Below are 41,594 nucleotides of genomic sequence, written 5' to 3'. Positions count from 1 at the left end.
GCGCCTTGGCCTTCGCGTCGACCTTCAGGGTCGCGGACTCGTTGATGGCGGCGATGCGCGCAGCGATGCGGTTCACGGATGCGTCTCCGGTTCAGCAGGAGGGTTCGAGCACGCGCGCCCCGAGCAGCGCGTCGCGGCGGCGAGGGAGTGAGCGGGGCCCACGCCGGTCATCACCCCCGGCGCGGGCCCCGCGATGCCGCTCAGACGAGCGACGCGTACATGTCCGGCCTGCGATCGCGCAGGAACGGACGCGTACGACGAGTGGCGGCGATCGTGACCGGGTCGAGGTCGGCGATCGCGATGCCGTCGCCGTCGTCGACCTGCGCGAGGATCTCCCCGCTGGGCCCGTAGACGGCACTGGTGCCGAAGTAGTCCTTCTCCACCTCGAGACCGGAGCGGTTGGCGCACACGACGCCCATGCCGTTCGCGATCGCGAGCGCACGCAGCTCGATCTGGAAGACGTCGCGCATCGGCTTGCTCGCGCACGCGACGGGGAGCGCCATCGCGATCGCGCCGTCGAGCGCGACCGCGCGGGCGAGCTCCGGGAAGTGGCGCTCGTAGCAGATGATGGTGCCGACGCGGCCGGCGACGGTGTCGACCGCCGACGGCGCCTCCTCCCCGGGGCGGAAGTAGAACTTCTCGGGGAAGCCGTTCGAGAACGGCAGGTGCGACTTCCGGTAGGTCTGCACGAGCTCGCCCGCCGAGTACGTGCACGAGGTGTTGTGGTAGATCCCCGGCACGGCGGCCGCCTCGAACACGGACGACACGACCGTGATGCCGTGACGGGCGGATGCCTCGCGCGCCATGGTGTTGGACGGCCCCTCGAGCGTCTCGGCGAGCGCGAAGTACTCGGGGTCGGGCTGCGGCTGCACGAACGGCACCGCGTAGAGCTCGGGGAGCACCACGAAGTCGGCGCCGTCGGCGGCGGCCTCGTCGACGAGCGAGCGCGCTGCCTCGATGGTGTCGTCGACGCTCCGGCCGACGGCGAGCTGGATGGCTGCAGCCCTCACTGGTGGTCCCCCTTCGCCAGGCGTGCGTCCGCTGCCCCGATGATCTCATCCAGCATCCCGATGCCGAGGTCGAGCTCGTCCTCGCTGATCACGAGCGGAGGCGTCAGGCGCAGCACGTTGTTGTTGGCCGACAGGTAGATGCCGCGCTCCCAGCCGTCGGCCACGATCTGCTGCATCGGCTTGGCGGCGGCCCCCGCCGGGTTGAACGGCACGAGCGGCTCCTTCGTGGCGCGGTCGCGCACGAGCTCGATGCCGTAGAACAGGCCCTTGCCGCGCACGTCGCCGATGATGCTGTAGCGCTCCTGCATCGCGCGCAGCGCGCGGTCGAGCTGCGCTCCGCGCTCGCGCACGTTCTCGAGGATGTGCTCCTCCTCGATGATCCGCAGCGAGGCGACGCCCGAGGCGCACGCGAGGGGGTGGCCGGCGTAGGTCTGGCCGCCCCAGAACTTGTTCGCCTCGAGCCACTCGCGCGAGCGGTCACCGACGATCATCGCGCCGAGCGGCACGTAGCCCGAGTTGAGGCCCTTCGCGCTCGTGATGATGTCGGGGACGACGCTCCAGTGGTCGATCGCGAACCACTCGCCGGTGCGGCCGAAGCCGGCCATCACCTCGTCGGCGATGAGCATGATGCCGTGCTTGTCGGCGACGTCGCGCAGCGACTGGAGGTAGCCGTCCGGCGGCACGAGCAGGCCGTTCGTGCCGGTGATCGACTCGATGATGATCGCCGCGACGCTCGACGGGTCCTCGTACTGCAGGATCTCCTCGAGGTGGGGCGCGCCGAGGCACGCCGGGTCCTGCTCGGGCGGAAGGCCCGAGGGGGTGCGGTAGGTGTACGGGTCGTGGAAGCGCACGATGCCGGGGACGTTCGTGCCGCCGTTGTTGTGGCGCGGGTCGCCCGTGGCGGCGAGCGCCCCGAGGGTCGCGCCGTGGTACGAGCGGTAGCGCGCCATGACCTTCTGGCGGCCGGTGATGTGCTGCGCGAGCCGGATGGCGTTCTCGTTCGCCTCGGCGCCGCCGGTCGTGAAGAAGGAGAAGTCGAGGTCGCCGGGGGCGATGTCGGCGATCATCTCCCCGAGCTCCGCGCGGGCGCGGGCGGCGAAGCCGGGGCCGATGTAGGCCATCTCGGCCACGGCCCGCTGGATCGCCTCGACGAGCTTCGGGTGCTGGTGCCCGAGGTTCATGTTGACGAGCTGCGACTGGAAGTCGAGGACCCGCCGGCCGTCGCCGGTCGTGAACCAGCAGCCCTGCGCATCCGTCACCACGGCCTGCGCGGGCTTGCCCTGCTGCGACCAGCTGCGGATGACGTAGCGCCGGTCGGACTCGAGGATGCGCTCGGGCGTCCAGTCGGCGGACCCGGCCTGCACGGCATCGTGCGTGAGCACGCCGGTCACTTCGCCACGCCCTCGTCGGCCTTGTCGGCACCGCCGACCTCAGCACCGAACGTCGCGAGGCGCGCGAGCGGCCGGCCCGCGCTCGTGGCGACGCACGCGATCACGATCTCGTCGGGCCGCGGCGCGTCCGGGATCGACAGCGTGATGGTCTGGTGGTGCGAGCGGGTCTTGGCGTCGAGCTTGTGCTTCACGGCGGCGTCGATAGAGGCGCCCATCAGGCCGACCTTCTCGGCGCCCGGCAGCAGCTCGGTGCCGCCGGCGGCGGCGCGGAACTCGTTGCCGAACTTCAGGTTGTGGATGATCGCGGAGCCGTGCTCGACCTCGCCGCCGATCCCGACGAGCGCGACCTTGCCGAACCCCTCGACCTCGTCGCCCAGCAGCTCGACCGTGGCGGGCCCGAGGAGCGCGCCGATCTCCTGCCCCATCGCGTCGGCGCGGGTCACGAGGTCGTCGACGTAGCCCTCGGTGCCGTAGGGGTTCTCGATCACCGCGGCGACCCAGGCGACGACGTGCTTGCGCGGCACGTCGCGTCCGTTCTCCCGCAGCGTCTCCTCGCGGTGGCGGACGATCTTCCTGACGACGATGCTCACGCTGGCTCCTCCTGCTCCCGGGCCCCGGCCGAAGCCACTTCGCTTCAAATCGGTTCACCCACTAAACCGTCGGTTCATTTATAGCAATGGTACGAGCGCAGCCGCGAAAAGCCAAGCCCGCGGCGCGAATCGCCGTCGGAGATGCCGAAGGGGCCCCGGCCGCCGCGGCGGACGGGGCCCCCAAGGGCCTGCCGGTGCGATCAGAGCAGCGCGCTGAGGCGCTCCGCGGCGCCGCGGAGCGTCGCCACGACCTGCGGCCGATCGCGCTCGGCCATGCGGAACGTCGGCCCGGACACCCAGGTCGCGTACGAGACGGCGTCGCCGCCCGGGACGGGGACCGCGATCGCGGTGAGGCCGGGCTCGAGCTCGTCGCTCGAGATCGCGTAGCCCTGCTCGAGCACGCGGTCGAGCATCGCGTCGAAGGCATCGGCGTCGGCCACCTTCAGGGGCGCGCCGCTCGACGCGTCCTCCTCGAACAGCCGCCGCGCGACCGCTCGATCCCCGTGCGCGAGCATCACCCTGCCGGTCGAGGTGCGCACGGCGCTCAGCCGGCGGGGCACCGCGCGGGGCGTGTGACCGATCTGGTGCGGGCCCGAGAACTCGCGCAGCACGAGCGCGGCGCGCTGGTCGAGGCGGTCGAGGCCCGCCGCCTCCTCGACCTCCGCCGCGACGCCGCGCAGCACCTCGTCGATCATCGCGGAGCGCCGCTCGGCGGTGTGCTGGGAGGAGACGAGGAGGAACAGGTCGAGCGAGAGGCTGAAGTGGCGCGTGACCGGATCGGCGACGAGCCAGCCCTCCTCCTCGAGCGCGGTCAGGATGCGGAAGCACGTCGCCTTCGAGAAGCCGGTCGCGCGCGCGACCTCAGAGAGGCCGACACCGTCCGGGTGCGCCGCGACCGCGCTGACGATGTGGACGGTCTTCTGGACGAGTCCGGCATCCTTGCGGTCGTTCACCATGGCTCCATCATGCAATGGCGCGAGCGACGGCCTCGATCGTGCCGAGCTTGTTCGCGCCCAGGGGGTTGAGCACGGTGACCCGCACACCCGCCCGATGGTATTCCTCGAGCTTGGCCACGACATCCGCCGTCGACCCGGCCGCGCACACGCGGTGCACCGCCTCGTCGGAGACGAACTGCATGGCGTTCTCGATGTCCTCCGGGGTCGCCGGCCAGCCCGCGACCTGCTGGATCTGCTCGACCACCTCGGGCTCGACGCCCGCGTGCTCGGCGATGTGCGGCTGCTGCATGAGGTACATCGTGAGGAAGTTCTTGCACGCGTCGATCGCGCGGCGGGGGTCCTCGTCGTCGACCGCGCACGCGATCGTCTGGGTGATGTCGACGGCGGTCACCCCGTCGGCGCGCTTCGCGATGCCCTTCTCGAGCTGCGCGCGGGCGAAGTCGACGTACGAGACGGGCAGCAGGAAGTCGAGGTAGACGCCGTCCATGATCTCGCCCGAGAGCTCGAGCATGCGCGGGCCCACCGCACCTGCGTAGATCGGGATGTCGACGGCGACGTTGTCGGCGTACATGCGGTCGAACCGCACGCCGTCCATCTGCACGAACTCGCCGTCGACCGTCACCTCCTCGTTGCGGAAGAACCGCTGCAGCACGTCGACGTACTCGCGCATCGCGGTGACGGGCTTCCTGAGCGGCGTGCCGACCTTCGACGCGAGCGGCTCCCACCACGCGCCGATGCCGCAGATGATGCGGCCGGGCGCGATCTCGTCGAGGGTCTTGAAGCTCACCGCCATGAGGGCGGCGTTGCGCGACTTGTTGTTGACGACGCCCGAGCCGATGCGCACGGTCGACGTGCGCTGCGCGAGGAGCGCCATGATCGTGAGCGCGTCGCGCGTCAGCCGGCCCTCCGCGACCCACAGCGAGTCGAAGCCGTAGCGCTCGGCCAGGTCGGCCGCGGCCATCGTGTCGTCGAGGGTGAAGCGCTCCCCCAGGTGGATGCCGAGCTGCAGGGTCATCGTGCCTCCGTCGGAGTGGTGGTGGATCGGTACTGGTAGGCGCCCGTGCCGGCGAGCTCGCCCACGGGCTCGCCGTGCTCGGCGACGAGCGTGCCGCGGCGCCACACCGAGCGCGGTGTGCCGTGCACCTCGAGGCCCTCGTAGACGCAGTAGTCGCTGCGGCTGTGCAGCTCGCTCGCGCGGAGCGTGCGGGTCGCAGCCGGATCCCAGACGACGACGTCGGCGTCCTTGCCCGGGGCGAGCGAGCCCTTGCGCTCGAGGCCGAAACGGCGCGCGGGCTCCGCTGCGACGAGGTCGACGAAGCGCGTGAGCGGGAAGCGGCCGCGCCGCACCCCGAGCTCGTGCATGACCATGAGCCGCTCCTCGACGCCGGGGACGCCGTTCGGCACGCGCGTGAAGTCGTCGTGGACGACCTTCTGCGGCGGCAGGTCCTCGGGCTGCGCGAGCGTGAACGCCGCATGGTCGGTGCCGATCGTGTGCAGCACGCGCTGCTCGATGCCGCGCCAGATCGCCTCCTGGTTCGCGGCCTCGCGGATGGGCGGCGAGCACACGAAGCCGGCGGCGAGCGCGCCGGTCACGTGCGCGGCGTCGGCTGCCGCGCCGACGTACTGGGGGCAGGTCTCCGCACCGATGCGCTGGCCCTCGTCGCGCAGCCGCACGAGCGCGTCGACCGCCTCGGCGGCGGAGACGTGCACGACGAAGAGCTCGCTGCCCGCGTGCTTCGCGAGCGCGGCTGCGCGCTGGATCGCCTCGGCCTCGGCGGCACCGGGGTGCCCGTGCACGTGCTGCGTCGGGTCGACACGACCGTCCGCGACGAGGCGGGCGATCGCATCCGCCACCATGTGGCCGTTCTCGGCGTGCACCATCGGCAGCGCCCCGACCTCGGCGGCGGCGCGGAACCCGGCGAGCAGCACGTCGTCGCCGACCATCGAGCCTGGGTAGGCCATGAAGAACTTCCAGCTCGTCGCGCCCTCCTCGGTCGCGAGCCGCTGCAGCTCGGCGATGGAGGCGGCGTCGCTCACGGCGGCCGTCGCCATCGGGTGCAGGCCGAAGTCGGTCGCGATCGACTCCGCCGCGCGGTCGCGCCGACGGAGGAACGCGTCGCGGATGCCGGTGTCGGCAGGGGCGCGCACGAAGTCGACGACCGTCGTCGTGCCGCCGCACAGCGCCGCGATCGACCCGGAGGTGAAGTCGTCGGCGGTGCGGGTCGCGCCGGAGGCGACCATGTGCTCGAAGTGCGTGTGCGTGTCGATGCCGCCGGGCAGCAGCGCGCAGCCGGTGACGTCGACGACCGTCGCATCCCCCGCGTCGAGCTCCAGCCCGACGGCCACGATGCGCTCGCCGTCGATCAGCAGGTCGGCCCGCGTCTCCTCGACCGAGGAGACCAGGGTCCCGCCGCGGAGCAGGGTGCGCGTCATGCGCCCGCCATCGCCGCGGCGCCCGGCAGCTGCGCCCGCTCGCCGATGCGCTCGGGCACGACGGGCGTGAAGATCGTCTTGTAGTGGAAGTAGTGCGTGAGCGCCTCGGCGCCCAGCTCGAACCCGACGCCCGAGGCCTTGCGGCCGTTGAGCGGCGCGCCCATGTCGAAGTTCGCGATGTTCCAGCCGACCGTGCCGGTCTCGAGCCGCCGCGCGACCTCGAGGCCGACCTGCTCGTCGCTCGTGAACACGCCGCCCGAGAGGCCGTACTCCGAGTCGTTGACGAGCCGGATGCCCTCCTCGACGTCGCCGGAGTAGCGCGTGATCGAGATGGCCGGGCCGAAGAGCTCCTCGCGGAAGACCGTCATGTCGCGCGTGACGTCGGCGAACACCGACGGCTGCACGAAGAAGCCCTCGCGCTCATCCGCCTCGCCGCCCACGACGACCCGCGCCCCCTCCTCGCGCGCGATCTCGTAGTAGCGCTCGATCGACGCCTTGTGCGAGGCGCTGGAGACGGGCCCGATGACCGTCTGGGGGTCCCTGCTGTCGCCGACGACCCATCCGCTCACCTCGGCGCGGACCGCCTCGACGACCTCGTCGTAGATCGCGTCGGGCACGATGATGCGCGAGTTGTTCGTGCACGCCTGGCCGTTGTTCGAGAAGCTCAGGTCGTGCAGCTCCTGCACGAACACGTCGATCGGGGCGTCCTCGAGCAGGAGCGCGGCCGACTTCCCGCCGAGCTCGAGCGAGACCTCCTTGAGCTGCTCGCCGGCGATGCGGCCGATGCGGCGGCCGACCTCGGTCGAGCCGGTGAACGCGACCTTGTCGATGCCGGGATGAGCGGTGAGGTGGTCGCCCGTCGTGCGGTCGCACGGCACGAAGTTCAGCACGCCCGCGGGGACGCCCGCCTCGTCGGCGGCCTCCGCGATGAGGAAGGAGTCGAGGGCGGTGACGGATGCGGGCTTGATGACGGCGGTGCAGCCGGCGGCGAGCGCGGGACCGACCTTGAAGAACAGGGTGGAGAGGGGGAAGTTCCACGGTGCGATCATCGCGACGACGCCGATGGGCTCGCGGCGGACGAGCGAGTGCCCGCGGCCGGCGGGCCGGAGGTCCTCGATCTCGGTCTGCTCGAGCACGTCGGCGTAGAAGCGCAGGAGCGACGTGGCGGCGTCGGCGTTCGAGAAGGTCGCGCGGGCGAGCGGCGTGCCGACCTCCGCTGCGATGAGGCCGCCGATCGCGTCGCGGCGGCGCCCGATCGCGTCGGCGAACCGGCGCATGACCGCGATGCGCTCCGCGGCGGTCGAGCCGCCCCAGCCGGACTGGTCGTCGAGGGCACGGCGTGCGGCGGCGACGGCCGCGTCGATGTCGGCGGGGCCGCCCAGCGGGTAGCTGCCGATCGGCTGCCCGGTGTTCGAGTCGATCGCCGTCCCGCGCGCCGAGGTGCTCGGCTCGCGCCAGGCGCCGTCGATGTACAGCTTCGTCGTCTCCACGGTCATGCCTCGCTTCCCGCGTGCGCGAGCACGCCTCGCAGGTTCTTGCCGGTGCGCAGGTCCTCGAAGCCGCGGTTGATCTCGTCGAGCGAGTACTGCCGCGACACGAGCTCGTCGAGCTTGAGCACGCCCCGCGCGTAGAGGTCCAGGATCATCGGGATGTCGTGGCGCGGGTTCGAGGAGCCGAAGATCGTGCCGCGGATCGTCTGCTCCTTGAAGATGAGCTGCGTGCCGGCGAGGTGGATGTTCTTCTCCATGACGTCCTGCGACATGCCGGCGAGCACGAGCGTGCCGCCCTTGCCGAGCGCCGAGTAGGCGGCGGTCACGACGCCCTCGGTCGTGTTGCCGGTCGCGACGATGACCACGTCGGCCCCGGACGCGACGGGATGGACGCGCTGGACGTGCGCCACCGCATCCGCCATCGACTCGAAGGCGGAGGTCGCGCCGAACTCGCGCGCGGTCTCGAGCTTGACCGGATTGCTGTCGACGACGACCACGTCGCGAGCACCCGCGATGCGCGCGCCCTGCACCGCGTTGACGCCGACGCCGCCCGCTCCGAGCACGAGCACGACGTCGCCCGCCGTGACCTTCCCGGCATGCACGGCCGCGCCGAAGCCGGTCAGCACACCGCAGCTCGCGACGGCGACGGCTGCGAGCGGCACGTCCTTGCTCACCTTGATGACGGTGTTCGCGCGCACCACGGAGAACCGGGCGAAGGTGCCGAGCCCGCAGTTCGCGGGCACGGGCTCGCCGTCGATCGAGAAGCGGTGGCCGCTCGTGTCGGTGCTGTCCGGGTCGTTCGCCGCCTGCTCGCAGAGGTTCGAGCGACCGGTCACGCACCAGTCGCACTGCCCGCACGTGGGCACGAACGACGCCGCGACGTGGTCGCCCGGCTCGAGGCCGGTCACGCCCGGCCCGACCTCGCGCACGATCCCGGCGCCCTCGTGCCCGCCGACCGCGGGGAGCGCGCCGAGGTTGCCGTCGCGCAGGTGCTCGTCCGAGAAGCACAGCCCCGCGTGGGTGAACTCGACGAGCACCTCGCCGGCCTGCGGCGGCGCGAGGTCGATCTCGCGCACCGTCCAGTCCTGACCGGTCTCGAGGATCACTGCTGCCTGCGTCTTCATGCGTGGGCCTCCTGGGGCTCGGGGGCGGATGCGGTGGTCGGGGCGGTCGTGCGGCGCTCGGCCGCGTCGATGCGGTGCGAGTCGGCGGGCGCGAGCCGGGCGAGCGCCCAGTGCACGAGGAGGCCGACGGTGAAGGCGACGAGCCAGTTGTAGTCGTAGAGCGGGCGCAGCAGCGCGATGAGCCCATCCTCGGGGAAGGGCCCGCCTGCGGCCGAGTGGGCCCCGCCGACCGAGAGCACGAGGGCGACGGCCATCGCGGCGAGCGCGCGCCAGTTGAATCCGCCGCGGTACCAGTACCGGCCGGTCGGCGAGTACAGCTCGTCGACGGCGAGGTGCCGACGGCGGATGAGCCAGTACTCGGCGACGAGGATGCCGGCGACCGAGCCGAGGAACGTGCCGGTCATGCCGAGCCACACGAAGATGTAGAGGTCGGAGCTCGCGAGCAGGTTCCACGGCTGCATGAGGATCGCGATGACGCCGGTGATGAGGCCGCCGATCTTGAACGTCACGACGCGCGGGAAGGCGTTCGAGAAGTCGTAGGCGGGGCCGACGGTGTTGGCGGCGACGTTCACGGCGACGGTCGCGACGATGATGCACAGCATCGCGAACAGCACGGCGGCGATGTTCGGGATCATGCCGACGAGCTCGACCGGATCCCAGATGGCCTCGCCCCACACCTCGACGGTCGCCGAGGTCGTGAGCGCGCCCATGGTCGTGAAGAGCGCGACGGTGGGCGTGAGCGCCGAGGCTTGGCCGACCATCTGCGCCTTCTGGCTCTTCGCGAAGCGCGTGAAGTCCGAGATGTTGACCGACATCGTCGCGTAGAACGCGATCATCCCCATGAGCGCGCCGGGGAAGATGCTCCAGAACTCCGGGCCCCAGCCGAGCGACGAGGGCGCGGAGGCGATCGGGCCGAGCCCGCCCGCGAGGGTCATGACCCACACGAGCAGCACGCCCGCGACGATGAGGATGAGCGGCGCAGCCCAGTTCTCGAGCTGCCGGATCGACTCGATGCCGCGGAGCACGAGCGCCATCTGGATGAGCCAGAAGATCCCGAACGACAGCCACACGGTCCAGGGCTGACCGCCCATCTCGGCCGCGAGCCGCCACCCGTCGCCCAGGATCACGCCCATGAGCGTGTAGATCGCCTGGCCGCCGACCCACGTCTGGATGCCGAACCAGCCGCACGCGGAGATCGCGCGGATGAGCGCGGGCACGTTCGCGCCGCGGAGGCCGAAGGCCGCCCGGGCGAACACGGGGAACGGGATGCCGTACTTCGTGCCAGCGTGGCTGTTCAGCAGGAGCGGGACGGTGACGATGAGGTTGCCGAGCGCGATGATGCCGACGGCCTGCACCCAGCTCATCCCCATGTCGATGAGGCCGGATGCGAGGTAGTACGTGGGGATGCCGTGCGCGATGCTCATCCAGAGCGCGGCGTAGTTGTAGGTGTGCCAGGTGCGCTTGGCCTTGGGCACGGGCCGCAGATCCTCGTTGCTGTAGGCGCTCTGCTCGATCTCGCGCTCGGCGGCGAGCTCGGGATCGGCGGCGGCGTCGGTGCTGCGCTGCACCTCGACGGCGTTGCTCATGGTCGAGACCTTCCTCGGTCGGTTCCGGCGCCGGACATGCGGCCGCAGCGCCATCGCTTTGGGGGGAGGCTCCGAGCGGTGGCTCGCGCACCTCAGTTCATCCAGTGAACCATCGGTTCATTCCGTACGCAAGGTGACGGGCGGCGCGGTGCTGCCGCCTGCTCCTCATCGTCGTGCATCCTCCATGCCGGGGGCGTAGGCATCCGCCCGCCGATCGCCGAGCGGCCGGTTGAACGGATCGGCGAGGCGGGCGGCGCGCGTGCCGAGGGGATCGATGTCGGCCCAGATGACGTCGACTCCGTCCGTGCCGGGGCGCGCGAGCGGCCAGCCGAACGGATCGACGATGATGCTCGCGCCGATGAAGGTCGTGCCGCGCTCGGTCCCGACGCGGCTGGCCGAGGCGACGTAGCACTGGTTGGCCTGCGCGCCCGCCATCGTGACGATGTGCGCCGAGGGCGGCAGGCCAGCGGGCTGCCTGGGGTTCGGCACCCAGTCGCTCGGCGCGAGCACGAGGTCGGCGCCCTGCAGGCCGAGCGAGCGGAAGCTCTCGGGGATCCACGCGTCGTAGCAGATGAGCATGCCGACGCGGCCGAACGGCGTCTCGACCACGGGGAAGCCGCGATCGCCCGGGGTGAAGGCGTCGTGCTCCGTGTTCCAGAGGTGCACCTTGCGGTAGACGGATGCGACGCCGTCGGGCGAGACGAGTGCGGCGGAGTTGTAGACGAAGCCGTCGTCGCCGAGCTCGGCGAATCCGCCGCACACCCAGAGGTCGCGCGATCGCGCCTCGGCGTGCCACGCGCGGATCGTGGGTCCGTCGACCCGCTGCGCCGCGGCGCGCGCCTCCGCCTGGTCGTGGAACGCCCAGCCGGAGGACGCGCACTCGGGCAGCACCACGACATCCGCCCCCTCGTCGGCCGCGGCGCGGATGGCCTCGACGGTCGCGGCGGTGCTCGCCTCGATGTCGCCGAGCACCGGGTCCGTCTGCGCGCAGGCGACTCGGATGGCGGATGCCGTGGTGCGCACGTCAGCGGCCGCCCTCGACGAGCTCGACCTCGGCGCGCTGCCAGTCGGCGCCGGAGATGTCGACGCCGTCGGCCTCCACGAGCGCGAGCGCGGCCTCGGTGAGGTCGGTGCGGTAGCCGCCCTCCGGCGCCGCCTCGAGCACGCCGCCGTCGAGCGCGAACTGGATCGAGCGATCCCACGCGGCCTCGTCGAGCCGGCCGATGCCGTTCGTCGAGGGCCAGATGAGCGCGTTGATCTCGTTCATCATCCACTGCTGGTGGCTCGTGCCGAGCGCGCTCCCCTGCTGGAGCACGAGGTCGACGCACGCGTCGGCGTCGTCCCGGCACTCCGTCCAGCCCTTGTAGGTCGCGGCGAGGAAGCGCGTCGCGATGTCCTCGTTGCCCTCCTGGGCGAGCCAGCTCTCGCGCGCGTAGATGCTGTCCTCGAGCACGGAGTAGCCCTCGGCCTGCAGGTCGATGATCGAGAAGTCGTCGATCGTGTAGAGCTCGCCGGTCGCGGGGTCTGCGGTCTCGAGCAGCTGCGCGAGCTCGTTGTAGCCCTTGGCCTGCACGCTGTCGACCTCGCGGTTGAGCAGCATCGACATGTCGAACGGCTGCTGGAGGATCTCGATCTCCTGCGTCGGCTCGATGCCGATGTCGCGCAGCGCCCCGTAGAGCACGAGCTCGTTGCCGCCGCCCCACGACCCCATGCGGGTGCCCCGGAGGTCCTCGAGCGAGTCGATGCCCGAGTCGGCCCACGCGACCTGCAGGTAGCCGCCGCGCTCGAACACCTGGCCGATGTTGACGATGTCGGCGCCCTGGTTGCGCGCGACCATGCTCTTGACGACGTGGCTCACCGCGAACTCGGCGTTGCCGGAGGCGAGCACCTGCTGCGGCACGACGTTCGTGCCGCCCTCCTGGATGGTGACCTCGAGGCACGCGTCGGCGTAGTGGCCGAGCTCCTGCGCGGCGTAGTAGCCGGCGAACTGGGCCTGCGCGACCCACTGCAGCACGACGGTGACGCTGTCGACCGTCTCGCACTCGGCGTTCGTGGCGGCCGCACGACTGGGAGGCTGCTCGCCGCCCATGCCGGAGCACGCGGTGAGGGCGAGGGCAGCGGCGGCGAGCAGGGCGACGCTGCGGCCGCGGCGGTTGCGGGGTGCATTCACGGGTGAACCTCCTCAGGTTCGATTCATGGCGTGGTGCCAGGGCATGGCGACGCGCTCGAGCAGCAGCACGAGGGCGTAGAGGGCGAGCCCGAGCGCGCTGGCCGCGGCGACGGCGGCCCAGGTCTGCTCGAACTGCGAGAGGGCGGCGGTGTTGGCGATGAGCACGCCGAGCGCGTTCGCGGTGCCGCCGAAGTACTCGGCGACGATGATGCCGATCACCGACAGCGTCGCCCCGATCTTGAGCCCGTCGAAGAGCGCGGGCAGGGCGCCCGGGATCCGGACGAACAGCATGAGCTGCAGCGGCGACGCCGAGAGCGAGAGCATGAGCTCGCGGTGCAGCGGGTCGACCCGCAGGAGGCCCCGCGTCGTGTTCACCATGACGGGGAAGAACACCATGATGCCCGCGACGGCGATCTTCGACATGAGGTTGGATGCGCCGAACCACTGGTTGAAGATCGGCGCGAGCGCGACGACGGGGGCGCAGCTGAGGATCGCGACGAGCACGAGGATCGTGCTGGCCGCGCGCTCGAAGAGGCTCACGACGAACGCGGCGACGATGCCGGCGATGGAGCCGAGCGCCATGCCGCCGAGGACGGCGGCGGTCGTCACCTGCGCGGCCGAGAGGATCAACCCGACGTCGGTCACGAGCGTCGCGACGATCGCGCTGGGCGCGGGGAGCAGGAAGGCGGGGATGGAGAGCACGCGCACGAGCGCCTCCCACGCGACGAGCGCGAGCGCGCCCACCACGAGCGGGGGCACTGCCTGCGCGAGCGCGGATCGCGTGGTCGCCGCTCCCGCGCCTCGGAGGGCGGGCAGCGAGATCGCGGTCGTGGCGGTCATGCTGCGCGCCGGGACTCGTCGAGCACGCTGTGGAGCGATGCCCGCACCTTCGCCTCCTCGGCGAAGTACTGCTCGCTGATGCGCGTCTCGTCGTTGCGGTACGCCGGCAGGTCGATCTTGAGGTGCTCGGCGATGCGGCCGGGGCGGGGCGACATCACGATCACGTCGGTCGACAGGAACGTCGCCTCGGAGACGGAGTGCGTGACGAACACGACCGTCGTGCCGGTGGCCTGGTAGATGCCGAGCAGCTCGCGCTGCATGTGCTCGCGCGTCATCTCGTCGAGGGCGCCGAGCGGCTCGTCCATCAGCAGCACCCTCGGCTGGAAGGAGAGGGCGCGGGCGATCGCGACGCGCTGCTGCATGCCGCCGGAGAGCTGCCGCGGGCGGTGGTGCTCGAACTGCTCGAGCTTGACGAGCTTGAGCATCTGCCGCGCCTTCGCGCGGCGCTCGTCGCGACCGACGCCCTGCACCTGCAGCGGCAGCTCGATGTTGCGGCGCACGGTGCGCCAGTCCATGAGCCCGGCCTGCTGGAACACCATGCCGTAGTCGCGTGCCTTGCGGGCGGCGGCGGCGCTGCGCCCGTGCACCTCGACGACGCCTTCGGAGGGGTCGATGAGGTCGCCGATCACGCGCAGGAGCGTGCTCTTGCCGCACCCGGAGGGGCCGATGAGCGAGACGAACGAGCCGGGCTCGATGTCGAGCGTGATGTCGTCGAGCGCGTGCACGGGGCCGCTCGAGGTCGAGAAGACCTTGCTGACGCCGCGCAGCGAGATGGCGGGCGCCGTCGTCGTCGCGACGCCCGTGTCGGTGGGGCTGGTGGTCATTGGGTCCTCCTGCGCAGGACGAGCGATTCGGCGATCGCGATGATCTGGACGAAGACGACGCCGGCGAGCGACGCCACGAGCACGGCCGCGAAGAGCTTCTCCGGACCGGTCGAGTAGAAGTAGGCGGCGCTGAGGATCGCGCGCCCGATGCCGAGCCCCGTGCCGGCAGAGAGCTCGCCGACGATCGCGCCGATGACGCTCGCGATGGCGGCGAGCCGCAGCCCGCTGAAGAGCGACGGGATGGCCGAGGGTATGCGGACCGTCGTGAGCGTCTGCAGCCGCGACGCGTTGAGGGAGCGCATGAGCTCGAGGTGGATCGGATCGGCGGAGTTGAGGCCGCGCAGCGTGTTCACGGTCACCGGGAAGAACGACAGGTAGGCCGAGATGATCGTGACGGCGACCCAGCTCGGGAGCCCGAGCCCGCCGACCCAGATCACGATGATCGGTGCGAGCGCGACGAGCGGGATCGTCTGCGAGACGACGAGCCACGGCATGACGCCGCGCGAGACCATCGGCAGCTCGCGCAGCCCGATCGCGAGGAGCACGCCCAGCCCGCTGCCGAGCAGCAGGCCGTACGCCGCCTCGCGGAGCGTGACGCTCGTCTCGCCGAGCAGGTACGACAGCAGCGACTCGCTCGTCGCGCTGGACGCCGGCGCGCCGAGCGCGCCGATGATGGTCCACAGGTGCGGCATCGCGAGGTCGCTCGAGGCGATCGGCAGCGGCAGGTCGGTGAACGGGATCTTCCCGCCGGTCGCCGCGCCGAGCAGCTTGTAGCCCTCCCAGAGGGCCGCTGCCGCGACGATGAGGCCCACCGAGATCGCGAGGTACTGCAGCGCCGCGGGCCGTGGCCAGCCGCGCCGCCCTCGTGGCGGCGCGCTCACGGGCTCGGCGGATGCAGGGATCCGCCTCCCGGACAACGTCGTCGTCGACATAAGACCTCCGGTTCACTCATTGGACCATAGGTTCGGTAGGTGACATGCTAAGCCTTGCAGCGGTCGATGTCGACGGCATTTCGTCGGCGTTACAGAACCCGATCGAGGAGGCCCCATGCGGTACGGATACAAGGCGAGCGCGGAGCAGTTCGCGCCGGCAGAGCTGCTCGAGCTGGTCGCGGAGGCGGAGCGGCACGGCTTCGACTCGGCGTTCATCTCCGATCACCTGCAGCCCTGGCGCCACGAGGGCGGCCACGCGCCCAACGCGCTCACGTGGCTCGGCATGGCGGCGGAGCGCACCGAGCGCATCGTCCTGGGCACGAGCGTCCTGACCCCGACGCTGCGCTACCACCCGGCCGTCATCGCCCAGGCGTTCGGCACGCTCGGCCAGGTGCACCCGGGGCGCTTCATCCTCGGCGTCGGCACGGGCGAGGCGCTCAACGAGCAGGCGATCGGCGTCGCCTACCCCGAGCTCAAGGAGCGGTTCGCGCGCCTGCGCGAGGCGGTGCGGCTCATGCGCGCGCTGTGGGACGGCGAGCGCGTCGAGTTCGAGGGCGAGTACTACTCACTGCACGGGGCGACGATCTATGACCGGCCGGCCGAGCGCATCCCCGTCTACGTCGCCGGAGGCGGCCCCGCGACGACGAAGTACGCCGGCCGCGTCGCGGACGGCCACATCTGCACCTCCGGCAAGGGCGACGCCTACTACCGCGAGACGATCGTGCCGAGCCTCGAGGAGGGCATCGAGCTCGGCAGCCGGGACGACGCGGACGTCGACCGGATGATCGAGATCAAGGTCTCGTACGACCGCGACCTCGAGCAGGCGCTCGAGAGCACGCGGTTCTGGGCGGCGCTGTCGCTCACCCCCGACCAGAAGCAGAACATCCACGACCCGGCCGAGATGCAGCGGCTGGCCGACGAGCTGCCGATCGAGCAGGTCGCGAAGCGCTGGATCGTCTCCTCCGACGCCGAGGAGACGGCCGCGACGATCCAGCAGTACGTCGACCTCGGGTTCCGCCACCTGGTCTTCCACGGGCCGGGCCACGACCAGCGCCGGTTCCTGTCGCAGTTCGCGGAGGACGTGCTGCCGCTGCTGCCGCCGAGGGCCTGAGCGGCCGGGGTCAGCCGCGGCGGAAGTGCTTGCGGATGCGTTCGGCCTGCTCCGGGGTCAGGTGCCACTCGGTGCCGATCTCGTGGCCCTCGAACGGCCCGCCCCCGTCGGTCGGGTTGCGCAGGAAGCCACGGATCTGCTTGCCCTTGCGGTCCATCCCGAGCTCGCGCGAGAGCTCCACCGGGGTGATCGTGCCGTCGCTCGCGTCCATGTGGCGAGGCTACCCGCGCGCCGGTGCCCCGGAAGCGGCGGATGCCCCGCGGCGGCCGGGGAGGAGCCGGTCGGCCACGGGGCACCGCTGCCGCGAGCGGGCGCTCCCGACCGCGACACGGGTCAGTCGACCGACTCCCTGCTCGCGATCATGCGCAGGAAGACGGGCATGGTCGCGAGGGCCACGAGGCCCGCGAGCGCGACGTAGATGCCCGTCGCGAGCGGCGTGAACCCGATCGCCCACGTCATCAGGGCCGGGGTGAAGCCGGCGAAGAAGATCGCGGCGATGTTGTAGGAGAAGCTGGTGCCGGTCGACCGCACCTCGGGCGGGAAGACCCGCGCGAGCGCCGAGGGGATGATGCCCGCGAAGCCCGAGACCGCGACGCACAGCACGATGTGCACGGCGATGAGCATCGGCATCTCCGGCACGGCGTGCAGCAGCGCGAGTGCCGGCACGGGGACGGCGATGAGCGTCCAGATCGACCAGCGCAGCGTGCGGCGGGTTCCGAACCGGTCGGCGAGGCGGCCCGCGTAGACGCACGCGAAGATCATCACGAGGTTGCCGGCGAGCGAAGCCCAGAACGCCTCGTTCGAGGTGAACCCCAGGCCTGCCGCACCCGATGCGTAGTAGACGGTCGAGTAGATCACGAGCGCGTAGACGCTGACCTGCCACAGGATCGCCATGAGCGCCGCCACGACGAGGTGCTTCGGGTAGGAGCGCAGCAGGTCGCGGATCGGCGACTGCTTCGCGCTGCCGATCTCCTCCTTCATCTGGAGGAACTCCTCGGTCTCATCCAGCTGCTTCCGGATGTAGATGGCGACCGGCACGATCAGCAGGCCGACGACGAACGGGATGCGCCAGGCCCACTCGACGATCTCGCTCTCGGGGAACGAGGCGGTGATGATGACGCCGAGCAGCGCCGACATCGCATTCGCGATGCCCATGGAGCCCTGCAGCCAGCCGGTGAGGCCAGCCCGGCGCTCCGGCGGCGCCTTCTCGACCAGGTAGGACGTCGCGCCGCCGATCTCACCGCCGGCGGAGAAGCCCTGGAAGAGCCGGCCGATCGTCAGGAGGATGGGCGCGCCGATGCCGATTGCCCAGATCGGCGGGGCGAAGCCGATGATGAACGTGCCGACCGCCATGAGCGACACCGTCAGCATGAGCGTCGCCTTGCGGCCGTGCGTGTCGCCGTACGAGCCGAGCACGATCGCGCCGAGCGGGCGGGCGATGAAGCCGACGGCGAAGACGAGGAACGTCGCGATCATCCCCGAGCCGGCGTCGCCCTGCATGAAGAAGTTCGCGCTGATGTAGGCGGCGAAGAAGGCGTAGCTGGAGAAGTCGAACCACTCGAGGGCGTTGCCGGCGGCTGCGGCGACGACGACCTTGCGGAGCGGATCCTTCTCCTTCGAGCGCCCGACATTGGGCGGCGTCGCGGAAGCAGTCATGGACATGGTGACCCTTGCGTTCGGAGTTGGGATGGGTTGGTTCGGCTCAGGCGAGCAGCGCCTCAGCGCGATCGAGCTCGGTGAGCACGTCGATGAGGACGTCGACACCGCGCACGATGTCGTCCGTCGGGGTGAACTCCTCGGGGGCGTGGCTGCGACCGCCGACGGAGGGGATGAAGATCATGGCCATGGGGCCGAGGTGCGCGAGGTGCGCGGCGTCATGCCCGGCGCCGGAGGGCACGGGCTTCCAGGAGTAGCCGAGCCTGTCGGCGCTGCGCGCGATGATGTCGCGGATCGCAGGCGAGGTGGGCACGGCATCCTGGTCGGTGAGCCACTCGATCATGAGGCCGACGCCGCGGCGCTCCGCCTCCTCGCCGATCTCCTTCGCGAGCCGGCCCTTGACGCCGCTCAGCCACTCCGAGTCGGTCGAGCGCAGCTCTGCCCACAGGCGCGCCTCCGAGGGCACGATGTTGAACGAGCCCGGGTACGCCTCGATGCGGCCTGTGGTGGCGACCCCGTGGACGGGCGCGCCGCAGCCCTCGCGCTCGATCGTGAGGACGGCGGACGCGGCCGCGGTGAGCGCATCCATCCGCGCGTCCATGGGTGTGGCGCCCGCGTGGTCCTGCCGGCCGGTGAAGGTGGCCATGAGCCGGTCGATGCCCGCGATCGCGGTCACGACGCCGATCTGGTCGCCGGAGCGCTCGAGCATCGGGCCCTGCTCGATGTGCAGCTCGATGTAGGCGTGCAGAGCGCCGGGCTGCCAGGCGTTCGCGAGCGCGCGCTGCGGGTCGAGGCCGAACCGCTCCATCGTGCCGCCCAGGGTCGCGCCGCTCGTGCCGCGCATGTCGAGGTGCTCGGGCAGCAGGACGCCGGCGACGGAGCGGGAGCCGACGCACGAGACGCCGAACTCGTTCGGCTCCTCGCCGAGGAAGTCGACGACGTAGAGGTCGCGCTGCAGCTGCACGCCCGCGCGGCGCATGGCCGCGACCGCCTCGATCGCGCCGAGTACGCCCACGATGCCGTCGAAGCGGCCGCCCGCGCGCACCGTGTCGGTGTGCGAGCCGGTCATGAGGGGCTTCAGTTCGCCGCCGCGGGTGCCGGCGAGACGGCCCACGATGTTGCCGCCACCATCGACGTGCACCTCGAGGCCGGCCTCGCGCATCCGCTCGGCCACCGACTCGCGCGAGAGCTTGTACGGGTCGGAGAAGACCTGCCGCGTCCAGCCCTCCTCGCTGTCGTCGACGATGCCGGCGAGCTGCGCGATGGAGGCCTCGATCGCGTCGGCGTCGGGGGTGAGGATGCGTGCGCTCACGTGCGGTCTCCGGGTTCTGTGGGGTCGCTGGGGTTCCAGAGGCGGATGGCGCCCGTCTCCGGGAGGTTGCGGTCGATCAGCACGGCGGCGTCGCGGAGCACGGCGACGACGGCGGCGGGGTCCGGGATGCTCGACGACTGGCCGACGAGCGAGAGGCAGCAGTAGGCCTCGCCGCGCTGCAGCAGTGGCAGGCCGACCGCCGTCCACCCGGGCTGCAGCTCGCCGTGCGTGACGTCGTAGCCGCGCGTGCGGATCTCGGCGAGCTTGTCGCGCAGCGCCTCCGCCGTGGGCGTGGTCGAGGTGTAGCGGCGGAGGTTCGTGGCGAGCGCGTTGTCGATGACGGCCTGCGAGGCGAACGCGAGCAGCGGCGTGGCGCTCGCGCCGGCGTGCAGCGCGCGCGTCTGCCCGACCTTGTAGACCGCGGAGGGGCCGCGGCTGAGGGTGAGGACGTCGAGGCAGAGCGCGAGCGTGTGTACGCGCACTGTGAGCACCGCGGTGAGGCCGGTCGAGCGGACGGCGCCGGCGAGCGCGGGGCGGGCGAAGTCGACGAGGTGCTGCCGCTCCTCGTCTCGCGGCTGCGCCATCGCGGAGCCGGCGTGGATGCGCCCGTCGTACTCGACGACGAAGCCCGCGTCGCGCAGCTGCGCCACGAGGCGGTAGGTCGTGGCGAGCGGGATGCCCGTCCCTTCGGCGAGCTCGCGCACGCTCGCGCCGCTCGAGGTCGACACCAGGTGCAGCAGTCCCAGCCCGCGGGCGAGGATCGACGACCCCTCCGCCCCGGACGAGAGGATGCGCCCCAGCGTCGTGTCCACGATCAGTCCCGGGTGACCAGCTGGCCGTTGCCGGGCGCGCCGAGCTCGCCCGTCGCCGAGCTCCAGATCTGCTTGCCGCGGAGGAACGTCGCCTCGACGTAGCCGCCGGTGCGCAGGCCCGCGTAGGGGCTCCAGCCCGCGTTGGAGTGCAGCGCCGCCTCGTCGACGGCGTGCGTCGCGTCGGGTCGGAAGACCATCAGATCGGCATCGTAGCCCTCGGCGATGCGACCCTTCCGGGCTCCCAGGCCGAAGCGCTCGGCGGGGCCCGACGTGAGGCCCGCGACCGCCTGGTCGAAGAGGCCCGCGGGGTCGGGGTCGCGCTGCAGCGCGCCCCCGAGCGTGACCGCGACGAGCGTCTCGACGCCGGGGGTGCCGGAGGCGTTCTCGAGGATGTGCTGGTGCTCCTTCTTGGCCAGCGGCCAGGGCGCGTGGTCGGAGGAGATGACGTCGACCATGCCGGCGGCGATCTTCGCCCAGAGCCCGTCGCGGTGCTCGGCGCTGCGCAGCGGCGGGTTGATCTTCAGCCTCGCGCCGTGCTCGTGCATGTCGTCGGCGGTGAACGTGAGGTAGTGCGGGCAGGTCTCGAGCGAGATGTCGGCACCGTCCTCGTTCCACCAGCGGGCCAGCTTCGCCGCGCGCGGGATCGACATGTGGCACAGGTGCAGCTTCGTGCCGCGGTCGCGGGCGATCTCCATCGCGGTGAGCACGCCGAGCGACTCCGACACCGGCGGGCGGGTGCGCACGTGGGTGAGCGGGTCGTAGGGGTTCGAGCCCTGCTCGACCCGCTGGAGGTGCTGCACGATCTCGTTGTTCTCAGCGTGTACGCAGAGGGTGCGGCCGACGGCGGTCGTCGCCGCCATGACGTCGAGGAGCTCGGCGTCGTCGACGCGCGGGAAGCGGTTCGTGTCGGTGTGGTACAGCGAGACCTTGAAGCCGACGACGCCGGCCTCGGCCATCGCCTCCGTCTGCCGCCAGCCGCCGCCGGGCCACAGCGTGCCGAGCAGCGCCACGTCGGTGACCGCCTCGCGGGCGACGATGTCGCGCTTCGCGAGCACCCGGTCGGCGTCCTTGACGGGGCCGGTGACATCGAAGGGCATCTCGACGATCGTGGTCACGCCGCCGGCCGCGGCCGAGCGGGTAGCGGTCTCGATGCCCTCACCGTCGTGGGAGTAGGAGTGCACGTGCGCGTCGATCGCACCGGGCAGCACGAACGCCTCGCCCACGTCGACGTGCTTCGCGCCCTGCAGCTCGGCCGGCGTCGGCGCGCCCGCCGTGACGGCGCCGATCCGCCCCCCCGCGATCCAGACGGAACCGGGCGCGTAGGCGCCATCTGCCTGCCGGACGCGCCCCGACACGACGAGGTCAGCTGCTGTGCTCATCCCTGCAGTGTGTGACGGCTCGGCGGCGGACTCCAACCGCGTTCCCGCAGATCGAGAATCATGAGGGAAGCCTCGAGCACGCCCGTGGCATGGCGAGGAGCCGCCTCTGCGCCCTGTCGCGCTCCGGGCATCGGCACGATGGCCCCGCACCGACGCGCAATTTTGTGAAATCGATATCCCGATGTACTGTCCAGACGAGATAACGATTTCTCGGAGGCAAGGGTGTCGAACGCAACGATGCGAGACGTGGCAGAGCGCGCAGGCGTCTCTGTGCCCACGGTCTCCCGCGTGCTCAACGGCAAGCCCAGCGTCTCGGCCGAGCTCACCGCCCAGGTGCGCAAGGCGATGCACGAGCTCGACTTCCATCCCTCGCAGGTCGCCCGCAACCTGCGCGCGGCGCGCACGAACACCATCGGCGTGGTGCTCCCCGGCCTGCAGAACCCGTTCTTCCCCCGCCTCATCGAGCAGGTCGTCGAAGTGGCCGCCGAGCACGGCCTGACCGTCTCCATCTCCCTCAGCCCCGACCCGCTGCCGACCGCCGAGACGCTCGCTCGCACGCGGGCCGTCGACGGGCTCGTGCTCGTCGGGCGGGGCCGCGACGACGACGACGCCGCGCTCAGCGGCAGCATCGCCGTGCCGGTCGTCGCATTCGACCGCGCTCCCGCGAGCGCCACCATCCCGCTCTTCCAGATCGCGAACGCCGACGGGGCGCGCACCGTGACGGCGCACCTCCTCGAGCGCGCCGCGGCCAGGCCGCTCCGGCTCCTCCACATCGCCGGCCCCGAGGGCCTCGACGTCACCGAGGATCGCCTCGCGGGCATGGTCGAGGCGATCGACGCCGCCCGAGCCGCCGGCCGCGCGGTCGACGTCACCATCGTGCACGGCGACTTCACCGAGGCCAGCGGGCACGAGCTCGCGGCCGAGTGGCTGGCGGATGCGTCGGTGGGCGTCATCTTCGCTGCGAACGACATGATGGCCATCGGTGCGATCGTCGCCGCCAAGCAGCGCGGCGCCGCGATCGGCGGCGACCTGCTCATCGCCGGCTTCGACGGCGTGGAGGTCGGCGAGTACGTGTCGCCGAGCCTGACGACCTATCGGCAGCCGATCTCCGAGATCGCCCGCGAGGCCGTCACGCACCTCGTGCGCCTCATGCAGGGCGAGGCGCAGCCCGCCGAGAGCCGACCGGTGCACCGCTTCGCCGGCGAGCTCGTCGTGCGCGAGTCGACGGGCGGCGACGCATGACCCGGCCGGCGCGCATCTTCGTCGTCGGCAGCGTCAACGAGGACATCATGATCTCCACCCCCGTCTACCCGGCGCTGGGCGAGACGGTGCAGGGCAGCACGATCGAGCGCTCGCCCGGCGGCAAGGGCGCCAACCAGGCCGTCGCGGCCGCCGCCATGGGGGCGCCGACCACCATGGTCGCCCTGGTCGGCGACGACGCGGCCGGCGCCGCGATGCGCGAGAACCTCGCTGAGCGGGGCGTCAACACCGACCGCCTCGAGGTCGCCGAGCACACGCCCACCGGTCAGGCGCTCGTGGTCCGCACCGACGACGGGCAGAACGCCATCATCGTCATCGGCGGCGCCAACGCCGCGGTCGACGCCGACTTCGCCGCATCCGGCCTCGAAGAGCTCCGGGCCGGCGACGTGCTGCTGCTCCAGCACGAGATCCCCGCCGCCGCGAACGCCCGCGCGCTCGAGATCGCGCGCGAGCGCGGCGCGCTCACGATCGTCAACGCCGCCCCCGCCGCGCGCATCGACGCGTTGCTGCCCTACGTCGACGTGCTCGTCGTGAACGAGTTCGAGCTCGCCGTCGTCGCGGGCGGCGAGGAGGGCGGCGATCCGGCCGCGGTGGCCGCGCAGCTCGCGGCGCAGCGCCGCCTCAGCGTGATCGTCACCCTCGGCGCCCAGGGCGCCGCGCTCGCGACCGCCACCGACACGCACCGCGTGGCAGCGCATCCGATCGACGCCGTGGACTCCACCGGCGCCGGCGACACCTACGTCGGGGCGCTCGCCGCGTTCCTGCTCGACGGGCACCCGCTCGAGACGGCGGCCCGCTGGGCGAGCGCCGCCGGCGCGCACGCCTGCCTGCACGTCGGCGCCCAGGCCGGCAGCCCCACCCCCGCCCAGCTCGCCGAGGTCTTCGGCGTGGGCCCGGCCCGAGAGGACGCCGCATGAAGATCCTGATCGACACCGACCCCGGGGTCGACGACGCCATCGCGCTCCTACTCGCGCTGCAGCATCCCTCACTCGAGGTCGTCGGCCTCACGACGATCGGCGGCAACGTCGGCATCGAGCACACCACGCGCAACGCGCTCGCCGTGCTCGAGCTCACCGGCCGCTCCGACGTGCCGGTGGTGCGCGGCGCCGACACCCCGCTGCACCACGCCGCCGGCCGGTCCTCGACCGCCCACGGCAGCGACGGCCTCGGCGGCGTCACGCTGCCCGAGGCCACGACGCCGGTGCGCGAGGGCGAGGCTGCGGCGTTCATCGTCGAGACCATCAACGCGCACCCGGGCGAGATCACGCTCGTGCCGATCGGCCCGCTGACCAACATCGCCCGCGCGCTCGAGCTCGACCCGACGATCGTCGACAAGGTCGCCGGCGTCATGCTCATGGGCGGCGCCGAGGGCACCGGCAACATCACGCCCTCGGCCGAGTTCAACTTCTGGCACGACCCGCACGCGGCGCGCATCGTGATGGCCGCCGGCTTCCCGAACGTCACCATGGTCGGCCTCGACGCGACCGGTCGGGCCTTCATGAGCCCGGGCGTGCGCGAGCTGCTCTACCAGATCGACCACCCGCAGGCGCGCCTCATCTACGACATGACGCGCTCCTACGCCGACTTCTATTGGCGCAGGCGCCGCGTCGTCGGCGCCGAGCTGTGCGACGTGCTCGCCGTCGCGATGCTCATCGACCCCACCCTGGTCGAGACCGTCCCTGCCCACATCGAAGTCTGCGACGAGGGCCTCTGCGAAGGCCGATCCGTCGTCGCCCGCACCAGCCGCTATCGCGACCGCCGGCCGAACGCCGCCGTCGCGACCGACAACGTCGAGACCCGACGCTTCATGCAGCTGCTGCTCACCACCCTCTTCCCCACCGAGACAGAAGACATCACCGCCGTGCTCGACGTCGAGTACCGGCCCTGACCCCCGAGAGGACAACCCAAATGTCACGATTCATCGAGTCCATCAAGAAGGACTTCACCCTCATGGCGATCCTGCTGATCCCCATGGCCGTCGCCCTCAACTTCGTCGGCGGCTCGCTCGCGCTGGCGCTCAAGCTGCCGCTCTACCTCGACTCGATCGGCACGTTCCTCGTGGCAATGCTCGCGGGCCCGTGGGTCGGTGCCGTCACCGGTGCGCTGAGCCTGCTCGTCGTCTCGGCGACCGACCCCACCTCGCTGCCGTGGACGATGCTCGCCGCCTTCATGGGCGCGGTCGTCGGGATCATGGCCCGCCGCGGCATGTTCACCCGCTGGTGGAAGATCATCGTCTCGATCCTCATCGTCGTGCTCGCCTCGGTGCTCGCGGTCGTCGCGATCCGCTACATCGTCTTCGGCGGCTTCTCGAGCCACGTCTCGTCGGTGATCGCTGCGGCCATGATCGCGGCCGGCTCGCCGTTCTGGCTCGCGCAGATGGTCTCGTCGTTCCTGCTCGAGCTGCCCGACAAGACGCTCACCGTGCTCGTCGTGGTCTTCGTCATCCGGGCGATGTCCGAGCGCTACCTGCTCAAGTTCTCGAACGGGCGCGTGTTCGTCGATGCCCGCCGCGCCGCGAAGCTCCGCGCCGGCAAGGGTGCCGACGCCGCCGCCGCCGCTCGCTCGGGAGAGCCGGCGGTCGCCTCGGGTCCGACGACGACGGACGCGTCCACCGAGTCCCGATGACGTCCGTCACCATGGCGCCTGAGGCTCCGGCAGCCGCCGGCAGCCGGCTCGCCCGGCTTCACCCCTTGACGCAGCTCGGCATCGTCGGGCTGCTGGCGCTCGCGGCCCTGCTGTTCGAGTGGCCGGTCGGCGTCGCCGTCGCGGTGGTCAGCTTCGTGCTGGCCGCCGCGGCGGGCCGCGCCGCGGCGTTCTTCCGTGTCTGGTGGAAGACCATCCTCGTGCTCTGCCTCATCATCCTGGTGCTGCAGACCTTCTTCATCCCGGGCGAGACGGTCGTCGCCGAGCTCGGCCCGCTCCGCGCGACGCAGGAGGGCCTCGACAAGGGCATCGGCTTCGCCGGCCGAGTCGCCGGCATCGGCTCCGCGGTGCTGCTGCTCACGGTCATCCTCGACGTGCACCGCCTCGTGCTCGCGCTCGAGCAGCGCGGCGTCAACCCGCGCGTCACCTACGTCATCCTCGCGACCGTCAACATCATCCCCGAGATGCGCAAGCGCATGACCGTGATCATGGACGCTCAGCGCTCCCGCGGCATCGAGACGGATGCAGACGTCTGGGTGCGCGCGAGGGCGTTCATCCCGACCATCGGCCCGCTCATCCTCACTTCGATCGTGAGCGTCGAGGAGAAAGCGCTCACCCTCGAGTCGCGCGGCTTCTCCATTCGCGGCCCCCGCACGTCGCTCGAGTCGCTCGACGACCCCGCGGGCGAGCGTGCGCTGCGCAAGGCCCTCATCGTGATTGCGGTCCTGGTGGTCGTGGGAGGAGTGCTCCAGTGGGTGCTGTGACGCTTGAGAACGTCTCGTTCGCATACGAGGGCGCCGAAGAGGCGAAGGTGCTTCAGGGGATCGACCTCGACATCCGGCCCGGTGAGTTCGTGTCGATCATCGGAGCCAACGGCTCGGGCAAGACGACGCTCTGCAACGCCATACGCGGCTTCGCGCCGAAGTTCTTCAAGGGCGAGTTCGCGGGTCGCGTGCTCATCAACGGCCGCGACATCGCCGACGAGGAGATCGGCGAGCTCGCGAAGGAGATCGGGTTCGTCTTCCAGAACCCCTTCACCCAGATGTCGGGTACGGCCCGCACCGTCTACGACGAGCTCGCATTCGGGCTCGGCAACCTCGGGCTGCCGCGTGACGAGATCATCGCCCGTGTCGACGAGATGGTGCAGCTCGCCCGGCTGCAGGATCTGGTCGACCGCAACCCCTTCCAGCTCTCCGGCGGCCAGCAGCAGCGCGTCGCCCTCTCCTCGATCCTGGTCATGGCGCAGGACATCCTCGTCATCGACGAGCCGACGTCGCAGCTCGACCCCCAGTCGACCGACGACGTGTTCGAGCTCATCGAGCGCATGAAAGGACAGGGCCGCACGATCGTGCTCGTCGAGCACAAGATGGAGCACGTCGCAGCCTTCTCTGACCGCGTCGTGCTCATGGACGCCGGCCGCATCGTCGACGTCGGCACCCCTCGCGAGATCTTCGCGAACCCGCGGACGGCCGCCATCGGCACTCGGCTGCCGCAAGCGCTGACGATCGCGCGCCAGCTCGAGCAGGTAGGCATCCGCTTCGAGGTGTCGCCGCTCACGACCGACGAGCTGGTCGGCCAGCTCGAGCCGCGGATGGTGAGGTGACGACGATGGCATTCATCGAGCTCGAGGATGTGGTGTTCTCGTATCCGAACGGCGTGACGGCGGTCGACGGCGTGAGCTTCAGCGTCGAGGAGGGCGAGTCGGTCGCGATCGTCGGCCAGAACGGCGCTGGCAAGACGACGACCGTCAAGATGATCAACGGGCTGCTGCGGCCGAGTTCCGGTCGGGCGGTGGTCAACGGCATCGCGACGACCGACCGCACCGCGGCCGCGACCGCGCGCGATGTCGGCTACGTCTTCCAGAACCCCGACGACCAGATTTTCAACAGCACGGCGTTCGCCGAGATCGAGTACGGGCTGAAGCGCCAGAAGATCGACGCGGATGCGGCTCGTCAGCGGGTCGAGGCGGCCGCGGAGATCTGCGGCATCCGTGCCGACCTCGAGACGAACCCGTACGACCTGCCGCTGTCGATCCGGAAGTTCGTCACGATCGCGTCGGTGATCGCGGCCGACACAAAGGTCGTCATCCTCGACGAGCCGACGGCCGGGCAGGACCTCGTGGGCCTCAACCGCATCGCAGGCATCATCGGCCACCTCCAGCAGCAGGGCAAGATCGTCATCACGATCACGCACGACATGGAGTTCGTCGCCGAGCACTTCCAGCGGGTGATCGTCATGGCGAACAAGCGGGTGGTCGTCGACGACCTGCAGGGTAGCGTCTTCCGGAACCCGGACGTCATGCGCGAGGCTCGGCTCACTCCGCCGGTCATCGCGCAGGCGCTCGACCGGCTGGGCCTCGACGACGTGCCGCTGCACGTCGAGGAGATCGCCAAGCGACTCGCCGGCTGACAAGGTGTCGGGGCGGCCGCGAGGCCGCCCCGACACCTCTATCGGCGCAGCTACGGTGGCACCATGGCCACGATGGTCCCCGGGCTCATGCGGCCCCGCACCCCGCCCGGCGAGGCGAAGGTGTTCGAGGCGCTGCGCGACCACCCCGGCACCGAGGGCTGGATCGTCTGGCACGGCCTGCCCATCCGCCACCATGAGACGCAGGTCGAGGGCGAGGCGGACTTCGTCATCGTCGCGCCCGGCGAGGGCGTGCTCGTCGTCGAGGTGAAGTCGCACGAGCGCGTCGAGGTCGGCGACGACGGGCTCTGGCGGCTCGGCAGCCAGGAGCCGACGCCCCGCTCCCCCTACGACCAGGCGTGGGACAACTCGCGCAGCATCCGCAAGTGGATCGAGCGGCGGGCCTTCGTGCCGCCCTACCCGATCTGGCAGGCGGTGTGGTTCCCGATGCGGGGCGGCGAGCTCGTGGCGCAGCTCGAGGCGCGCATCGACGTGCCCGCGAACGAGACGCTCACGCGGGCCGACCTCGACGCATCCCGCCTGGTCACGAGCATCGTCGGCGTGCTGCGGCACGGGCGCCGCGAGCTCGAGCGCCGCGTGCCGGCGTACCAGCCGGGCAGGCCCGACGAGCAGGATGTCGACGAGTTCCGGCAGGCGCTGCAGCCGTCGATCTCGTGGGCGCGCGCGATGGCCGAGCGGCGCGAAGTGCGCGAGCGAGACCTGCGGGAGGCGACCGAGCGGCAGGAGCGCGCGCTGCAGTACTTCAGCGCGAGCCCCCGCCTGCTCGTCACCGGCCCGGCCGGCACCGGCAAGACGAACGTCGCCGTGCGCGCCGCGCTGCAGGCGGCGAACCGCGACGAGCGCGTGCTGCTCACGTGCTTCAACCGCAGGCTCGAGGGCGACCTGCAGCACCGGCTGCGCGACCGCGACGACATCACCGTCGCCCGCGTGCACCAGCTGATGCTCGCCTACGCCAAGATCGAGCCGCCCGAGGATGCCGGCGACGCGTGGTGGAACGGCACGCTCCCCGAGGCCACCCTCGCCGTCACGCGCGTGCCGGGCTTCGAGCCGTCGTTCACGTGCCTCGTCGCCGACGAGGCGCAGGATCTCGCGCGCGACTCCACGCTCGACGTGCTCGACAGCCTGCTGGTCGGCGGGCTCGCCGGCGCCCGGGTGGTGCTCGCCGGCGACTTCACCCGCCAGGACATCTACCGCCCGCTCGGCTCCCCCGTCGAGGAGGCGCTGGCCGCGCACGTCTCCGGCGACTCGGGCGCTCCCGCCCGCTCGTCGAGTAGTCCGACGCAGTCGGGCGCATCGAGACGCCACCTCCTCGACACCCGCATCCCCGACGCCGCCGAGATGACCCTCACGTCGAACGTGCGCCAGACCCCGCAGCTCGCCGAGCTCATCGAGGAGCTGCTCGACGACGAGCTCTACATCGGCTTCGACCGCGACGGCGAGGAGGACGACCCGCTCCCCCTCACCGTGCTCGGCTACCGCAACGAGTCCGAGCAGCAGGAGCAGCTCGCCCACGCGCTCATGTCGCTGTGGGAGGAGGGCTGGAACCCGCGCGAGATCCTCGTGCTCTCCCCTCGGCGGGCGTCTGCGGCGAGCCGTGCCGGCGGTGCGGTGGCGGATGCGCTGGCCCGCCACGACGGGGACCCCAACGGCACGCCGTGGGGCACGGTCCACGCCTACAAGGGCCTCGAGTCGCCCGCCGTGATCGTCACGGACGTCGACGGCACGACCCCGCGCTGGCAGGACCTCCTCTACATCGGCGCGACGCGCGCGACCGAGCGGCTCGTGATCCTCACGAGCCTCGACGAGATCCTGCAGCGAGCCCCGCTCCGCGCTTGAGCCGAGATATCCGGCGACTTTCGCCTCGAGAGGGAACGTGCAGATGGACGCCCATGGTCGCCGACGGCACTTAGGCTCATCTCATTCCGGGAGATCTCGGCGGATTCGAGAAAGACAAAGATGAGCGACAACGGCCAGTTCCAGACCTCCACCACGACGGTCGTACGGGGATTCGAGTCGCGAACCATAGCGAAGTGGGAAGCGGATGGATGGGAACTGGTCGGACAGTCGCAGGGCGCCCTGCGGAGTGAGCTGACGTTTCGGCGACCGAAGCCCAAAGTGCCGATGCGGCAGATCGCGATAGGGCTTGCGGCGGCTGTTGTCCTTGCCGCAGCGGTGGGCGTGGGATCCGCGCTCGGTAGCGACGACGACGCGCCCGCCACGTCCGAGAGCGCGGCGGCTCCCGCGGACACTCAAGTACCGGCCGCGGAAAGCGAGCCTGCGGTGACGGAGCCGGCTACAACGAGCGGGGCCGCCGCTTCCTCCGAGAATGCGGAGCCGACACCGCTGACCATCGAGAACAGCGAAGATCTCGCGGCTCTTCTGACCGGCCCGGACCAAGGCCCCACCGTTGAGCAGTTCGCTGCCGAGTACGAGGGCCGCCTGATCGAGTTCGACGCGAGCATCGGTGCAATGGCACTGCACAGCAGCTACTCGACCCGCTACGACATCTTGCTGACGTACGGCGATTACAGCGAAACCATCTCTCATGGTGGTCCTTCGTTCCAGTTCCGCGATGTCGACAGCGACGACGTCCCTGACTCGATCGGCGTCGGGGACAACGTCCGGATCACCGCCAGAGTGCTGGAGTTCGACAATTTCCGGTTGCTCTTCCAGCTCGAGCCCGTGGCGACGCAGATCCGATGATGCCGTCCGGCGCGTCGAGCTCAGATCCGCGTGTGAGCTGCCGCGGCGCATCTCCGCGAAGCGCGCGGCCGGAGTGAGGACGCACCGCCGCTAGAACCAAGAGACCCCGGTGGAGCTGCAGCTCCCCGGGGTCTTCCGCTTGCCGCGCATCCGCTCTGTTACCGACCGTGACGGCCCCCCGTGCGCCCGCGGCGACGCGCTCCTACCGTGAGAGCACACCATCCAGAGCGGCCGAGAGACCTGGCTCGACGACGCCGCAGCAACCCGTGATCGCGCGGGTGCTTCGGCCAGGACCGATGGACATCCCGCATCGAGACCGGCACCGAGCCGGCATCGACCGAGCCCGCTGCGCGTGCCCGGACGCGGCGACCTCGGGTCACGAGAGGACACCGCATGACCACGATAGACCGGAGCCGGCAGCGACGACGCGTGCTCGCCTCCTCCTTCGTCGGGACCACGATCGAGTGGTACGACTTCTACCTCTACGGCACCGCATCCGCCCTCATCTTCAGCACGCAGTTCTTCCCCGCGGGGAGCGCGCTCGCCGGCACGATCGCGTCGTTCGCGACGCTCGCGGTCGGCATCGTGGTGCGGCCGCTCGGCGGCATCATCGCGGGCCACCTCGGCGATCGCATCGGGCGCAAGTCGCTGCTGGTCGCGTCGCTGCTGCTCATGGGCGTCGCGACGACGATCATCGGGCTGCTGCCGAACTTCGCGGCGATCGGCTGGTGGGCGGTCGGCGCTCTCATCGTGCTGCGGGTGCTGCAGGGCCTGTCGGCGGGCGCCGAGTGGGGCGGCTCGGCGCTGCTGAGCGTCGAGCACGCACCGGCACGGCACCGCGGGCTATTCGGCTCGTTCACGCAGCTCGGCTCGTCCGCCGGCATGCTGCTCGCGACCGGCGCCTTCTTCATCGTGCAGCACGCGGTGAGTGCCGAGCAGTTCGCCGAGTTCGGCTGGCGGATCCCGTTCCTCATCTCAGCGGTGCTCGTCGCGTTCGGGCTCTGGATCCGGCTCGGCGTCGAGGACGCGCCCGAGTTCGAGGAGCACCGCTCGAGCGGCGTCACGCGCGCCCCGGTCGCCGAGCTGCTCCGCAACCACTGGCGGCCGCTCCTGGTCACGATCGGCCTGCGCCTCGGTCAGAACGCCGTCTACTTCCTCATCACCGTCTACATGCTCAGCTACCTCGCGAGCGAGCGCGGCGACACCACCTCCGGCGTCACCGCGGTGATGATCGCCTCGGCCGTCGGGCTCGCCGCGACGCCGCTGTGGAGCTGGCTCTCCGACCGCGTGGGCCGCCGCCGCGTCTCGATCTACGGCTACGCCGCGATCGGCGTGTTCGGCTGGGCGCTGTTCGCCTTCCTCGACGCCGGCCCGCTCGAGCTGCTGCCGCTCGTCGTCGTCATCGGCGTGAACCTCGCGCACGACGCGGTCTACGGGCCGCAGGCGGCGTGGTTCGCCGAGCAGTTCCCGGTGCACGTGCGCTACTCGGGCGTGAGCCTCGGCTACCAGATCGGCTCGGTGCTCGGCGGCGGCCTCATGCCGATGATCGCCGCGCTGCTCTACTCCGCGGGCGGCAACGAGCCATGGCTCATCGCCGGCTACCTGTCGGTGCTCGTGACGATCTCGATCGTCGCGGCCCTGTTCGCCGCGGACCCCGCGCGCGACCGGGCCGGCACCGACTTGGGCGACCTGCACGGCGCGACCGAGAGCATCCGCTCCACCACCGACGAAGAGGCCACCCCGACCGAGGCCGAGCTCGCGCTCGCCACCACCGAGAGGACCGCACGATGACCCGCCCCTTGCTGCTCAGCGCCTTCGAGATGCTCGTGCCCAACCACCAGTCGCCCGGCCTGTGGCGGCACCCGGAGTCGCGGGCGCGGGACTTCGACACGCTCGGCTACTGGACGGAGCTCGCGAAGACGCTCGAGCGCGGCGGCTTCTCGGCGCTGTTCCTGGCCGACATCCCGGGCGTCTACGACGTCTACGGCGACGGCATCGAGGCGACCGCGCGCGGCGGTGTGCAGTACCCGGTGCTCGACCCGCTTGTCGCGGTGCCGGCGATGGCGGCGGTCACCGAGCGGCTCGGCTTCGGCGTCACCGCGTCGGTCACCTACGAGTCGCCCTACCTGCTCGCGCGCACGCTCACGACGCTCGACCACTTCACGGGTGGCCGCATCGCGTGGAACATCGTCACCTCCTACCAGGACTCCGCCGCGCGCAACCTCGGCTACGACAAGCAGCTGCCGCACGACGTGCGCTACGACCGCGCCGACGAGTACATGCAGGTCATGTACAAGCTCTTCGAGGGCTCGTTCGAGCCGGATGCGGTGGTCGCCGACAAGGACGCGGGCGTCTGGGTAGACCCAGACAAGGTGCATCCGATCGCGCACGAGGGCGAGTGGTTCACGGTGCCCGGCTACGCGCTCGCGCACCCGGGGCCGCAGGGCACGCCCTTCCTCTTCCAGGCGGGCGCGTCGAGCCGAGGGCAGGCGTTCTCGCTCGACCACGCGGAGGCGATCTTCTTCTCGGGCTCCACGCCGCAGCTCGTGCGCCGCTGGGTCGACGGCGTGCGCAGTGGGCTCGTCGAGCGCGGCCGGTCGGCGGATGCGGTCAAGATCCTGACGATCGCGACCGTCATCGTCGCCGAGACCGACGAGGAGGCGCAGGCGCGGCTCGAGGAGTACCGGCAGCACGTCGACATCGAGGGCGCACTCGCGCTCTTCGGCGGATGGACCGGCGTCGACCTGTCGGGCCTCGACCCGGATGCGACGCTCGAGCACGTGCAGACCGAGGCGAACCACTCGGCGCTCGCGTCGTTCACCACCCTCTCGACGGGCCGCACGTGGACGGTGCGCGACCTCGCGGAGTTCGTCGCGATCGGCGGCCGCGGTCCGGTGATCGTCGGCTCCCCGGCGACGGTGGTCGACGAGCTCGAGCGCTGGCGCGAGGAGTCGGGCGTCGACGGCTTCAACATCACGGCGGCGGTGCGGCCGGCCGATATCGAGCGCTTCGTCGACCTCGCGACGCCGGAGTTGCGGCGGCGGGGGCTGCTGCCGGAAGCTGGCGACGAGCCGAAGGGCCTCACGCTGCGCGAGGCGCTGACCGGCGCTGGTCCGCAGCTGCCAGAGGATCACCTTGGAGCGAGATTTCGGAACGCCGCGGCGCGCGTCTGATCGGCGAAGCTGCCTCTGCTGCGCCTTCGCTATCACGCAACTCGCTGCATTGTGCCTATCGCTTGCCGCAACGAGTCGGCCACCCGCGCGGCAGCTGCCTGCGGAGATACGGAGGGTAGCGCCGGCCACCAGAGTTCATGAATCGTGATGCTTCCGAGCGCGAGCCCGGGAAGTGAGCGCGCTTCGCGATCCGTGAACCCGACGATGAAGCCGACTGGCGAACCGTAGGCCGCGGCGAACATCACGGATTGTGCCACCGCGGAGCGGTTCCAGCCGCTCCGCGTGAGTCGATACTTCACGTCCCCGGTCAGCGGCGCTTTCGTCAACAACAGATCCGGATGAACGCTGAACGGAGGAGCTTTCACCAGCACCTTCCCGCCACCCCGGGGCTGCACCTCGTACGGCGCCAGAGCTCGGGTGAGCAGCTCTCGGATCCCTGACTCCACGATTCCGGGCGTCGCCAGGAGGAAGCTCTCGACTCCGGTGCCGCCCTTCGCGAGTCCGATACCGCCGGCCTCGACTACCACTCGGCATAGGTCTGCCAACCTGCGATAGGGAGTCTGGCCGCGACTCAGGGCCGGACGGACGTCCGATGCGACGATCGGCCCTACCTCGTTGAAGTCTCGCAACAACTCATTCGCGATACCTCGGACGCCGCCCGACAGAAACCTGTCGCTTGCGACCCGCCGAAGCGCCTCCTTCACAAGGCGATTGAGCGGGGTGTCCGCGACGAAGTCGTCCGCTCGCCCTCGAACCCGCATGCGGCCACTCAGGACGTTACGTGTGGTGGCAACGAGTTCGATGGTGCCCCGCACGCTGGCAGCCTCGTAGCTTCGGTCGGCGTACCCCCGCTGAAGGCCGAGCCGCAGACACCGCTGGGCCTCAGCAACAAGGGCGCGTGCGAGAACCTCTTGCATCTGCGCATGGGGTTCGACGGCCGCAAGAGACGCGCTCATCCGAGGCTCAATCTGTAGAGCATGAGCAGCTATGAAGAGGAAATGACTCAGGTCGATCTTCGGCACGATTCGCAGCGTCAATCCTGTAAGCGCCACCACGCCGATGACATTCGAAAATGACAACCGGAACTCGCCGGCCCCTGCCGCAACAATCGCGATGGCGGAACGGTCGGCATCATCGTCCTCGGAGCTCCGCCACGCGAGACGTCGACCCGCGAGTTCTCGACCCGCCGCAACCAGCTCTTCGGTCTGCAACGCCGTCAGGCGGACGCGGCGCCATTCATTCTCTCGAAGGACAACGTCAAGCATGCACGTTGAACATCTCGTTCAGCTCGAAGTCAGCAAGGCGACTGCGATCCATGAAGAAGTAGTCCTCCAAGAGCGGCATCAGCTGACGTCTGAAGAGCTGCCCCAGCACCTTCTCATCCATACGCGGCTTCATGAAGTACGAGTGTCCGATCAGCAGATCGTTCGAGGCGAGCTCCGCGCGCAGACGGCGGTTGAGCTCCTCAAAGCCCTCGTACAGCCGCTCCCCGAGCGCGTTGACCGAACCACGCCTGTAGTGCTCTCTAAGCACCTCTACGTCGGGTAGCAGTTCGAAGAATTCGAAGCGACGCCGCAGCGCCACGTCGAGACCTTGGGCTGAACGGTCGGCGGTGTTCATCGTTCCGATGAACTGCAGCTCGCGCGGCAGGCGGAACGACTCTTCGTGCATCAAGTTGACGACATCGTCGCGATACTCGAGCAGGTAGAGCAACTCGCCGAACACTCGAGGCAAATTCGCTCGATTCATTTCATCGATGATCAGCGCGCGAGTCAGTCCGTCTGCGTTGATCTCCTGGGCTAGGCGGAGGAGTACACCAGGTGTGCGCACGAACTCGAGCGTCGACTTGGCAGTTGCCGTCGGACGGAGACCCTCGACGAACTCTTCATAGCCGTAGCTCGAGTGGAACTGCACGAAACGGGTCCGGTGAGCATCTGCTGATCCGATCGACGCGGCCGCGATCCGCTTGGCAACGAAGGATTTTCCAGTCCCGGGAGGACCATAGAGAGCTATCTGAGGCCTCTCGCTCGCGAGAACGTCCAACGCCTCCTCGGCTCTCTCGACGGGCCATGTCAGTTCGCGCGCGAGACTGGCCGCTCTGGACGCCTGCGACGGCACGTATTCGATCCGAAGCTCGTCGGCGCCCGCGACGCCCGCCAGCTCCCCAAGCCGCGGAGGCAGCTGTTGCATCCGCGCGATCATCGCTTCGAGGTCTGCGAGCAACGCGTCGTCGGCGGGCAAGTCATCTGCGTCGTACCGAATCGCCTCTATATTGCCCAGCTCGTACTTGCGGCCCAAGTTGTTGTCAGCAAGGTCCATCGCCTCAGTTGGCTGAGCCGTCGTATCGGCAAGCGCGGCATTCGGGAGCAGCCGTCGCGCCGCCCGAACCATCTCGACTGCATCGGACCGATCCAGCCGAGTCACCCCAAGGTCCAAGCTCAGGTAGACGGCCGATCCGTCTCGTGAGAATAGGTACACGAGGTAGTAGCCATCAGTGGGGCTGGTGGAACGTTGCGGATCCGCGATATTGACCCAAGGCACCTTGGCCGCGTTGCCTGCGCCGTTGCTCTGCAACACCTTGAGCTCCGGATGCCCGCCTTGTAGGGCTTCCCGCAGGGCCGCCCCGATTTCGTTCAGAGCCGCGCCGCGCTCGGCCATCTCCTCCGTAATTTGGAAGGAGTAGTCGGACTGCAGTTCAAGCACGCGCCGCATAAGTTCGGCCATCCGCGTTCCAGCCACCAATGCCGGCTCCAATCGCCTGTGATCACCTCCACCATAGGTGAGCGATGCTCTGGCTCGTCGACTCTGGACAACGGGCCGCTGAGCGCGCGCCTCGAGCGGCCGTCACACTCCGTCACATCCCGCCGCGCTATCTGACACCGTGCGACCATGGAAGGCGACCCACCGCATCCGGACCGGGAGCCTCCCCATGATCACGATCGACCACGTCAGCCGACGCTTCGGCGACGGCCCCGACGCCGTCGTCGCGCTCGACGACGTCTCCATCGAGGTCAAGCGCGGCGAGATCTTCGGCGTCGTCGGGCAGTCGGGCGCCGGCAAGTCGACGCTGCTGCGCACCGTCAACGCGCTCGAGCGGCCCGACTCCGGCACCGTGACCGTCGACGGCACCGTCATCACCGGGCTCGAGGGCGCCGCGCTGCGACAGGCCCGCCACAAGATCGGCATGGTCTTCCAGCACTTCAACCTCGTCGGCAACCGCACCGTCTCGCAGAACGTCGAGTTCGCGCTCGAGGCGGTCGGCGTCAAGGGCGACGAGCGCCGTCGCCGCGCGCTCGAGATGCTCGACCTCGTCGGCCTCGGCCACCGCGCGAACGACCGCCCCGCGCAGCTCTCCGGCGGCCAGCGCCAGCGCGTCGGCATCGCCCGCGCACTCGCCTCCGAGCCCGACGTGCTGCTGAGCGACGAGGCCACGAGCGCACTCGACCCCGAGACCACGCGGCAGATCCTCGACCTCATCAAGCGCCTCTCGGGCGAGCTCGGCCTCACCGTGCTCCTCATCACCCACGAGATGGACGTCGTCAAGCGCATCTGCGACTCCGCCGCCCTCATGGAGCGCGGCCGCGTCGTCGAGCAGGGCCGCCTCGCCGAGCTCATCACGACGCCCGGCAGCCGCGTCGCCGCCGAGCTCTTCCCCGTCGGCGAGCCCCACCGCATCCCCGGTCACTCCATCGTCGACATCACCTACGCCGACCTCTCGGCCGACCGCCCCGTCATCGCGCAGCTCGCGCGCGACTTCGAGATCGACCTGTCGATCCTCGGCGCCGCGATCGAGAACGTCGCAGGCGTCCAGGCGGGCCGCACGCGGCTCGCGGTGCCGGATGCGTCCACGACGCAGGTGCTCACCGCGCTTCGGGCGCAGGGCATCACCGCGTGGGAGGTGCAGGCACCGGACGTGCAGGCGCAGGAGGTGACCGCGTGATCGACCCCGCCGCGCCGGAGTTCTGGCCGCAGCTCTTCGCCGTGCTCCTCGAGGGCACGTGGGAGACGCTCTACATGACGGCGATCGCGATGGCGATCACGTTCATCGTCGGGCTGCCGCTCGGGATCGTGCTCGTCGGCACCGAGCCCGGCCGCTTCCTCCAGGCGCCGCTCGGGCAGCGCTGGCTCGGCCGCGCGATCAACGCCGTGCTCGGCTTCGTCGTCAACCTCGGCCGCTCGGTGCCGTTCATCGTGCTGATGATCGCGCTCATCCCCTTCACGCGCTGGCTGCTCGGCTCGTTCATCGGCACCGGCCCCGCGATCGTGCCGCTCACGCTCGTCGCGATCCCGTTCTTCGTGCGCGTCGTCGAGATCGCCGTGCGCGAGGTTGACGCGGGCCTGTTCGAAGCCGCCGAGTCGCTCGGCGCCTCCCGCTGGCTCATCGTGCGGCGCGTGCTGCTGCCGCAGGCGTGGCCGGCGATCGCGCTCGGCACCGCCACGACCGTCACCTCGATCATCAACTTCTCGGCGATGGTCGGTGTGGTCGGCGGCGGCGGCCTCGGCAACGTCGCCCTCACCTACGGCATGCAGCGCTACAGCGCGCTCCACATCGTCTTCGTCGTCATCATCCTGTTCGTCATCGTGCAGGTCGTGCAGTGGCTGCTCACTCGGCTCGCACGACGGCTGAGCGGCGCCACCCCCGCCGCCAGCCGCGCCGCCCGACGGACCGAGCGCGCCGCGCTCGACCTCGACGACGCATCCATCGTCACCGCGCCGGCTCCCCGCGAGCCCGCGCGCGGCGACACCGACTCCCCCACCCGCTAAGGACCACCATGGCAAACCGCCGCTCCCTGCTCACCGCCCTCACCGCGGGCGCGACCGTCGTCGCGCTCACCGCCTGCTCGTCGGGCGCCGCCGACACCGCCGCCCCCGAGGACGGCTCGCTCGGCACCGTCCGCGTCGGCGCGCTCCCCGTGCCCGCCGGCGACATCCTCACCTGGGTCGACGAGAACCTCGCGGATGCGGAGGGTCTCGACATCGAGTTCGTCGAGTTCACCGACTACAACACCCCGAACCCCGCGCTCACCGACGGCTCGACCGACGCGAACCTCTTCCAGAACGCGACGTTCATGGAGACGTACAACTCGCAGGCGGGCGGCTCGCTCGTCTCGGTCGGCGAGGTCTACCTGCCGGCGGCCGCCTTCTACTCCGACTCGATCAGCTCGATCGACGAGCTCGGCGAGGGTGCGACGATCGCGATCCCGAACGACCCGACCAACGAGGCGCGCGCGCTCGAGATCCTCGCGGCCGAGGGGCTCATCGAGATCGCCGACGGCGCGACGAACCTCGACGGCATCACCGCGAACCCCTCGAACTTCCAGTTCACGGAGGTCGAGAACGCGACGCTGCCGCTCGCGATCCCCGACAACGACGCGGTCTTCGTCACCGCCTCGTTCGCGCTGCCGGCCGGGCTCACGCAGGAGCAGGCGATCCTCACCGAGGGCGACGACTCCGAGTACTTCAACGTGCTCGCGACGACCCCCGAGCTCGAGAGCGACCCGCGCATCGCGAAGCTCTACGAGCTGCTGACGGCCGACGAGACGCAGCAGTACATGCTCGACACGTGGGGCGGGCTCATCGTGCCCGTCGCCGACTGACGGATCCGCTCGGGGGCTGAGGCCCCGCCGCGCCGCGTCCCTTGAGGGCGCGGCGCGGTGCTCGTTCACGGGCTGCGGATGCGTCGTGTCCGTCGCCGTCGTCGGTCCCGTCGCGCTGGTGCCGGGCTGGTTGGTGACGCCATCTGCGGTCCTCGCGATGAGGCGCGCCGATGACGTGGCGGCCGGATCTGCGGTCGTCGCGACGCGCCAAGGCCATGTGGGCGGCCCCGCCTACAGTCGTCGCCACGGGCAGAGGGCGCTGTGGGTGGCCGGATCTGCAGCCGTCGCGACGAGGCACGGCGATGTGGGTAGCCCCGCCTACTGTCGTCGCCACGGGCAGAGGGCGCTGTGGGTGGCCGCACCTACAGTCGCCGTCACGGGCAAGGGCTGTGTGGGTGGCCGCACCTACAGTCGTCGCGACGAGGAGGTCGAGGGTGACGAGCATCGAGCAGGCGCAAGCAGCGGTCGCTGCTGCCCGCGCTGTGCTCGGCGATGCCGGCGCGTTCGCCTCCGCCCCGCGCGACGAGCTCATCGAGCTGCTCGCGCGAGTCGCCGAGCTCTCGCGCGTCGCCGACGGGCTGCAGGTGCACCTCGCCCACGCTGTCGAGGAGCGCTCGCAGGGCCCGAGCGACGAGCCGCTGTGCGCCCTGCTCGGTGCGCGCAATGCGAAGGAGGCGGTCGCGAACGCCTTCGGCCTCGGCTCGCGCCGCGCACTCGACCTGCTCGCGATGTCGCGGGCGACCTCGCGCGCGGCCTCCCTCACGGGCGCCGACATCCCGGCGAAGTACCCCGCGGTCGCGGGAGCGCTCGCCGAGGGCGACATCTCCTTCGCCCAGGCGCACGCGATCATCTCGACCCTCGAGCCGGCAGCGTCGCGCGCCGACCTCGACCAGCTCGCCATCTGCGAGCGAGCGCTCGTCGACGCCGCGACCGACCCGCGCACCCCGCTCGTGCCCGAGCTGCTCGTCGTGCAAGCCCGGGCCTACGCCGCGGTGCTCGACCCCGACGGCGTGCTGCCGAACGACGAGCGCCAGCGCGCGCTGCGCTCCGTGCGCATGCGGCAGCTGCCCGACGGCTCGTGGGATCTCTTCATGCGCTGCACCCCCGAGAGCGGCGCCGCCATCAAGGCCGTGCTGGATGCGCACACCGGCCCGCGCGTGAAGGTCGCGTTCCGCGACGCAGACGCGCCCGACACCGCCGACGAGGCATCGCTCGACGACCGCACCCCCGCGCAGAAGCGGCACGACGTGCTGCTCGCCCTCGTGCAGGCGCACGCGGCCTCCGGCGCCGCACCCGCGGCCGGCGGGGAGCCGCCGGTGCTCGTCTTCTCCGGCTCGATCGACGCCTATGCCGCGTACGTGCGCGGCGTCGCTCACGCCGAGCGCACGCTGACCATCGAGCACACCTTCGCGCTCGTGCCGATCGAGCGCGTCGACCAGCTCGTCTGCGACGCACGCATCCAGCACACCGTCGTGAGCGCGGTCGGCCACCCGCTCGCACTCGGCCGCGCCGAGCGCCTCTTCAGCCGCGCGCAGCGGCGCGCCCTCGCGCAGCGCGACAGGGGCTGCCGCGTCCCCGGCTGCGGCATGCCCGTCGCGTGGTGCGAGGCGCACCACATCGTGCCCTGGCAGCTCGGCGGCGCCACCGACGTCGACAACGGCATCCTCGTCTGCAACTACCACCACCACGAGATCCACGCCGGCCGCCTGCTCGTCGAGCCTGCCGCGCCCGAAGCGGGGATCTGGCGCATCGTGCCGCAGCTCCAGCCGGCTCGCAGGAGCCACGGCCGGCTCACGGAAGCCGTGCTGCTCGACGATGCCGCAGCGGCGGTCGCCGCGAACGCGCCCGCGCCACTCGCGGTGAAGATCAACGACTCCGTCGTTCAGCCGCGCGCGGCAGCGCTCCCGGAAGCGGGCGAGCGATCGCAGGCGCTCGTCGAACGCGAGGTCTGCGCGCCCGCGCGGCGCCGCGGCGCTCGCGGTGCCGCGCGAGCGGACGCTGCAGGGGGCAGCAGCGTCGAGATGCGCTTGCGCCGGCGACTGGGCGGGTGTCGAAGCGGTCGCAGCTCCTCGGCGCTCGTCGACCACGGCCGGCGACTCGACCGCGTGAGGGTCGGCATCGCGCTCCGCTGCTGAACTTCGACGAGATCCCACCGATACCCGGCATGTGCGCGCC

At 70.9% G+C, this 41,594-nt stretch carries 37 protein-coding genes and 1 riboswitch; of the genes, 16 read left to right on the top strand and 21 right to left on the bottom strand.

Features of this window, described 5'->3' with window-relative positions:
* Positions 1-200: 200 nt before the first annotated feature.
* From NWP09_RS01355 to NWP09_RS01290, 14 genes are all read right to left on the bottom strand, one after another.
* The gene (locus NWP09_RS01355) at positions 201-1,010 is read right to left on the bottom strand and encodes a carbon-nitrogen hydrolase family protein (protein ID WP_258273745.1); all 810 of its coding nucleotides are present in this window, start codon (positions 1,008-1,010) and stop codon (positions 201-203) included.
* Entirely contained in the window at positions 1,007-2,401 is a 1,395-nt protein-coding gene (locus NWP09_RS01350) for an aminotransferase class III-fold pyridoxal phosphate-dependent enzyme (RefSeq protein WP_258273744.1), read from the bottom strand. Before NWP09_RS01350 ends, NWP09_RS01355 begins: the two co-directional genes overlap by 4 nt.
* Entirely contained in the window at positions 2,398-2,991 is a 594-nt protein-coding gene (locus NWP09_RS01345; protein ID WP_258273743.1) for an amino acid synthesis family protein, read from the bottom strand. Before NWP09_RS01345 ends, NWP09_RS01350 begins: the two co-directional genes overlap by 4 nt.
* A gap of 200 nt (positions 2,992-3,191) precedes the next feature.
* Entirely contained in the window at positions 3,192-3,947 is a 756-nt protein-coding gene (locus tag NWP09_RS01340; protein ID WP_258273742.1) for an IclR family transcriptional regulator, read from the bottom strand.
* 7 nt (positions 3,948-3,954) lie between these two features.
* A complete protein-coding gene (locus NWP09_RS01335) occupies positions 3,955-4,962 on the bottom strand; it encodes an LLM class flavin-dependent oxidoreductase (RefSeq protein ID WP_258273741.1) in 1,008 nt (335 codons plus the stop codon).
* Entirely contained in the window at positions 4,959-6,380 is a 1,422-nt protein-coding gene (gene hydA, locus NWP09_RS01330; protein ID WP_258273740.1) for a dihydropyrimidinase, read from the bottom strand. Before hydA ends, NWP09_RS01335 begins: the two co-directional genes overlap by 4 nt.
* Entirely contained in the window at positions 6,377-7,876 is a 1,500-nt protein-coding gene (locus tag NWP09_RS01325; protein ID WP_258273739.1) for an aldehyde dehydrogenase family protein, read from the bottom strand. Before NWP09_RS01325 ends, hydA begins: the two co-directional genes overlap by 4 nt.
* On the bottom strand, positions 7,873-8,994 hold the full coding sequence (locus NWP09_RS01320; protein ID WP_258273738.1) for a zinc-binding dehydrogenase: 1,122 nt from the start codon (positions 8,992-8,994) through the stop codon (positions 7,873-7,875). The genes NWP09_RS01325 and NWP09_RS01320 overlap by 4 nt, the downstream gene beginning before the upstream one ends.
* A complete protein-coding gene (locus NWP09_RS01315; protein ID WP_258273737.1) occupies positions 8,991-10,580 on the bottom strand; it encodes an NCS1 family nucleobase:cation symporter-1 in 1,590 nt (529 codons plus the stop codon). The genes NWP09_RS01320 and NWP09_RS01315 overlap by 4 nt, the downstream gene beginning before the upstream one ends.
* 165 nt (positions 10,581-10,745) lie before the next feature.
* Complete coding sequence (locus NWP09_RS01310) at positions 10,746-11,603, bottom strand: nitrilase-related carbon-nitrogen hydrolase (RefSeq protein ID WP_258273736.1); 858 nt, start codon at positions 11,601-11,603, stop codon at positions 10,746-10,748.
* A gap of 1 nt (position 11,604) precedes the next feature.
* Complete coding sequence (locus tag NWP09_RS01305; protein WP_258273735.1) at positions 11,605-12,750, bottom strand: ABC transporter substrate-binding protein; 1,146 nt, start codon at positions 12,748-12,750, stop codon at positions 11,605-11,607.
* 12 nt (positions 12,751-12,762) lie between these two features.
* Positions 12,763-13,590, bottom strand: coding sequence for an ABC transporter permease (locus tag NWP09_RS01300; RefSeq protein ID WP_258273734.1), 828 nt, complete (start codon positions 13,588-13,590; stop codon positions 12,763-12,765).
* A complete protein-coding gene (locus tag NWP09_RS01295; protein ID WP_258273733.1) occupies positions 13,587-14,414 on the bottom strand; it encodes an ABC transporter ATP-binding protein in 828 nt (275 codons plus the stop codon). The genes NWP09_RS01300 and NWP09_RS01295 overlap by 4 nt, the downstream gene beginning before the upstream one ends.
* Positions 14,411-15,295, bottom strand: a complete 885-nt coding sequence (locus NWP09_RS01290; RefSeq protein ID WP_258273732.1) for an ABC transporter permease — start codon at positions 15,293-15,295, stop codon at positions 14,411-14,413. The genes NWP09_RS01295 and NWP09_RS01290 overlap by 4 nt, the downstream gene beginning before the upstream one ends.
* Before the next feature lie 166 nt (positions 15,296-15,461).
* On the opposite strand from NWP09_RS01290, the gene fgd reads away from it, so the two are divergent.
* Positions 15,462-16,457, top strand: coding sequence for a glucose-6-phosphate dehydrogenase (coenzyme-F420) (fgd, locus tag NWP09_RS01285; protein ID WP_258273731.1), 996 nt, complete (start codon positions 15,462-15,464; stop codon positions 16,455-16,457).
* A 10-nt stretch (positions 16,458-16,467) separates the two neighbouring features.
* On the opposite strand, the gene NWP09_RS01280 is transcribed toward fgd, so the two are convergent.
* The 5 genes from NWP09_RS01280 to NWP09_RS01260 form a co-directional block, all read right to left on the bottom strand.
* The gene (locus tag NWP09_RS01280) at positions 16,468-16,668 is read right to left on the bottom strand and encodes a hypothetical protein (RefSeq protein WP_258273730.1); all 201 of its coding nucleotides are present in this window, start codon (positions 16,666-16,668) and stop codon (positions 16,468-16,470) included.
* Positions 16,669-16,790: 122 nt separating this feature from the next.
* Positions 16,791-18,113 (bottom strand): MFS transporter, encoded by a 1,323-nt coding sequence (locus tag NWP09_RS01275; RefSeq protein ID WP_258273729.1) that lies wholly within the window; start codon positions 18,111-18,113, stop codon positions 16,791-16,793.
* A gap of 46 nt (positions 18,114-18,159) precedes the next feature.
* A complete protein-coding gene (locus tag NWP09_RS01270; protein ID WP_258273728.1) occupies positions 18,160-19,425 on the bottom strand; it encodes a M20 family metallo-hydrolase in 1,266 nt (421 codons plus the stop codon).
* Entirely contained in the window at positions 19,422-20,237 is an 816-nt protein-coding gene (locus tag NWP09_RS01265; protein WP_258273727.1) for an IclR family transcriptional regulator, read from the bottom strand. The genes NWP09_RS01270 and NWP09_RS01265 overlap by 4 nt, the downstream gene beginning before the upstream one ends.
* A gap of 2 nt (positions 20,238-20,239) precedes the next feature.
* Positions 20,240-21,616, bottom strand: coding sequence for a dihydroorotase family protein (locus NWP09_RS01260; RefSeq protein WP_258273726.1), 1,377 nt, complete (start codon positions 21,614-21,616; stop codon positions 20,240-20,242).
* 246 nt (positions 21,617-21,862) lie between these two features.
* Here NWP09_RS01260 and NWP09_RS01255 point away from each other — a divergent pair, with 246 nt between their 5' ends.
* The 11 genes from NWP09_RS01255 (at position 21,863) to NWP09_RS01205 (ending at position 33,822) form a co-directional block, all read left to right on the top strand.
* Positions 21,863-22,858 (top strand): LacI family DNA-binding transcriptional regulator, encoded by a 996-nt coding sequence (locus NWP09_RS01255; protein ID WP_258273725.1) that lies wholly within the window; start codon positions 21,863-21,865, stop codon positions 22,856-22,858.
* The gene (locus tag NWP09_RS01250; protein WP_258273724.1) at positions 22,855-23,793 is read left to right on the top strand and encodes a ribokinase; all 939 of its coding nucleotides are present in this window, start codon (positions 22,855-22,857) and stop codon (positions 23,791-23,793) included. Before NWP09_RS01255 ends, NWP09_RS01250 begins: the two co-directional genes overlap by 4 nt.
* Positions 23,790-24,764: a nucleoside hydrolase gene (locus NWP09_RS01245; RefSeq protein WP_258273723.1), complete on the top strand. Its 975-nt coding sequence runs from the start codon at positions 23,790-23,792 to the stop codon at positions 24,762-24,764. Before NWP09_RS01250 ends, NWP09_RS01245 begins: the two co-directional genes overlap by 4 nt.
* 20 nt (positions 24,765-24,784) lie before the next feature.
* The gene (locus NWP09_RS01240) at positions 24,785-25,501 is read left to right on the top strand and encodes a hypothetical protein (RefSeq protein WP_258273722.1); all 717 of its coding nucleotides are present in this window, start codon (positions 24,785-24,787) and stop codon (positions 25,499-25,501) included.
* Positions 25,498-26,283: an energy-coupling factor transporter transmembrane component T gene (locus NWP09_RS01235; RefSeq protein WP_309137088.1), complete on the top strand. Its 786-nt coding sequence runs from the start codon at positions 25,498-25,500 to the stop codon at positions 26,281-26,283. Before NWP09_RS01240 ends, NWP09_RS01235 begins: the two co-directional genes overlap by 4 nt.
* On the top strand, positions 26,280-27,122 hold the full coding sequence (locus NWP09_RS01230) for an energy-coupling factor ABC transporter ATP-binding protein (RefSeq protein ID WP_258273721.1): 843 nt from the start codon (positions 26,280-26,282) through the stop codon (positions 27,120-27,122). Before NWP09_RS01235 ends, NWP09_RS01230 begins: the two co-directional genes overlap by 4 nt.
* A gap of 5 nt (positions 27,123-27,127) precedes the next feature.
* Positions 27,128-27,928, top strand: a complete 801-nt coding sequence (locus NWP09_RS01225; protein WP_258273746.1) for an energy-coupling factor ABC transporter ATP-binding protein — start codon at positions 27,128-27,130, stop codon at positions 27,926-27,928.
* A gap of 63 nt (positions 27,929-27,991) precedes the next feature.
* Positions 27,992-29,782: a nuclease-related domain-containing DEAD/DEAH box helicase gene (locus tag NWP09_RS01220; RefSeq protein WP_258273720.1), complete on the top strand. Its 1,791-nt coding sequence runs from the start codon at positions 27,992-27,994 to the stop codon at positions 29,780-29,782.
* Positions 29,783-29,902: 120 nt separating this feature from the next.
* Positions 29,903-30,649: a DUF4839 domain-containing protein gene (locus NWP09_RS01215; protein WP_258273719.1), complete on the top strand. Its 747-nt coding sequence runs from the start codon at positions 29,903-29,905 to the stop codon at positions 30,647-30,649.
* Between the two features lie 215 nt (positions 30,650-30,864).
* Positions 30,865-30,952: riboswitch (SAM riboswitch) on the top strand.
* A gap of 90 nt (positions 30,953-31,042) precedes the next feature.
* Positions 31,043-32,440, top strand: a complete 1,398-nt coding sequence (locus tag NWP09_RS01210) for an MFS transporter (RefSeq protein ID WP_258273718.1) — start codon at positions 31,043-31,045, stop codon at positions 32,438-32,440.
* On the top strand, positions 32,437-33,822 hold the full coding sequence (locus NWP09_RS01205) for an LLM class flavin-dependent oxidoreductase (RefSeq protein WP_258273717.1): 1,386 nt from the start codon (positions 32,437-32,439) through the stop codon (positions 33,820-33,822). Before NWP09_RS01210 ends, NWP09_RS01205 begins: the two co-directional genes overlap by 4 nt.
* Before the next feature lie 32 nt (positions 33,823-33,854).
* On the opposite strand, the gene NWP09_RS01200 is transcribed toward NWP09_RS01205, so the two are convergent.
* Together NWP09_RS01200 and NWP09_RS01195 are read right to left on the bottom strand one after the other, a co-directional pair.
* Positions 33,855-35,087: an McrC family protein gene (locus NWP09_RS01200; RefSeq protein ID WP_258273716.1), complete on the bottom strand. Its 1,233-nt coding sequence runs from the start codon at positions 35,085-35,087 to the stop codon at positions 33,855-33,857.
* Positions 35,080-36,546, bottom strand: a complete 1,467-nt coding sequence (locus tag NWP09_RS01195) for a DUF3578 domain-containing protein (RefSeq protein WP_258273715.1) — start codon at positions 36,544-36,546, stop codon at positions 35,080-35,082. Before NWP09_RS01195 ends, NWP09_RS01200 begins: the two co-directional genes overlap by 8 nt.
* Positions 36,547-36,751: 205 nt before the next feature.
* Here NWP09_RS01195 and NWP09_RS01190 point away from each other — a divergent pair, with 205 nt between their 5' ends.
* From NWP09_RS01190 to NWP09_RS01175, 4 genes are all read left to right on the top strand, one after another.
* A complete protein-coding gene (locus tag NWP09_RS01190) occupies positions 36,752-37,762 on the top strand; it encodes a methionine ABC transporter ATP-binding protein (RefSeq protein ID WP_258273714.1) in 1,011 nt (336 codons plus the stop codon).
* Positions 37,759-38,586 (top strand): methionine ABC transporter permease, encoded by an 828-nt coding sequence (locus NWP09_RS01185; protein ID WP_258273713.1) that lies wholly within the window; start codon positions 37,759-37,761, stop codon positions 38,584-38,586. Before NWP09_RS01190 ends, NWP09_RS01185 begins: the two co-directional genes overlap by 4 nt.
* Before the next feature lie 8 nt (positions 38,587-38,594).
* Positions 38,595-39,419 (top strand): MetQ/NlpA family ABC transporter substrate-binding protein, encoded by an 825-nt coding sequence (locus tag NWP09_RS01180; RefSeq protein WP_258273712.1) that lies wholly within the window; start codon positions 38,595-38,597, stop codon positions 39,417-39,419.
* A 434-nt stretch (positions 39,420-39,853) separates the two neighbouring features.
* Positions 39,854-41,554, top strand: a complete 1,701-nt coding sequence (locus tag NWP09_RS01175; protein WP_258273711.1) for an HNH endonuclease signature motif containing protein — start codon at positions 39,854-39,856, stop codon at positions 41,552-41,554.
* Positions 41,555-41,594: the final 40 nt, after the last annotated feature.

It is taken from the genome of Agrococcus sp. HG114 (assembly GCF_024723325.1).
In the GTDB taxonomy this organism is placed as follows: Bacteria; Actinomycetota; Actinomycetes; order Actinomycetales; family Microbacteriaceae; genus Agrococcus.
The sequence above is the reverse complement of the archived record's forward strand: the minus strand, read 5'-3'. Positions and strand labels throughout refer to the sequence as shown.

Bases quoted from the DNA above. Each gene is read 5' to 3' on its own strand.
- NWP09_RS01340 (WP_258273742.1), bottom strand. From the start codon at position 3,947: ATGGTGAACGACCGCAAGGATGCCGGACTCGTCCAGAAGACCGTCCAC.
- NWP09_RS01335 (WP_258273741.1), bottom strand. From the start codon at position 4,962: ATGACCCTGCAGCTCGGCATCCACCTGGGGGAGCGCTTCACCCTCGAC.
- hydA (WP_258273740.1), bottom strand. From the start codon at position 6,380: ATGACGCGCACCCTGCTCCGCGGCGGGACCCTGGTCTCCTCGGTCGAG.
- NWP09_RS01325 (WP_258273739.1), bottom strand. From the start codon at position 7,876: ATGACCGTGGAGACGACGAAGCTGTACATCGACGGCGCCTGGCGCGAG.
- NWP09_RS01320 (WP_258273738.1), bottom strand. From the start codon at position 8,994: ATGAAGACGCAGGCAGCAGTGATCCTCGAGACCGGTCAGGACTGGACG.
- NWP09_RS01315 (WP_258273737.1), bottom strand. From the start codon at position 10,580: ATGAGCAACGCCGTCGAGGTGCAGCGCAGCACCGACGCCGCCGCCGAT.
- NWP09_RS01300 (WP_258273734.1), bottom strand. From the start codon at position 13,590: ATGACCGCCACGACCGCGATCTCGCTGCCCGCCCTCCGAGGCGCGGGA.
- NWP09_RS01295 (WP_258273733.1), bottom strand. From the start codon at position 14,414: ATGACCACCAGCCCCACCGACACGGGCGTCGCGACGACGACGGCGCCC.
- fgd (WP_258273731.1), top strand. From the start codon at position 15,462: ATGCGGTACGGATACAAGGCGAGCGCGGAGCAGTTCGCGCCGGCAGAG.
- NWP09_RS01280 (WP_258273730.1), bottom strand. From the start codon at position 16,668: ATGGACGCGAGCGACGGCACGATCACCCCGGTGGAGCTCTCGCGCGAG.
- NWP09_RS01275 (WP_258273729.1), bottom strand. From the start codon at position 18,113: ATGACTGCTTCCGCGACGCCGCCCAATGTCGGGCGCTCGAAGGAGAAG.
- NWP09_RS01260 (WP_258273726.1), bottom strand. From the start codon at position 21,616: ATGAGCACAGCAGCTGACCTCGTCGTGTCGGGGCGCGTCCGGCAGGCA.
- NWP09_RS01250 (WP_258273724.1), top strand. From the start codon at position 22,855: ATGACCCGGCCGGCGCGCATCTTCGTCGTCGGCAGCGTCAACGAGGAC.
- NWP09_RS01245 (WP_258273723.1), top strand. From the start codon at position 23,790: ATGAAGATCCTGATCGACACCGACCCCGGGGTCGACGACGCCATCGCG.
- NWP09_RS01240 (WP_258273722.1), top strand. From the start codon at position 24,785: ATGTCACGATTCATCGAGTCCATCAAGAAGGACTTCACCCTCATGGCG.
- NWP09_RS01235 (WP_309137088.1), top strand. From the start codon at position 25,498: ATGACGTCCGTCACCATGGCGCCTGAGGCTCCGGCAGCCGCCGGCAGC.
- NWP09_RS01225 (WP_258273746.1), top strand. From the start codon at position 27,128: ATGGCATTCATCGAGCTCGAGGATGTGGTGTTCTCGTATCCGAACGGC.
- NWP09_RS01220 (WP_258273720.1), top strand. From the start codon at position 27,992: ATGGCCACGATGGTCCCCGGGCTCATGCGGCCCCGCACCCCGCCCGGC.
- NWP09_RS01215 (WP_258273719.1), top strand. From the start codon at position 29,903: ATGAGCGACAACGGCCAGTTCCAGACCTCCACCACGACGGTCGTACGG.
- NWP09_RS01210 (WP_258273718.1), top strand. From the start codon at position 31,043: ATGACCACGATAGACCGGAGCCGGCAGCGACGACGCGTGCTCGCCTCC.
- NWP09_RS01205 (WP_258273717.1), top strand. From the start codon at position 32,437: ATGACCCGCCCCTTGCTGCTCAGCGCCTTCGAGATGCTCGTGCCCAAC.
- NWP09_RS01200 (WP_258273716.1), bottom strand. From the start codon at position 35,087: ATGCTTGACGTTGTCCTTCGAGAGAATGAATGGCGCCGCGTCCGCCTG.
- NWP09_RS01195 (WP_258273715.1), bottom strand. From the start codon at position 36,546: ATGGCCGAACTTATGCGGCGCGTGCTTGAACTGCAGTCCGACTACTCC.
- NWP09_RS01190 (WP_258273714.1), top strand. From the start codon at position 36,752: ATGATCACGATCGACCACGTCAGCCGACGCTTCGGCGACGGCCCCGAC.
- NWP09_RS01180 (WP_258273712.1), top strand. From the start codon at position 38,595: ATGGCAAACCGCCGCTCCCTGCTCACCGCCCTCACCGCGGGCGCGACC.